This window comes from Streptomyces sp. NPDC002845 (assembly GCF_053591955.1).
The window spans coordinates 154261-211797 of the sequence record NZ_JBSFUU010000005.1 but is presented as its reverse complement, the minus strand read 5'-3'; the positions used below and the strand labels follow the sequence as shown (position 1 = coordinate 211797).

Annotated in this window: 48 protein-coding genes, 1 tRNA gene and 1 pseudogene (2 of these 50 cut by a window edge); 22 read left to right on the top strand and 28 right to left on the bottom strand. The window is 70.3% G+C overall.

Features of this window, described 5'->3' with window-relative positions; all coding sequences use genetic code 11:
* The 4 genes from ACWD3C_RS05610 to ACWD3C_RS05595 form a co-directional block, all read right to left on the bottom strand.
* Positions 1–772 carry the 5' portion of a sugar phosphate isomerase/epimerase family protein gene (locus ACWD3C_RS05610; RefSeq protein WP_451140371.1) on the bottom strand. 95 nt of this gene lie to the left of the window's left edge, so only the first 772 of its 867 coding nucleotides appear in the window; it begins with the start codon at positions 770–772; its stop codon lies off the left edge, out of view.
* Positions 769–1788 carry a Gfo/Idh/MocA family protein gene (locus ACWD3C_RS05605; RefSeq protein WP_451140369.1) on the bottom strand — a complete coding sequence of 340 codons (1020 nt, stop codon included), beginning with the start codon at positions 1786–1788 and terminating at the stop codon, positions 769–771. The genes ACWD3C_RS05610 and ACWD3C_RS05605 overlap by 4 nt, the downstream gene beginning before the upstream one ends.
* Before the next feature lie 68 nt (positions 1789–1856).
* Positions 1857–3284 (bottom strand): sugar porter family MFS transporter, encoded by a 1428-nt coding sequence (locus ACWD3C_RS05600; RefSeq protein WP_451140367.1) that lies wholly within the window; start codon positions 3282–3284, stop codon positions 1857–1859.
* Positions 3285–3293: 9 nt separating this feature from the next.
* Positions 3294–4244, bottom strand: coding sequence for a TIM barrel protein (locus ACWD3C_RS05595; RefSeq protein WP_451140365.1), 951 nt, complete (start codon positions 4242–4244; stop codon positions 3294–3296).
* 278 nt (positions 4245–4522) lie between these two features.
* Between ACWD3C_RS05595 and ACWD3C_RS05590 the strand changes: the two genes are divergently transcribed.
* From ACWD3C_RS05590 to ACWD3C_RS05575, 4 genes are all read left to right on the top strand, one after another.
* Positions 4523–5518 (top strand): LacI family DNA-binding transcriptional regulator, encoded by a 996-nt coding sequence (locus ACWD3C_RS05590; protein ID WP_451140363.1) that lies wholly within the window; start codon positions 4523–4525, stop codon positions 5516–5518.
* A gap of 490 nt (positions 5519–6008) precedes the next feature.
* Positions 6009–7058 (top strand): sugar ABC transporter substrate-binding protein, encoded by a 1050-nt coding sequence (locus tag ACWD3C_RS05585; protein WP_451140361.1) that lies wholly within the window; start codon positions 6009–6011, stop codon positions 7056–7058.
* 84 nt (positions 7059–7142) lie between these two features.
* Positions 7143–8258, top strand: coding sequence for an ABC transporter permease (locus ACWD3C_RS05580; protein ID WP_451140359.1), 1116 nt, complete (start codon positions 7143–7145; stop codon positions 8256–8258).
* A 47-nt stretch (positions 8259–8305) separates the two neighbouring features.
* Positions 8306–9109 (top strand): ATP-binding cassette domain-containing protein, encoded by an 804-nt coding sequence (locus ACWD3C_RS05575; RefSeq protein WP_451140357.1) that lies wholly within the window; start codon positions 8306–8308, stop codon positions 9107–9109.
* Between the two features lie 79 nt (positions 9110–9188).
* Here ACWD3C_RS05575 and ACWD3C_RS05570 read toward each other — a convergent pair whose 3' ends face one another.
* Both ACWD3C_RS05570 and ACWD3C_RS05565 read right to left on the bottom strand, forming a co-directional pair.
* On the bottom strand, positions 9189–11042 hold the full coding sequence (locus ACWD3C_RS05570; protein WP_451140355.1) for a caspase family protein: 1854 nt from the start codon (positions 11040–11042) through the stop codon (positions 9189–9191).
* Positions 11035–11613 (bottom strand): effector-associated constant component EACC1, encoded by a 579-nt coding sequence (locus ACWD3C_RS05565; protein ID WP_451140353.1) that lies wholly within the window; start codon positions 11611–11613, stop codon positions 11035–11037. The genes ACWD3C_RS05570 and ACWD3C_RS05565 overlap by 8 nt, the downstream gene beginning before the upstream one ends.
* Positions 11614–11880: 267 nt before the next feature.
* Between ACWD3C_RS05565 and ACWD3C_RS05560 the strand changes: the two genes are divergently transcribed.
* Positions 11881–13572: a BCCT family transporter gene (locus ACWD3C_RS05560; protein ID WP_451140351.1), complete on the top strand. Its 1692-nt coding sequence runs from the start codon at positions 11881–11883 to the stop codon at positions 13570–13572.
* 575 nt (positions 13573–14147) lie between these two features.
* Here ACWD3C_RS05560 and ACWD3C_RS05555 read toward each other — a convergent pair.
* Positions 14148–14340 (bottom strand): annotated as a pseudogene (locus ACWD3C_RS05555) (pyridoxamine 5'-phosphate oxidase family protein); the annotation flags it as partial.
* Between the two features lie 118 nt (positions 14341–14458).
* Between ACWD3C_RS05555 and ACWD3C_RS05550 the strand changes: the two are divergent.
* Positions 14459–15454 (top strand): cytochrome P450, encoded by a 996-nt coding sequence (locus ACWD3C_RS05550; RefSeq protein ID WP_451140426.1) that lies wholly within the window; start codon positions 14459–14461, stop codon positions 15452–15454.
* A 45-nt stretch (positions 15455–15499) separates the two neighbouring features.
* Here the strand turns inward: ACWD3C_RS05550 and ACWD3C_RS05545 are convergent.
* Positions 15500–15573, bottom strand: a tRNA-Pro gene (locus tag ACWD3C_RS05545).
* A 207-nt stretch (positions 15574–15780) separates the two neighbouring features.
* Positions 15781–16203 carry an IclR family transcriptional regulator domain-containing protein gene (locus tag ACWD3C_RS05540; RefSeq protein ID WP_451140349.1) on the bottom strand — a complete coding sequence of 141 codons (423 nt, stop codon included), beginning with the start codon at positions 16201–16203 and terminating at the stop codon, positions 15781–15783.
* An 80-nt stretch (positions 16204–16283) separates the two neighbouring features.
* Here ACWD3C_RS05540 and ACWD3C_RS05535 point away from each other — a divergent pair, with 80 nt between their 5' ends.
* The gene (locus tag ACWD3C_RS05535) at positions 16284–16643 is read left to right on the top strand and encodes a hypothetical protein (protein WP_451140347.1); all 360 of its coding nucleotides are present in this window, start codon (positions 16284–16286) and stop codon (positions 16641–16643) included.
* A 134-nt stretch (positions 16644–16777) separates the two neighbouring features.
* Here ACWD3C_RS05535 and ACWD3C_RS05530 read toward each other — a convergent pair whose 3' ends face one another.
* From ACWD3C_RS05530 to ACWD3C_RS05505, 6 genes are all read right to left on the bottom strand, one after another.
* Positions 16778–17518 carry a hypothetical protein gene (locus tag ACWD3C_RS05530; protein WP_451140345.1) on the bottom strand — a complete coding sequence of 247 codons (741 nt, stop codon included), beginning with the start codon at positions 17516–17518 and terminating at the stop codon, positions 16778–16780.
* Between the two features lie 161 nt (positions 17519–17679).
* Positions 17680–19104 (bottom strand): cytochrome P450, encoded by a 1425-nt coding sequence (locus ACWD3C_RS05525; RefSeq protein WP_451140424.1) that lies wholly within the window; start codon positions 19102–19104, stop codon positions 17680–17682.
* 147 nt (positions 19105–19251) lie between these two features.
* The gene (locus tag ACWD3C_RS05520) at positions 19252–20166 is read right to left on the bottom strand and encodes a YceI family protein (RefSeq protein ID WP_451140343.1); all 915 of its coding nucleotides are present in this window, start codon (positions 20164–20166) and stop codon (positions 19252–19254) included.
* 64 nt (positions 20167–20230) lie between these two features.
* On the bottom strand, positions 20231–21295 hold the full coding sequence (locus tag ACWD3C_RS05515) for a maleylacetate reductase (protein ID WP_451140341.1): 1065 nt from the start codon (positions 21293–21295) through the stop codon (positions 20231–20233).
* On the bottom strand, positions 21295–22167 hold the full coding sequence (locus tag ACWD3C_RS05510; protein ID WP_451140339.1) for an intradiol ring-cleavage dioxygenase: 873 nt from the start codon (positions 22165–22167) through the stop codon (positions 21295–21297). Before ACWD3C_RS05510 ends, ACWD3C_RS05515 begins: the two co-directional genes overlap by 1 nt.
* Before the next feature lie 31 nt (positions 22168–22198).
* Complete coding sequence (locus ACWD3C_RS05505; RefSeq protein WP_451140337.1) at positions 22199–23947, bottom strand: FAD-dependent oxidoreductase; 1749 nt, start codon at positions 23945–23947, stop codon at positions 22199–22201.
* Positions 23948–24110: 163 nt separating this feature from the next.
* Here ACWD3C_RS05505 and ACWD3C_RS05500 point away from each other — a divergent pair, with 163 nt between their 5' ends.
* The 4 genes from ACWD3C_RS05500 to ACWD3C_RS05485 all read left to right on the top strand — a co-directional run bounded on the left by ACWD3C_RS05500 (position 24111) and on the right by ACWD3C_RS05485 (position 30579).
* Complete coding sequence (locus tag ACWD3C_RS05500; protein ID WP_451140335.1) at positions 24111–25859, top strand: sigma-54-dependent Fis family transcriptional regulator; 1749 nt, start codon at positions 24111–24113, stop codon at positions 25857–25859.
* A gap of 234 nt (positions 25860–26093) precedes the next feature.
* A complete protein-coding gene (locus ACWD3C_RS05495; protein WP_451140333.1) occupies positions 26094–29264 on the top strand; it encodes a glycoside hydrolase in 3171 nt (1056 codons plus the stop codon).
* Between the two features lie 321 nt (positions 29265–29585).
* Positions 29586–29972 carry a hypothetical protein gene (locus tag ACWD3C_RS05490; RefSeq protein WP_451140331.1) on the top strand — a complete coding sequence of 129 codons (387 nt, stop codon included), beginning with the start codon at positions 29586–29588 and terminating at the stop codon, positions 29970–29972.
* Positions 29973–30036: 64 nt separating this feature from the next.
* Positions 30037–30579 carry a hypothetical protein gene (locus ACWD3C_RS05485; RefSeq protein ID WP_451140329.1) on the top strand — a complete coding sequence of 181 codons (543 nt, stop codon included), beginning with the start codon at positions 30037–30039 and terminating at the stop codon, positions 30577–30579.
* A gap of 73 nt (positions 30580–30652) precedes the next feature.
* On the opposite strand, the gene ACWD3C_RS05480 is transcribed toward ACWD3C_RS05485, so the two are convergent.
* Positions 30653–30817 (bottom strand): hypothetical protein, encoded by a 165-nt coding sequence (locus ACWD3C_RS05480; RefSeq protein ID WP_451140327.1) that lies wholly within the window; start codon positions 30815–30817, stop codon positions 30653–30655.
* 32 nt (positions 30818–30849) lie between these two features.
* On the opposite strand from ACWD3C_RS05480, the gene ACWD3C_RS05475 reads away from it, so the two are divergent.
* The 4 genes from ACWD3C_RS05475 (at position 30850) to ACWD3C_RS05460 (ending at position 37390) form a co-directional block, all read left to right on the top strand.
* On the top strand, positions 30850–31614 hold the full coding sequence (locus ACWD3C_RS05475; RefSeq protein WP_451140325.1) for a YqjF family protein: 765 nt from the start codon (positions 30850–30852) through the stop codon (positions 31612–31614).
* A 330-nt stretch (positions 31615–31944) separates the two neighbouring features.
* Positions 31945–33300 (top strand): cytochrome P450, encoded by a 1356-nt coding sequence (locus ACWD3C_RS05470; protein ID WP_451140323.1) that lies wholly within the window; start codon positions 31945–31947, stop codon positions 33298–33300.
* The gene (locus ACWD3C_RS05465) at positions 33239–34288 is read left to right on the top strand and encodes a (-)-alpha-amorphene synthase (protein ID WP_451140321.1); all 1050 of its coding nucleotides are present in this window, start codon (positions 33239–33241) and stop codon (positions 34286–34288) included. Before ACWD3C_RS05470 ends, ACWD3C_RS05465 begins: the two co-directional genes overlap by 62 nt.
* A 192-nt stretch (positions 34289–34480) precedes the next feature.
* Positions 34481–37390: an ATP-binding protein gene (locus ACWD3C_RS05460; protein ID WP_451140319.1), complete on the top strand. Its 2910-nt coding sequence runs from the start codon at positions 34481–34483 to the stop codon at positions 37388–37390.
* A 328-nt stretch (positions 37391–37718) separates the two neighbouring features.
* Here the strand turns inward: ACWD3C_RS05460 and ACWD3C_RS05455 are convergent, their stop codons facing one another.
* From ACWD3C_RS05455 to ACWD3C_RS05430, 6 genes are all read right to left on the bottom strand, one after another.
* Positions 37719–38402: a DUF899 domain-containing protein gene (locus ACWD3C_RS05455; RefSeq protein WP_451140317.1), complete on the bottom strand. Its 684-nt coding sequence runs from the start codon at positions 38400–38402 to the stop codon at positions 37719–37721.
* A gap of 74 nt (positions 38403–38476) precedes the next feature.
* Positions 38477–38704: a hypothetical protein gene (locus ACWD3C_RS05450; protein WP_451140315.1), complete on the bottom strand. Its 228-nt coding sequence runs from the start codon at positions 38702–38704 to the stop codon at positions 38477–38479.
* The gene (locus ACWD3C_RS05445; protein WP_451140313.1) at positions 38701–38928 is read right to left on the bottom strand and encodes an SDR family NAD(P)-dependent oxidoreductase; all 228 of its coding nucleotides are present in this window, start codon (positions 38926–38928) and stop codon (positions 38701–38703) included. Before ACWD3C_RS05445 ends, ACWD3C_RS05450 begins: the two co-directional genes overlap by 4 nt.
* 184 nt (positions 38929–39112) lie before the next feature.
* On the bottom strand, positions 39113–40900 hold the full coding sequence (polX, locus tag ACWD3C_RS05440; RefSeq protein ID WP_451140311.1) for a DNA polymerase/3'-5' exonuclease PolX: 1788 nt from the start codon (positions 40898–40900) through the stop codon (positions 39113–39115).
* Between the two features lie 12 nt (positions 40901–40912).
* Positions 40913–41332, bottom strand: coding sequence for a CBS domain-containing protein (locus ACWD3C_RS05435; protein ID WP_451140309.1), 420 nt, complete (start codon positions 41330–41332; stop codon positions 40913–40915).
* Positions 41333–41483: 151 nt separating this feature from the next.
* A complete protein-coding gene (locus ACWD3C_RS05430; RefSeq protein WP_451140307.1) occupies positions 41484–41906 on the bottom strand; it encodes a secondary thiamine-phosphate synthase enzyme YjbQ in 423 nt (140 codons plus the stop codon).
* Between the two features lie 110 nt (positions 41907–42016).
* Between ACWD3C_RS05430 and ACWD3C_RS05425 the strand changes: the two genes are divergently transcribed.
* Positions 42017–43099 carry an NAD(P)-binding domain-containing protein gene (locus tag ACWD3C_RS05425; RefSeq protein ID WP_451140305.1) on the top strand — a complete coding sequence of 361 codons (1083 nt, stop codon included), beginning with the start codon at positions 42017–42019 and terminating at the stop codon, positions 43097–43099.
* A 126-nt stretch (positions 43100–43225) separates the two neighbouring features.
* Here ACWD3C_RS05425 and mltG read toward each other — a convergent pair whose 3' ends face one another.
* Both mltG and ACWD3C_RS05415 read right to left on the bottom strand, forming a co-directional pair.
* Positions 43226–44065 (bottom strand): endolytic transglycosylase MltG, encoded by an 840-nt coding sequence (gene mltG / locus ACWD3C_RS05420; protein WP_451140303.1) that lies wholly within the window; start codon positions 44063–44065, stop codon positions 43226–43228.
* A gap of 43 nt (positions 44066–44108) precedes the next feature.
* Positions 44109–45917 carry an ABC transporter ATP-binding protein gene (locus ACWD3C_RS05415; RefSeq protein ID WP_451140301.1) on the bottom strand — a complete coding sequence of 603 codons (1809 nt, stop codon included), beginning with the start codon at positions 45915–45917 and terminating at the stop codon, positions 44109–44111.
* 95 nt (positions 45918–46012) lie between these two features.
* On the opposite strand from ACWD3C_RS05415, the gene ACWD3C_RS05410 reads away from it, so the two are divergent.
* Positions 46013–46468 (top strand): MarR family winged helix-turn-helix transcriptional regulator, encoded by a 456-nt coding sequence (locus ACWD3C_RS05410; protein ID WP_451140299.1) that lies wholly within the window; start codon positions 46013–46015, stop codon positions 46466–46468.
* A gap of 90 nt (positions 46469–46558) precedes the next feature.
* Here the strand turns inward: ACWD3C_RS05410 and ACWD3C_RS05405 are convergent, their stop codons facing one another.
* From ACWD3C_RS05405 to ACWD3C_RS05395, 3 genes are all read right to left on the bottom strand, one after another.
* Positions 46559–48031 carry a cation:dicarboxylate symporter family transporter gene (locus tag ACWD3C_RS05405; protein WP_451140297.1) on the bottom strand — a complete coding sequence of 491 codons (1473 nt, stop codon included), beginning with the start codon at positions 48029–48031 and terminating at the stop codon, positions 46559–46561.
* Positions 48032–48175: 144 nt separating this feature from the next.
* Positions 48176–49774, bottom strand: a complete 1599-nt coding sequence (locus ACWD3C_RS05400) for a peptide-N4-asparagine amidase (protein ID WP_451140295.1) — start codon at positions 49772–49774, stop codon at positions 48176–48178.
* A gap of 58 nt (positions 49775–49832) precedes the next feature.
* The gene (locus ACWD3C_RS05395; RefSeq protein WP_451140293.1) at positions 49833–50588 is read right to left on the bottom strand and encodes a L,D-transpeptidase family protein; all 756 of its coding nucleotides are present in this window, start codon (positions 50586–50588) and stop codon (positions 49833–49835) included.
* 236 nt (positions 50589–50824) lie between these two features.
* Between ACWD3C_RS05395 and ACWD3C_RS05390 the strand changes: the two genes are divergently transcribed.
* The 4 genes from ACWD3C_RS05390 to ACWD3C_RS05375 all read left to right on the top strand — a co-directional run bounded on the left by ACWD3C_RS05390 (position 50825) and on the right by ACWD3C_RS05375 (position 55994).
* The gene (locus ACWD3C_RS05390; RefSeq protein ID WP_451140291.1) at positions 50825–52759 is read left to right on the top strand and encodes an ABC transporter transmembrane domain-containing protein; all 1935 of its coding nucleotides are present in this window, start codon (positions 50825–50827) and stop codon (positions 52757–52759) included.
* The gene (locus ACWD3C_RS05385; protein ID WP_451140289.1) at positions 52756–54537 is read left to right on the top strand and encodes an ABC transporter ATP-binding protein; all 1782 of its coding nucleotides are present in this window, start codon (positions 52756–52758) and stop codon (positions 54535–54537) included. Before ACWD3C_RS05390 ends, ACWD3C_RS05385 begins: the two co-directional genes overlap by 4 nt.
* Before the next feature lie 634 nt (positions 54538–55171).
* Complete coding sequence (locus tag ACWD3C_RS05380; RefSeq protein WP_451140287.1) at positions 55172–55642, top strand: DUF5709 domain-containing protein; 471 nt, start codon at positions 55172–55174, stop codon at positions 55640–55642.
* 76 nt (positions 55643–55718) lie between these two features.
* Positions 55719–55994: a type B 50S ribosomal protein L31 gene (locus tag ACWD3C_RS05375; RefSeq protein WP_451140285.1), complete on the top strand. Its 276-nt coding sequence runs from the start codon at positions 55719–55721 to the stop codon at positions 55992–55994.
* Between the two features lie 59 nt (positions 55995–56053).
* Here the strand turns inward: ACWD3C_RS05375 and ACWD3C_RS05370 are convergent, their stop codons facing one another.
* On the bottom strand, positions 56054–56848 hold the full coding sequence (locus ACWD3C_RS05370) for a metal-dependent hydrolase (RefSeq protein ID WP_451140283.1): 795 nt from the start codon (positions 56846–56848) through the stop codon (positions 56054–56056).
* A gap of 145 nt (positions 56849–56993) precedes the next feature.
* On the opposite strand from ACWD3C_RS05370, the gene ACWD3C_RS05365 reads away from it, so the two are divergent.
* On the top strand, positions 56994–57537 hold the beginning of the coding sequence (locus ACWD3C_RS05365; RefSeq protein WP_451140281.1) for a DEAD/DEAH box helicase. The gene runs 1970 nt beyond the window's last position; the window shows 544 of its 2514 coding nt (coding positions 1–544); it begins with the start codon at positions 56994–56996; the stop codon falls past the right edge of the window.

Below are 57537 nucleotides of genomic sequence, written 5' to 3'. Positions count from 1 at the left end.
CGTCGAACTCCAGCTCGCGCAGGGTGCCGAAGAAAGCGTTCCAGTCGACCTCGCCCTGGCCGACGTCGAGGTGCTGGTGGATGCGGGCGGGGGTGCCGGGCGGGTTGAGGATGTAGCGCAGGCCGGAGGAGCCCTTGTGGTTGAAGGAGTCCGCGATGTGCACGTGCTGGAGCTTGTCGCCCGCGTAGCGCATCATCGCCGCGATGTCCGCTGAAGGGTCGGCGCCCGAGAGGTGGAAGGAGTGCGGGGCGCAGTAGAGGTAGTTCACCCAGGGCTTGTTGATCGCCCGTACGAGATCGACGGCCGGGGTGTTCTCCTCGCAGAAGTCGTCCGGGTGCGCCTCCAGGTTGAGCGCGATGCCCTCCCGCTCGAACAGCGGCAGCAGCTCCTCCAGCGAGCGCCAGAACGCCGCCTCGCTCTCGGCGGCGCGCTCGGGGCGGCCGTTGAACTCGGAGTTCATCAGCGGGCATTCGAGGTCCGCGGTGATCTCGATCATCCGCTTCCAGTAGCGGACGGCGGCCTGCCGCTCGGTCTCGTCGGGTGAGGACCACTTGTACAGCGGCAGGACGGAAGACAGCTGTACGCCGTGCGTGCGCAGGGAGTTCCTCAGCTGCGCGATGCGCTCGTCGTCCGCCCGCGGATGCAGGAAGAACGGCATGAAGTCGTCTCGCGGCGACAACTCGATGTATTCATAGCCGAGTTCGGCGACCGTGCGCACCATGTCGTCGATGGGCAGTGCGCGGAACATGTACGGGTCGAGGGCGATCTTCATTCGGTGCCTCCGTAGAGGGTCGGGCGGGGCTTCATGTCGACGGTGACGAGCCGGCCGTCGGACTCCAGGGAGTGCACGGCGGCGTCGGTGATGACGGTGGCGGCGTAGCCGTCCCAGGCGGACGGGCCGGTGGGTTCGGTGCCGGTCTCGACGGAGGCGATCCACTCGCGGAACTCGGTGTCGAAGGCGTCCACGAACCGGCCCTTCCAGTCCTGGAGTACGGCGGTGCCGTGCCGCCCGGCGGTACGGACACCGACGGCCGCGGGGTCGGGCAGCCGGACCAGGCCGTCCTCGCCCACGGTCTCGCACTGGATGTCGTAGCCGTACTGGCAGTTGACGAAGACCTCCAGGTCGATACGGACCCCGCTCGCCGTGTCGAAGTACATGATCTGCGGGTCCTTCAGGTGCGCGAACCGCTTGCCCGTGGCCCGCGGGGTGATCACCTGGGCGGAGACGATCTCGTCGTCGAGCAGCCAGCGCAGTACGTCGATCTCGTGCACGGCCGTGTCCTGCGCGGCCATCTGGGAGGTGTACGCCTCCGGCACGGTCGGGTTGCGGTGCGCGCAGTGCACGATCAGCGGCGTGCCGATGCCACCGGAGGCCAGGACCTCTTTCATCTGACGGTACCCCGCGTCGTAACGCCGCATGAAGCCGACCTGGACGAGCCGCTTCCCGTGCGCGCGCTCGGCCTCGACGATCCTCAGACAGTCCTCGGGCGTCGTGGCCAGGGGCTTCTCGCAGAACACCGGCTTGCCCGCGGCGATCGCGTTCAGGACGTGCTCGGCGTGGGTGGGGCCCCAGGAGGTGACGAGTACGGCGTCGACGTCGTCCGCCGCGATCAGCGCGGAGCCGTCCGGCACCACCCGGGCGCCGACGCGGGCGGCGGCCTCCCCGGCACGCGCCGCGTCGATGTCGGTGACCACGGTGACGTCGGCGCCGGTGACGACGTCGGTGAGGCGGCGTATGTGGTCCTGGCCGATCCAGCCGGTGCCGATGACGCCTACGCGCACAGTCATGGCAGTTCCTTTCCTACGGCTCTTCGGACCCTGGAGGGCCCAAGACGGGGGCAGTTCAAGGGGGGAGTTCAGGAGAAGCGGGTGCGGAGTTCCGCTTCGAGGGTTTCGAGCGTGCGGCCCTTGGTCTCGGGGACGTACAGCTTCACGAAGGTGATCGCGAAGACACCCAGCACCGCGAAGATGAAGAAGGTGTTGGACACGCCGACGCCGTCGACCAGCGAGGGGAAGACGAGCCCGATCACGAAGTTGGTCAGCCACAGCACGACGGCGGCGATGCCCATCCCGAAGGCACGCATCCGCATGGGGAAGATCTCCGAGAGCATCAGCCAGGTGACCGGCGAGATCGCGCCCTGCTGGAAGGCGAGGAAGGTGACGGTCATGGCGAGCACGGCATAGGCGCGTCCGTCGCCTGCCGGCAGCACCAGCGAGAAGACACCGATCAGTACCAGGGCACTGGTGGTACCGAGCTGGCCGGTCATCAGCATCGGGCGGCGGGGAACCCGGCCGAGCAGCCAGATGCCGACGAAGGTGGCGAGCACGGAGATCACGCCGTTCGCGATGTTCGCCGTCAGCGCGCTGTCCGAGGCGAAACCGGCGTCGGTGAGGATCTGCGTGCCGTAGTACATGATCGTGTTGACGCCGGTGACCTGCTGCACGATGGCGATCCCGAAGCCCACGAACATCAGCTTGCGCAGCCACGGCGTGGCCTTGATGTCCTTCCAGCCGCCCATCTTCTGCTGCTCGTCCTTGACGGCGAGCGCGGAGACCTCGCTCAGCTCGGCCTCGGCCCGCTGCTGGGACCTGACCTGCTTCAGCACCTCGAACGCCTCGTTGAAGCGGCCCTGGGCGGCCAGCCAGCGGGGGCTCTCCGGCATCACCAGCACGCCGAACCAGAGCGCCACGGCGGGCAGGGTCGCGATGACCAGCATCCAGCGCCAGATGCCGCCGGACTCGTCGCCCACGTTGGCGATGATCGCGTTGAAGGTGAAGGCACACAGCTGACCGGTGACGATCATGAGCTCATTGCGGGTGACGAGCGCACCGCGCCGCTCGGCGGGTGAGATCTCCGCGAGGTACACGGGCACTGTCACCGACGCGCCACCGACGGCGAGGCCGAGCACGAACCGCGCCACGACCATGACCTCGGTGGACGGGGCGAGGGTGGCTCCGAGCGCGCCGACGAAGAACAGCACGGCGAGCAGCAGGATGTTGCGTCGTCGGCCGCGCGCGTCCGAGAGCCGTCCGCCGACGACCGCGCCGAGCGCGGCACCCAGCAGGAGGGAGCTGGTGACCAGGCCCTCCGTGAAAGGAGTGAGCCCGAGGTCGTCCTTCATGTACGGCAGGGCGCCGTTGATGACACCCGTGTCGTAGCCGAAGAGAAGTCCGCCGAAGGTGGCGACGAGCGTGATCATCCGCAGGCGCCGGGACACCGGTCGCGGTGTGTCCTTGCTCCGCGCGGGCGGCTGCGGGATCGTGTCTTCCCTGGCGTCCGTCATGACCGTCTCCTACTGGTCGTTCGACGGGCGTCGGGTTCCGGTCAGGCCGCAGCCGGCCAGGTGCTCGCGCGTCCGCACGGCGATCGGGAGCGGCACCTCGGGGGCGCACGGATACAGGTCCTGCTCGACGATGACGAACAACTCGGCGTCCAGCCTGGACAGTTCGGCGACGACGCTTGCGGGGTCGGGGACCCCGGCCGGTGGTGTCACGCACACGCCGCGCTTGACGGCCTCGCCGAAGCCCAGGTTCTCGGCCGCGACCTGTGCGAGCACCGTCGGGTCCATCTGCTTGATGTGGACGTAGCCGACGCGCTCGCCGAAGCGGCGGATCAGGTCGATGTTGTCACCGCCTCCGTACGCGACGTGCCCGGTGTCCAGGCAGAGGTTCGTGTAGCGGGAGTCCGACTCGTTCAGCAGCCGCTCGATCTCCGGCTGGGTCTGGATGTGGCTGTCGGCGTGCGGATGGACGACCAGCCGTACGTCGTACTCGTCGAGGAGCAGCCTGCCGAGCCGGTCGGCGGCGCGGCCGAAGCCCGCCCACTGCTCGGCGGTCAGCTCGGGCGGCTCGGTGAAGTCGCCGGTCTTCTCGTCCCGGTACATGGGCGGGATGAGGACGAGGTGGTGGGCGCCGGTGGCGGCGGTCAGTGTGGCCACCTGCCGGACGTGGGCGAGCATGTCGTCCCAGGCCTCGGGGCGGTGCAGTGCGCCGAACGCGGTGCCGCCGGAGACCTTCAGACCGCGTACGGCCAGCTCCTCGGCGAGGACGGCCGGGTCGGTGGGGAGGTAGCCGTACGGCCCGAGCTCCAGCCACTCGTAGCCGGCTTCGGCCAGCTCGTCGAGGAAGCGGGTGTGGGGAACCTGGTGCTCGTCCTCGGGGAACCAGACACCCCAGGAGTCGGGGGCGGAGCCGAGGCACAGGTTGCCGGCGACGGTACGGAGGGGGGATGGCGCCGTTGCCATGGTCAGTCCTTCGGGGTGGGGGCGGAGCGCCTTCTGATGGGTGAGGGGCCCGGCGATGACGGATGAGGCGGGGGGTGCGGCCGGGAAGCCGCTGCCGCGCTCTACTAGCGCGCTCTAGTCCGAGTACGATGACCCCTGTCCAAATGTCATGTCAATAGGTTGTTGCCTTGAGATTTCGCGAGTGTTCTCCACGAGGCGTGGGAAGCTTGCGGCAGGCAGGCGGAGTACACGGGAGAGCGGGTTCACAGGTGGACGGCACGGGCAAACAGCGCCCCACGATGGCGGACGTCGCTGTCAGGGCGGGCGTTTCGCGGGCGCTCGTCTCCATCGTCTTCCGCAACCAGCCGGGGGCGAGCCAGGAGACACGCGACCGGGTGCTCCGCGTCGCCGACGACATCGGCTACCGCCCGGACAGCGCGGCCCGCCTCCTCGCCCGCGGCCGCAGCCGCACGCTCGGCGTGACGCTCACCGTCCACCAGCCCTTCCAGGCGGACCTCGTCGAGGGCATCTACCCCGAGGCGGAGCGCCTCGGCTACGACGTCCTGATCTCCGCCAACGCTCCGGGCCGCGACGAGGCCAAGTCGATCGAGTCCCTGCTCAGCCACCGCTGCGAGGCGCTGATCCTGCTCGGCCCGGGCTCGGGGGCCTCCGAGCTGGACGAGCTGGGCCACCGCACGGTCGCCGTGTCGGTCGGACGCCGGGTGCCGGGCGCGCGCGTCGACAGCGTCCACACGGCCGAGGGCAAGGGCGTACGGCAGGCCATGGACCACCTCGTCGAACTGGGCCACGAGCGGATCGTGCACGTCGACGGCGGCCGGCAGTCCGGCTCGGTGGAGCGTCGCCGTGCCTACCGCGCCGCGATGCGCCGGCACGGCCTGGCCGACGAGATCCGGGTGATCCCCGGCGCCCACGACGAGGACGCCGGTATCGAGGCGGGCCGCCTGCTGCTGTCCGAACGCGACCGCGGGACGCCCCTGCCCACGGCCGTCCTCGCGGGCAACGACCGGTGCGCCATGGGCCTGTTGATGACCTTCACGCGAGCGGGCGTCGACGTGCCCGGCGAGGTGTCGGTGGTCGGGTACGACGACAGCCACCTCTCCCACGTCATGCCGGTCGGCCTGACGACAGTCCGCCAGGACGCGATCCTGATGGCCGAGCACGCGGTCCGCTTCGCCGTGGAGCGGCTGGAGAACAGGAAGCTGGAGCCCCGCGAGGCGGTGCTCGACCCGAAGCTGGTGGTACGGGGCACCAGCGCGGCACCACGGCAGAGCTGACCGACGCGGACGACTCCCTCGGGACAGCCCCCGACAAGGCTCGGGAGGGCGGCCGGAACGGAGAGTAGAGCGCTCTAGGGAGCCTGGTCAATAACAGTTCTAGAGCGCACTAGGTCTCAGTTTGATAATCGATCTAGAGCGCTCTAGGTCGACCTCGCAAAGGGTGCGCGGTGCAGCCAATCTGGCGATGCCAGCCACCCTCACCTGCGAGAACACCCTTCTCACCGAACGAATGGGCGCCATCCCATTGAGCGCAGAGGGAACCCCTGACGCACATATTCGGACCGCCGGGTCCCGTACATCGAAAATGATGTCAGGACATTCTATTGACACCTCACGCCATCTGGGCGTTACATCTGCGCCACGAGGTCGGCGCGACCGCCGGCCCGAGGCCCAGGCCCCATCCATCCCACACCGCTTGAGGACTCCCTCGGTTGATTCCGCACGCCCTGATGCGGATCCGCGGTGCCCTCGAAGGAGAGGTAAGACCGTGCCGCACTCCACGCCCTCACCCCGCAGACCCCGCCGGGTCACCGGCTGGCGCGCCCTCGCTGTCGTCCCCGCCCTGGCCCTGCTCGCGGTCGGCTGCTCCAGCGCCGCCGACGACTCGGGCTCCGGGTCCTCCGGGGGAACCTCGCTGAAGTCCGGGCTCGGCAGCCGGGCCGATGACCGGAAGGTGACGTTCCTGCTCGCCCAGGACCCCGGCGACCCGTTCTGGACGACCATCGCGCAGGGCGCCAAGGACGCGGCGCAACTGCTCGACCTGGACCTGAACATGCAGACCAGCTCGGGCGACACGAGCAAGTACAACGACCTGATCGGCAGCGCCGTCGCCGACAAGCCGGACGCGCTGGCCGTCGTGCTCGACGACCCCAACAAGTACACCGAGAACGTCTGCGCCGCCCAGCAGGCCGGCATCCCCGTGATGACCTACAACATCACCCAGGAGGGCGAGGTCGGCGACTGTGTCCTCGGCTTCGTCGGCCAGGACTTCGAGGAGGTCGGCTACCTGCTCGGCAAGCGCCTCCTGGCGGACAACCCCGATATCGGCAAAGGCGACACCGTCCTCACGCCGGTCGAGTTCCCGGACCAGGTCTACGCGGTGCAGCGCCACGCCGGTGTGAAGCGCGCCCTGGACGAGGTGGGCGCCAAGACCGAGATCCTCGGCACCGGCATCGAGGACTCCGCCGCGCTGGACAAGGTCACGCAGTACCTGCTCGGCCACAAGGACACCGCCGCCATCGTCCCGCTCGGCGGAACGCCGCACCGCAACCTCCCCAAGGCCATGGAGGACTCCGGCGTGCAGGTCCCCGTCGTCGGCTTCGACCTGGCCCCGCAGATCGTCAACGGCATCAAGTCCGGCGCCATCACCGCCGCCGCCGACCAGCAGGGCTATGTGCAGGGCTTCCAGACGGTCATGCAGCTCGGTCTTCTCCTGGACTTCGGGCTGAGCCCGGCCAGCATCAACTCCGGTGGCAGTGGCCTGGTCGACAAGTCCAACGTCGGCGTCGCCGAGGAACTCGCGGGCAAGGTCCGCTGACGCTCCGTCAACCGGCCACGAACACGGGGCGGTCCGTGAACGGACCGCCCCCCGACCGCCACCGAAACGAAGGGCAGCACAACCATGAGCGAGCGGAGCGGTCAGGTGACCGCCGACAGTACGGCGGCGGGACCCGCCCTAGTCGCCGCGGAGGACGAGGCGGCGACCGGTGAAGTCCCCACCCGGAAGCGGACCCTGGCGGACTCCGCCCCCACCACCGCCAAGGGCAGGCTGAACGACCGGCTGCGCCGGCTGCGCGGGCGCGGTGCGCTGGAGATCGGCATCATCTTCGTCCTGATACAGATCGCCTGCGTCGTCTACTACCTGGTGGACCCGACGGGCTTCCCCTACCTGGAGAAGGCGAACTTCAACGTCCTCAGCCAGAGCATCCCGGTCCTGGCGATCCTCGCCATCGGCGCCGGAATCCTCATCATCGCGGGCGAGTTCGACCTGTCCCTCGGAGCGAACTTCACCTTCTGCGCGCTGGTGTTCACCCGGTGGTACGCCGACGGCTCGAACCCGTGGATCGCCACCGGCATGGCCCTGCTCGCCGGCATCGGCATCGCCCTGGTGAACGGCATCCTCACCACCAAGGCCAAGATCCCCTCGTTCATCGTGACCCTCGGCATGATGCTGTTCTGGGAGGGCGCCGCGCTCTTCTACAACGGCACCACGGCCACCCTGATGGCGCCCAGCGAGACCCTGAAGCAGGTCTTCACCGCCGACCTCGGCTTCTTCCGCGGCCAGGTGCTCTGGCTGCTCGGCATCGGCGTCGTCTTCTGGCTCCTGATCCACCGTCACCGGCTCGGCAACCACATCTTCGCCGTCGGCGGCAACCCCGCCGCAGCCCGCGCCATCTCCATCAACCCGGCCCGGGTGAAGATCATCGCGTTCGGCATCCTCGGCCTGTGCGTGGCGCTGGCCGCCATCCTCACCGCCGTACGCACCGGCTCCGTCCAGCCCGGCAGCGGCCGCGGCCTGGAGCTGCGGGCCATCGCGGCGGCCGTCGTCGGCGGCGTCGCCCTGTCCGGCGGCCGGGGCAGCGTCCTCGGCATGGTCCTCGGCGCGGCCCTCATCCTCACCGTGCAGGACATCCTGCTGCTCGGTGGCGCCCCGGGCTTCTACCTGGACCTCTTCGTCGGCCTGATCATCGTCGCCGCGGCCGTCTTCAACCGCGTGATCGAAGGGAAGGCGGAGTGAGCCCCGAAGCGCCTTCCACCGAGCCCGCCGGAAACGGAGCAACCACCATGTCCCCCACCGCCGCCGAGGAACGTACCGGCGAAGTCCTGCTCGAACTGTCCGGAATCACCAAGCGGTACGGCCCCAACACCGTCCTGGACGACGTCAGCTTCAAGATCCATTCGGGCGAGGTCGTCGGCCTCCTCGGCGACAACGGCGCCGGCAAGTCCACCCTGGTCAAGACGATGTCCGGGGTCGTACTCGCCGAGGAGGGCGAGTACCTCTGGCGCGGCGAGAGACTCGGCACGATCAACCGGCACGAGACCGAGAAACGCGGCGTCGAGACGATCTTCCAGGACTCCGCCCTGGTGCCCTCCATGACGATCACCCGCAACATCTTCATGGGCCGCGAGATCACAGGCGCGCTCGGTCTGCTGAAGCTGCGGAAGATGGACGAGATCGCCGCCCGGATCCTCGACAGCGTGGTCACCATCGAGGGCATCAAGAGCCCCAACCAGCTGGTGGGTTCGCTCTCCGGCGGCCAGCAGCAGGCGGTCGCGATCGCCCGCGCCGTGCACTTCAAGCGCAGCCTGCTGATCCTCGACGAACCGACCAGCGCCCTGGCCGTACGCGCGACCGAGGCCCTGCTCAACTACCTGCTCCAGCTCAAGAAGGAGGGTGTCAGCTCGGTCCTCGTCACCCACAACCTGCACCACGCCTTCCAGGTCTGCGACCGGCACATCGTGATGAACCACGGCCGCAAGATCCTCGACGTACGCCGCGAGGACACCAGCGTCGAGGAACTCACCGCCGCCGTGGTCGAGGGCCCCGAGGGACTGCGCCGCTTCCGGGAAGGCAAGCCGCAGGCCTGAGAAGACGGCCACCGGGCCCGGCCACCCGGGACCCCGCGGGCGGCCGGGCCCGGTGTCGTCGCCGGCTGGGCGGTCCGTCTCATGTCCCGGAGACGGACCGCCTGATCTCCCAGGGGGTGGCGTCGCGTGCGGGGCCCTGGGGCCAGATCGTCCCCTGCGCGGTGCGCAGCAGTATCCACTTCCCGGGCCGCGGATCACCGATCACCTCGACGAGCTGCCAGTCCTCGCCCTCCATGACGGACGCGCCGTCCCGGCTGAGTACGTTCTGCAGAACGTACTGGTGGGAGCGGAGGTACGAGTCGAGGAGTGGGACGGACAGCGTCGGCGGCACCCCGTGGGCGTCCCGTTGCTCCTTGGGCCACAGGTAGGCCCAGAGCTCCTCCGAGTCCTCCACCCCGCCCGCCATGGCGTAGAACCTGGCCCGCTTCACCCCGTGCACCATCACCATCGGGGTGACGTTCGCCGACGAGTCGCCCAGCACCCGGCGGATCCGGACCAGTGTCCGCAGCCTTATGCCGACGCTCAGCGAGAGGGCCGCGTAGATGATGACGGCGAGGAAGGCCGCCGCGAGACAGGCGTACGCCAGTGACTGGAACCCCTCCGGGATTTTCTGCTCGTCCATGCGGTCGCCGCTCGTCAGCTCGTACAGGACGATCGCCATGACGAGCGCCGTGGCGCAGGCCGCCAGATGGCCGAGCAGCCGCCGGGGTACGGCGACGAGGCTGTCGTAGGCCGGGTCGTGGGCGTCGGTCCAGCGGTCCTCGCCACGCCTGCGCCAGGGGCGGATCCGCGGCCAGTGGCCCGCCTCCTTGGCCCGGGTGAAGGTGTCCACCTGCTTGCGGTTCCAGGTCAGGACCTGTCGGCTGGGCAGCCCGAAGTACACCGAGCCACCCTCCCGTACCGCCTCGATCTCCCGGGCCTCGGAGTAGGTGATGTCCACGTTCTTGCCTATGGAGGTGGCGTGGGCACCGTGGTAGAGGTGACCGCGGACGGGCTCGCCGACCCCGGCCGCGACCAGGTCGTCGCGTGTGGTGCCGAAGACGGTCTCGCTGTCGGGCAGTCGCGCGTAGAGCACCCCGCGGGTGTCGCTGCACACCGGCAGCGAGGAGCTGTTGCCGCCGCTGTCGACGAACTCCGGGGAGAGGTCGGCCGCCGTGGGGTTGATGTCGCCGCCCGGAGGCCGCTCGGCCTGCCGGTCGCGGGTGCTGTTCCGGCGCCGCGCCATGGGGAGCTGTCCGGCTCCGCCCTCCGCCTTCATGTGCGGCACCGGACCCGGGCCCGAGGCCGCGAGTTCCCGGTGCATGTATGTGTAGAGGTCCTGGAACATCACAAAGCCGTCGCGCCCCGCCGCTCCGCTCTCCAGCCCTCGCACGAGGACCTGGGTGAACGGGCTCGGCTCCCCGTGCCGGACCGCGTCGAGGGAGTGGTCCACGCGGCTGGAACTCGCCAGGACGAACCGCCCCTGCCCGGCGAACTGCTGGGCCACGTCCAGCCCCTTGACGGCGGCGGCGCCGCTGAAGCAGCAGTCCAGCAGCAGGACGATGGCGCGGGCGGGGCAGTCCTCGATCAGCTCGTTGACGAGCTGGTGCTGGAGTGAGTGGGTTTTGAGGAGTTCGAGCGTCGTGTCACGGGCGCAGAGATGGAGGCGACCGGTGCTGTCCAGCCGTCCGTGGCCGCTGTAGTACAGCAGCAGCTGATCGTCGGGCCGGGCGCGTCCGAAGAACCGTACGAGACGGGTCTTGAGATCCTGGTTGTCCTCGTCGAGCGCGGTCTCGACCGAGCCCAGTTCGTGCAGCCCCACCTCCCGGTCCACCAGCACCCGGTGCAGCGCGTCGACATCGGTGCGCGGTCCCTTGAGATCGGGCAGGTGCTCCGGTTCGTCCGGGAAGGTGGAGTTGCCGATCAGCAGGGCGCGGTAGCCGCGCTCAGCCATGGCCGCTTGCGCGCCGGTCGCCCTCGGCCCGCGGTCGGTTGCCGGAGCGTGGGCGGTTGCCGTCGACTTCTGGCCGGTTGCCGGAGCGTGGGCGGTTGCCGTCGACTTCTGGCCGGTCGCCGGAGCGTGGGCGGTTGCCGTCGACTTCTGGCCGGTCGCCGGAGCGTGGGCGGTTGCCGTCGGCACCTGGCCGGTCACCGGGGCGTGGTCTGCCGCCGAGGGCCTGCTCCAGGGCCGTTCGCAGGGTTCCGTTGTCGGCCGAGTCCGCCTCGACGACCACCGTGCGGACCTCTCCGTTCTCCTCCCACTGGACGCTCACCCTGCGGTGGCGGTCCCGGTTCAGCCATGCTCTGGTCACCGTCACCGTGCCGGCCACGACGGCGGGGCTGGTGAGCAGCAGCATCGTGTCCGTCAGCGCGCCCTTGGTGCCGGGCGGGGCCGGGGCGGGCCGCTGGACCAGGGCGCCGGTGCCGTGCCCCAGCTCGCGGAAGAATTCGTCGGTCTGCCGCAGGACACGGTCGTCGAGCGGATCGAATCGGGTGTTCCACGCGGTGATCCGTACTTCGGTCATCCAGCTCCCCCCATTACACACGGACGTTCGGTTTCGGCCAGGTCAACCCACCTCATCATGGCGGGAGTTGCGCAGCAAGGTCACGTACGTTTCTCTCTTCGCCGGTGATACCCTGCGGACCCGCGGATACCCAACGTGGTCGCACGGATACGCGATTGTGATGAATGGTCAAGCGCATACCGGGCATGAGCCTGCCTCCGGGCCGACCTGTAGGGGCCGGCCGTCGACCGCCGGGGAACCGGGACACGGAAAGAACGGATTGGGTGCGTGGCTGCGCAATCAACGGCACGACCGGATGAGCAGCGGACTCCGGGACCATGGGGGACGGGCACGAACAAGTCGTCTGTCGCACCCCGGGTCTTCTGGCCCGCCGCAGTGATCATTTTAATCTTCGTCCTCTACGCGATGATCGGCCAGGACGACGCGGCACGGCAGGTGCAGAGCGTCCAGGACACGCTGGTCTCCAAGCTGAGCTGGTACTACCTGGTGCTGGTGTCGGCCTTCGTCGTCTTCGCCCTGTGGGTGGGCATCGGCCGCTTCGGAGACATCAAGCTGGGCAAGGACGACGAGAAACCCGAGTTCAGCATGGTGGCCTGGTTCGCCATGCTGTTCGCGGCGGGCATGGGCATCGGACTCGTCTACTGGGGCGTGGCCGAGCCTCTGAGCTTCTTCGCCGAACCCAGGCCCGGGGTGGGCGGGAGCGAGGCGGCCCAGTCCGAGGCCGCCATGGTGCAGACCTTCCTGCACTGGGGCATCCACCCCTGGGCCATCTACATCGTGGTCGGCCTCGCGGTGGCGTACTCCGTGCATCGCAAAGGGCGCCCCGTGTCGATCCGCTGGGCGCTGGAACCGGTCTTCGGAGACCGCGTCAAGGGCGTGTGGGGTGACGTCATCGACGTCGTCGCCGTCGTCGGCACCCTCTTCGGAGTGGCCACCTCGCTCGGCCTCGGAGTGATGCAGATCGCCGGCGGGCTGAACTTCCTCGGCTGGGTCGACGATCCCGGCAAGTCGCTGCTGGTCGTCCTGATCGCCTGTATCACCGGGCTGGCGACCATCTCGGTGGTGTCCGGCATCGGCAAGGGCATCAAGTGGCTGTCGAACATCAACATGGGACTCGCGGCCGGCGTCGCGCTGTTCGTGATGATCGCCGGGCCGACGCTGTTCGTCTTCAACGGCCTGGTGCAGGACATCGGGGGCTATCTGCAGAACATCCTGCGGCTGAGCTTCGACACCGGGGCGTCCCAGGGCGAGGAGGGCACCGGCTGGGTCAACAGCTGGACCGTCTTCTACTGGGGCTGGTGGATCTCCTGGGCGCCCTTCGTGGGGATCTTCATCGCGCGCATCTCGCGAGGGCGCACGGTGCGGGAGTTCGTGTGCGGGGTGCTGCTGGTCCCGACCCTGCTCACCATGGTCTGGTTCGCCGTCTTCGGCGGCTCCGCGATCCACGGCCAGACGACCGGAGGGGAGAACTTCGTCGGGGAGGAAGGCGTCAACAGCAACACCGCGCTCTTCCAACTGCTGGAGACGCTGCCCGGCGGGACCTTCGTCGCCGGCGTGGCGATTCTGCTGATCGTGCTGTTCTTCGTGACGTCCTCCGACTCCGGGTCGTACGTGGTGGACATGCTGGCCTCCGGCGGCGACCCCACTCCGCCGACCTGGAGCCGGGTCTTCTGGGCCGTGATGGAGGGGGCGGTGGCCGTCGCCCTGCTGCTGGCCTCGGGCAGCGGTTCGGCCTCGCTGGACACCCTGCGGACCGCCGCGATCATCATCGCGCTGCCGTTCAGCCTGGTAATGATCGCGATGTGCGCCGCCACGCTGAAGTCCTTCCGCCAGGAACGCCGGGCGTATCTGGACACCCAGCGCCGCATACAGCAGGAACTGCTGATCAGAGAAACGGTCTCGGCGATCGAGGCAGAACTGGACAAGGAGCCCGCTCCACCGGGGGACGACCGCAACTGAACCGCTCGCGCAAGGCCCCGGACCGCACCCACCGGTCCGGGGCCTGCGTTCGTCCCGGAGCGGGGCGCATGGTGTGACGGAGGTCAGTGAAGCAGGCATGGAGTCCAACCGGATCAGTCCCTCCTGGAGCCGTCTTGTCCCGCCTCGCCCGCGCCTCGAACTCGCCCTCCACGACCTCGGATTCAACTTGTGCGCGACGGCCGCGTACCGCCCGGCCGAGGCCGGCCGGGCCTGGGCGAAGGGCCCATCGTTCGAGCGAGTCGCCGCGCCATACACACTGAGCGACGTCCGGGGCTCGCGCGCCGGGGGGCGTGGTCGGCGTACCCGTCGGCGTGGTAGCGCTCCAGCGTTGCCTGAGGAACAAAGCCGACCGCCGAACAGCTTGTCCTCGAACCAGCCCATATGCACCGCGCTCCACCGGGTACGAAGGACATCGTCCTGACTGTCGACAGTACGGACGACGCTCCGGGACCGGTCCCGGCGGTCCTGACCGAAGAACTGCGGGCGGTGATCGAATCGCTGTTGCAGGCATGAACGGTGGCTCCGGCACCCGGGGCGCAAGCGGATCGATGACCGCGCCCGTCCCGGGCCAGGTTGCGTCCCTTGGCCCCGGTCTTGTCGGTGTTGAACACCACGTCGCCCCCGTCGAGCAGGGAACCAGACGGGAGTCACGTGCGGGCTGCCGTCGGCACGGACGGTCGACAGCTTGCCGGTACGGGTCCCGTGCGAAACGAAGGTCGGCCACTCCTCAGCGGTCATCTCCTGCATACGTCTGCCTTTCGTCCTGCCACGGCTGTCGTACGGGTAGGCGCGCCGGACCGACTCGGTCCGGTCCGGCACCGCGCCGTCTACTGGCCCCAGAACTCGTCCTCGGCCGCCTGGTCGCCTGGTCGCCGGAGAAGAACAGCCAGACCTCGACGATCTTCCCGTCCTTGACGCGCAGGATGGCAACCCCGACGCACGTATCGACGACCACACGCGCGACCTCATCCGCCGCCTCGTCCACGACCAGCTGCCCACCGGCAAGCTGGACCGCCGCGCGGTGCAGAGCATGGCCTTCATCCTGCTCGTCGCCGGGCACGAGACCACCGGCAACACGATCGCGCTCGGCACACTCGCCCTGATCCAGCACCCCGAGCAGTACCAGGCGCTCGGCGAGGCCCTCTCCCTCGCCCCGCTCGCGGTCGAGGAACTCCTGCGCTACCTCACGATCCTCAGCGAGCCGAACTGGCGGGTCTCGAAAGAGGACACGGTCATCGGGGGTCGCGAGATCAAGGCGGGCGAGACCGTGGTGCCGCTGACCTTCTCCGCCCACCGCGACGAGGAGCACCACGACAACCCGGACACCCTCGACATCCGCCGCGGCGCCCGCGACCACCTGGCCTTCGGCTACGGCATCCACCAGTGCCTCGGCCAGCCGCTCACCCGCGTGGAGCTCCAGGTCGTCTTCAGCACGCCGGCCCGCCGCATACCGACGCTCAGGCCTGCGGTTCCGCTGGAGGAAGTCCCGTTCAGGACCGACGTCGACATCTACGGCGTCCACACCCTGCCCGCCACCTGGTGGCCCCCGCCCTCGGCTCCCTGTACGACGCACCGCCAAGGAGGCAGCAACATGACCACGACCACCCAGGCACCGACGTCCGGTCCGCGCCAGCCGCGCGGCCGCCAGCAGATAGTCGTCGCGGGTCGTCTCCGGGTACTTCCCCGACCGCAGCAAGCGGTCCCAGTCCAGCGGTCCCAGTCCCGCAGGTACCCCGACCAGGTCTGCGACAGACCCGCAGTGATCTTGTTCAGGTCCAAGAGCGGCGTCTTCGTCGGCCTACGAGTAAAGGTGCCGGTGAGCGGCATGCTCAACCTCGAAGCCCGAATGCGATCCACGTGAAAAAGGGCCCTCACAGGCTCTCGCCTGCGAAGACCCTTCGCACTGTCGGGACGACAGGATTTGAACCTGCGACCCCTTGACCCCCAGTCAAGTGCGCTACCAAGCTGCGCCACGTCCCGATGCGCTGCCCCGCAGTGTTCCGCGTGATCGCGCAGGTCAACCCTACCGTATCTGGACGAGCCGTCGCCGACGGAGGCGCAAGGGCCGCCGTGGTCCGGGACTTGGAGGGTGGCTACCCGGATGAAGGGGCGGGACTGGCGTACGCCGACGCGGGGCTCCCGGCCCCCGCGCGAGCACGTACGTCCGCATACGTCTGCGTACGTCCGTCACGCTTCGACTTGTGCAATCCGGCAGCCGGCGGACCTCACGTGCCGGGACACGGCGTCGGCCGCGGCGAGGACGAAGGACGCCGGCTTCATCGGCTGGAACGAGCCGGTGGCCGCCACCACCCCCACGCTGGCGACCACGGTGCCGCGCGTGTTCCGTACGGGGAACGCGACGGAGCCGAGGTGCTGGGCCAGGGTGCCGTGGGTCACGGCGTAACCCTCCCGTCTGATCTTCGCCAGGCAGTGCTTCAGTGCGACGCCGTCCGCGATCGTCGAGGGCGTCAAGGCATCCAACGGACCGGCGCAGACCTCCACTTGCCGGGCCTCGCTCGCGTGGGCGAGCAGCAGCGGGCCCGTCGCGGTGGCGTGCAGCGGGAGCCGGGGTCGCCCCAGGGCAGGCCGAATTCCGGACCTGGTCGGCATGGTGCTCGCGGCCGCCGGGCTGTGCGCGGTGGTGTGGGCATCCTCACCGACAGGGTCGGCGGCGGCCGTCTCACAACCTCGTGGCCGACACCGACACGCCGTACTCCTCGCTCGTCGGCCCGCTGATCGTCGCCGGTCTCGGCATGGGCTTCGTCTTCGCCCCGACCGCCGCCGTCGTACTCGGCTCGATGGCCAAGGAGCACGCGGGCAAGGCGTCCGGCGCCAACACCACGGTCCGTGAGATCGGCGGCGCACTCGGCATCGCCGTACTCAGCACGGTGTTCGTGGCGCACGGCGGTACGGGTTCGCCGCAGGAGTTAGTGGACGGGCTGCACCCCGCGGTGTGGGTCGGCGTGGCGGTGGTCCTGGCGGGCGCGGTGTGCGCACTCGGCATCCCGCGGCCGTCGCGGACGGACGGTCACGGAGGAGGCGGCGGCTGACGCGGAGGGGGAGGCGGAGCGGGAGACGGCGGCCCAGCGCGCGTAGGACGTGTGATGGCCGCCCGCCGCGTACGTACGCGGCGGGCGGCCATCAGAGATACGGCCATCAGAGACGACCGTCAGGGATACGACCGTCAGGGGCAGCTCGCGATCGTGCTGCGCGCCCGGCTCGGATTGGCGTGCTCGACCTTGCACGTGTCCTCGCCGAGGCCACCGTCGACCATGCCCCAGCCGGGCCCGGCGAGCAGGACGCTGTCGTCGGTGCCGCGGATGATGTCCCGGCCGGGGCCGCCCTGGATGACGCCGCCGGCCTCGACGCCGACGCCCTTCGCCTCGATCAGGTCGTTCTCGCTGCCACCGAGCACCCGGCCGCCGAAGTCGATGACGCCGGTCCTGATGATGTCGGAGCCGTCGTTGCCGAAGACCTGGCCGCCACCGCGGGCGAACTGTCCGGGCGAGCCCTGCACGCTGCCGACGGTGATCTCGTCGTCGCCCTGGTCGCCGTGGCCGCCCTTGATGGAGCTGGTGCCCTCCTGCGGGAACAGATGGCTGGTCTGCAGCCGGTCGTCGCCGTCGCCGCCGAGGATCTGCGAGTCGATGACGAGGCCCTTGACGCGGATGTTGTCGTCGCCTCCGCCGCCCCAGATGATGACGTTCTCGACGTCGTTCTCGCACTCGATGGTGTCGTTGCCCGGGGTGCCGTAGACGGTGGGGCCCGGGGGCACCGACTCACCGTTGACCACGCTGTTGTGGGACGACTGTTCCGGCTGCGACGCCTGCGCCGGTGAGACCGTCAGCGAGGCGGCGGCGACCACGGTGACGGCGACGGCCAGGTTGCGTATGACGGGGCGCTGTGCTCGGGGCGTGGGAAGCATACGGTTCTCCTGCTGGGAAGCGGTGTGGGGGGCTTCTTGCCCATTGCCCCCACACGTCCGGCAACCCCACACACCCCGGCCCTCTGCCACCCGACCGGCGCTGTGCCGTTAGCCCAGCTGGACACGAACCGGTACGCGAGCCGTCAAGTTCAGAGCCTGGGTCAGCGCCCCGGCCGGATCAGCCCCGTCAGATACCGCCAGAGCGACGACCGCTGACGGGCCGCCGGCTCCGGTACCAGGCCTTCCGCGCCCGGCTCGGTCTCGTCGTCTTCCGTGGCGCCCGCCGGCACCGGCTGCCCGGCGCCCGCTCCGGACGGCGTCGCGGCGAGTTCGTACCGCACCGGCAGCGAACGCAGGCCACGCATGAACGGGGAGGAGCGCCACGGCAGCTGGTCGACCGGGAGCGCGAGCTCCAGGTCGGCGAACCGCTCGAACAGCCGGCTCACCCCCACCGCCGCGACCGTCGACGCCAGCTCGCGCGCCGGGCACTGGCGGCGGCCCGCGCCCCATGACAGATGCGCCCGGCTGCTGATGGTGGTGCTCGGCTGGTCGGCGAAGATCGGGTCGGCGTGTGCGGCGGCGGACGAGACCCACACCGGGTCACCGGCCCGGATGGTGTAGTTCCCGAGGGGGGTGTCCCGGGCGGCGAACCGCGGGACGAAGTTGACCAGCGGCGGCTTGCGCAGGACCACCCGGTTCATGGTCTCCCTGACCAGACCGGCCGACATGCTGGCCCGTGCGCCGCCGTCGCCCGAGATGACCTCGACGACGGTGTTGGAGATGAGGATGCCGACGTGGTCGGAGGTCATGCCGAGCAGCATGAACAGTTCGCGCGCGAGTGCGTCGAGCGAGAGGTCCGGGTGGGCGGCCAGCAGGAACGAGGGGAAGTCGTCGCCCGGCTCCTTGAGCTTCGCGGCGCCCAGCGCCGCGAGGGTCTCCAGCAGCCTTCCGAGAGCGGTCTCCGCGTCCGGGCCGGCGTCCAGCACCCGCCACATGTCCATCAGCGCGTCGTCGCCCTGCGAGCCGGGGAAGCCGAGCAGATGGCTGGCCACCATCAGCGGCAGCGGGCGGGAGAACTGCGCGGACAGGTCCGCCACGCCCGTGCCGCCGCCCTGCCCGATCAGGGTGATCAGTTCGTCGGCGTACGCGGTGACGGCCGCCTTCAGCCGCTTCGCCTGGGCGTGGCGTGGGTCCTGGAACGGCTTGAGCGCCGCGTCCCACGCCGTCCGCAGCGTCTCGTAGCCCGGGCCGCCCTGGATCAGTACGTGGTTGACCTCCAGGGAGGGCCCGAGCGGCCAGTCGGCGGGCACGCGGCCCTCCGTGCGGGCGCGCCAGTTCTCCAGGCCCTTGGGCCAGCCGGCATCGTCCTGGAGCACTTCGAGCGCCTCGCGGTAGCCGAGCACCAGCCAGGCGGGCACGCCCAGCAGGTCGACCGGTGCGACCGGGCCGTGCTGCTGCCGCAGCCGCTCGTACACGAGTGCGGGGCGCGTCTCGTAGTCGCGGGTCAGCAGGGGTTCCGGGGCCAGGGCCTCCAGCCGCGCGTCGTCCAGGTGCATGGATCCGCCTTCCCCCAGGTGGTGCTCCATCGTCTTGCCGCCCTCCGACACTCTCGGCCCGGCTCCCGCGCGGGCGCGTAACCAGCCGGCTACGGAACGGTGGGAGAGGTTACCTCAGGTTTCCGGTACGGGAGGCGGCGGGGTGGACGTGGGCGGAACCGGGGTCGCCGCGGGCGGTCACTCCGGGGGCGTGGGCGTGTCGTGCGTCCGGTACATGGCCTGCACGTCCAGTTCCAGCCGCACCGTCGGGCCGACGACCGCGATGCCGCGGGCCAGCATCGAACGCCAGTTGAGCGTGTAGTCCTCGCGGTGCAGCTCCGCCTTGGCCTGGGCCGCGCAGCGCAGTTCCTCGCCGTAGCCGCCGTTGACCATGCCCAGGTACGAGGTGTCCAGGCTCACCGAGCGGCTCACCCCGTGCATCGTCAGGGAGCCGTGGAGGGTCCACTTGCTGCCGCCCCGGTAGGCGAAGCGGGTGCTCGTGAAGTCGATGTACGGGTGGCGCTTCACGTCGAGGAAGTCGGCGGAGCGCAGATGGGTGTCCCGCGTGGTGTTGCCCGTGTTGATGCTCGACGCGTCGATGCGTACGTGCACACGCGTCTGCGTCATGTCCTGCATGATCTGGATACCGCCCTCGAAGCGTTCGAAGCGGCCGTGGACATGGGCCATGCCGACATGCTTGGCGATGAAGCGGATCGCCGTGTGGGGCGGGTCGAAGAGCCAGGTGCCGGGCGGCGGGAGTTCCAGCTGACGGGCGGTCTGGAGCCATATCCGCTCCGGTCGCGGACCGATGTCCTCGACCACGTCGACGGTCTCGCGGTGGGGCTCCAGACCCTCGGCCATGATCAGCAGGCTGTAGCGGCCGGGCGGCACGACGGCCATGAAGAAGCCGTACGGGTCCGTGGTGCCGCGTGCCGCGATCCGGTGGCTGTCGAGTTCGGTCACCTGGACGTCGGCGCCGCCCATGGGCTCGCTCACGGGGTCCAGGACCTCGCGGCTGATCACGCCCGCGCCGGCCGGGACGGGAAAAGCGAGGCCCGCCGCGTCCGCGGAGGCGCCCTTGAACCACCGACGCCTCAGCAGAGCGAGGGGCATGGCGTTCACCTTTCAACAGGGATCGGGGGTGTGCCGAGCGGGAGTTGACGTGTGCCGCGGGCGTTCAGGACACCTGCGGCGCCCCGCCGTCGTGGGCCGCCTTCAGGACGTCCAGTACGCCGTCCACGGTGACCTTACGCGGACTGGGAAACGTCTGGCCCGTGACCTGAGCCGCCGACTGCGCCAAGTCGCCTTCTTTCAGGCCGAGTTCGGCGAGGGAGCGGGGTGCGCCGAGGCGGCGGGGCAGCTGCCACAGCGCGTGCGCCGGGTCGTCGCTGTCCAGGGCGCGGGTCAGCGCCGTGATCGCGTCGGGCGCGGCGGGCGCGTTGTACGCGAGGACGTACGGCAGGACCACGGTGTGTGTCTCGGCGTGCGGCAGGCCGAAGGCGCCGCCGAGGACGTGGCACAGCTTGTGGTGCAGGCCCATGGTGGTGGCGCCGAGGACGGTCCCGCACAGCCAGGCCCCGTACAGGGCCCGGCCGCGGGCGTCCATGTCCTCCGGATCCGTCGCTAGCGCCGGCAGGGCACCCGCCATCGCCCGTGCGCCCTCCTCGGCCGTCAGCGAGACGAGCGGTGAGGCGTCCGGCGCGTACAGGGCCTCGACCGCGTGCGCGATCGCGTTGATGCCGCTGGTCACGGAGAGCTCCACCGGCAGGGAGGCGGTGAGGTCGGGGTCGTACACCACTGCGCGCGGCAGTACGGAGGGGTCGCGGCCGGTCCGTTTGACGCCGTGCTCGGTGAGGCCCCAGACGGGGGTCATCTCCGAGCCGGAGTACGTCGACGGCACCGCGATCAGCGGCAGGCCGGTGCGCAGCGCGATCGCCTTGCCGAGGCCGATCGACGAGCCGCCGCCGACCGCGACGCAGCCGTCGGCGCCCGCCGCGCGGGCCACCTCCACGGCCCGGTCGGCGACCTCCACCGGAACGTGCATCAGGGCCTCGGCGTGCAGTCCCGCGCACACGTCGCCCAGCGAGTCCGCGACGGCGCGGGCGACCTGCGCGCCCCGCGCCCCGGACACCACCAACAGCCTTCGCAGACCCAGCCGTTCGGCCTCGCCCGGCACCGCGGTCAGCGCGGCTCCGGGACGGAAGACGATCCGCGCGGGCTGGGTCTCGTACTCGAACTCCATTACGACCGCTCCACGTTGAGGACAAGGTCGAAACGCGCGTGCCGGAACGGGTTCGGGACGCCGAACTCCCGTGCCAGGGACGGGTCGTCGGTCTCGGTGAAGTCCTGGACCAGGCTCTCCTTGACCGCGAACACCGCGTCCGAGTCGAGATGGTCGCCGCCCGCCACGAAGATGTGGGTCGTGACCGGCGCGTGCCCTTCGGCCGAGGCGATGAAGTGGATGTGGGCCGGACGGTAGGGGTGCCGGCCGGTGGCCCGCAGGAGGTCCCCGACAGGGCCGTCCGTAGGGATGGGATACGGGCTCGGAACGCACGTACGAAACCAGAAGCGGCCCTCGGCGTCCGCCGTGAACAGTCCGCGGCCGTTGCCCGACGGCTGCACGTCCGGCTGCTGCACGTCGTAGTAGCCCTCGGCGTTCGCCTGCCACACGTCGAGGACCGCGCCCGGCAGCAGGGTGCCGTCCCCGGAGAGCACCCGCCCGCTGACCACGCACGGCTCGCCGCCGCCCACCAGATCGATACCGGCGCCGAGGTCCCGCACCGGCGACTCGGTCATGTGGAAGGGCCCGAGGACCGTCGACTCCGTCGCGCCCCGCCGGTCCCGGTCGCTGTTGATCGTCTCGACCAGCATCGAGACCCCGAGCACGTCCGACAGCAGGATGAACTCCTGCCGGGTGTCCGTGCACATCTGCCCGGTCGCCGTCAGAAAGCCGATCGCACGCTCCCACTCCTCCATTGTGGGCTCCGTCTCGCGGACGAAGTCGTGCAGATGGCGGGTGAGCGAACTCAGCAGTTCACGCAGCCGGGGGTCGGCGGTGCCCTGGAGACTGTCAACGACGGCCCCGGTGATGTGGCTGGTGAATGCGCTGGTCATACGGCTCCCTTGGGTCCCGCGGATCGTCCCGTCAGGCATGTCCGAGGATCCGTCGCAGCGCCTCGGCCAGCAAGTGCGCGGCGTCCTCGGCGGCCCCGGGATGCCGGAAGGCGACGTACCCGTCGGGTCGTACGAGCAGGGCTCCCCCGTCGGGTACCTCGCTGAGCCGTGCCCAGTCACCGTACGGGTCCTCGTACTGCCGGCCGGGGCCGATGACGACCGTGGCGATCTCCAGGTCCTGGGCCCCGGCCGCGCGCGCCCAGGCCTCACCGCCGATGCCGGTGATCAGCGTGAAGCGGCCCCGGCCGACGGTGTCGAGCGTGGACAGGGTGCGCGTCCCGGAGGTGATCCAGGCGTGCGGGAGCTTGGCGCCGGGGCGGGAGGTGGGCTGGTGATGCAGCTCGGGGTCGCGGTCGAAGCCGGGGTCGGTCGTGCCGTCGGGGACGATCGCGTCGGACGTGTAGCGCTGGTTGAGGTCGACGCCGTGTGCGTTGAACTCGTACACCTTGAACGCGATCGCCTCGCGCAGCCTCGCCCGCTGCTTCTCGGCGGCCTCGCTGGCGTCCTTGCGGGCGGCGATGTTGGCCCACAGCTGCTCGGGGGTCTGCGGGGAGAGCCCGTCGAGCGCCTCGAAGACGGGGGCGGTCTCGCCGATGGACTTGTTGGCGCGGGTGACGATCTGCCTGCCGATGGGGGCGCGCTCGGCGGTGTAGGTGTCGAGCAGCTTCGGGGAGGCCGTGCCGTCGAGGACGAGCTTGAGCTTCCAGGCCAGGTTGTACGCGTCCTGGATCGAGGTGTTGGAGCCGAGGCCGTTGGACGGCGGGTGGCGGTGGACGGCGTCCCCGGCGCAGAAGACGCGGCCGCTCGCGTACGTCTCCGCGTACATCTCGTTGACCGTCCACGCGGACGACGACTTGATCGTCACCGGTATCTCGTCGTCGCCGACCAGCTTGCGGACGACGGACTCGGCGTACTCGGTGGTCAGGTCGGGGGTGCCTGCGGTCACGTCGTAGCCCCAGACGACCATCCACTCGTTCCAGGGCCGTACGCAGCGCACGAGCCCCGCGCCGATGCCGCCGACGGTGGCGCCGGGGGCGAGCACCCAGTAGAGGGTGGACGGGCGGTGGGCGGTGTACTTGCTCAGGTCCGCGTCGAAGACGATGTTGATGCTGCCGGCGACGCCCATCTGGCCGCCCATGGGCAGGCCCGCGTCCTCGGCGACCTTCGACCGGCCGCCGTCGGCGCCGATCAGGTACTTGGCGCGGATGGTGTACTCGTCACCGCGCAGCCGGTCCTCGACGGTGACGGTCACGCCGTCGGCGTCCTGCGCGAAGGACTTGTAGACGGTGCTGAAGCGGAGTTTCGTGCCGCGGGCGACGGCGGCGTCGACGAGCACCGGCTCCATGAGGTGCTGCGGCATGTCGCACATGCGGGTGGGGCTGGCGAGTTCGTGCCCGGCCTGCACCAGCGGGTCATTGCCCCAGGAGCGGACGCGGCCGAGTTCCTCGCCGGCGAGGCTGGTGCAGAAGGTCGTGTTGCCCATCAGGTGCTGCGGGGTGGCCTTGGCCATGACCTCCTGCTCGACGCCGAGGTCGCGCAGCACTTCCATCGTGCGCTGGTTGGTGATGTGGGCCCGGGGCGTGTCGGCGAGGCTCGCGTAGCGGGTGACGACCATGTTGGGCACGCCGTAGGTGCTCAGGGCCAGCGCGGCCGAGGCGCCCGCGGGGCCGCTGCCCACGATCAGTACGTCGGTCACGACATCGGGCTCGACGGTGTGCACGGGAACGCTCCAGAAGGTGAGGACAGGCACCGGCCGTCCAAGATCATGGAGCGGAATCCGGGAACATGGGTGTCTCAATTCGAGACAGTGGGTGCCCGGGGGGACACGGTGAGACAGGGCGGTCATTTCCTCTTCAACCGCTTTCGGTACGGTGAGAGGCGTCGTGACCACCACAGAGCACTCCCCCGTCCGCCCGGCGCTCGCCTCGCTGCGCCGGGCCCGCGAGCGGTTCCTGACCGGGCTGCCGCTGCCCGACGGCGTACCGGACGAGATCGTCGATGCGTGGAAGCGTGCCCGGTTCTTCGGTGTGCCACACGACCTGCCGCACGGCTGGCGGGAACCGGGTTCCGTGGTGCGCCCCGCCGACTCGGCGCTGCTCACCGCGGCGCGGCCGGTGCTCGACCGGATCGCCCCGGCACTCGGCACCCAGCACTCGGCACTCGTCCTCACCGACGAACGGCTGCGTGTGCTGTGGACGGCCGGACGCATGCCGGGCGACGACACCTGCCGTGACGACCTCTCCGAGCAGGCGGTCGGCCACAACAGCGCGGCCCTCGCCCTGCGCACCCGCCGCCGCGCCGAGGTGCACGGGCCCGAACACTTCCTCGACCTGTGGCAGGACGTCTCCGCGGTCAGTGTGCCGGTGCCGGCTCCGGAGACCGGTCGGGTGCTGGGGACGCTGACGGTCTCCTCCGCCCTGTGCGCCGAGTGCGCGCCGCATCCGGGGGCGGCACTGGCCGAGGCCGCCGTTGCGGCTGTCGAGGCGGAGTTGCTCGCGCGGTCGCGGTCGGCGGAGCGGGTGCTGCTCGACGCGTATCAGCGGGCGGTGCGGGGACGTACGCGTGCGGTGGTCGCACTCGACGGGTGCACCAGGATCGTGAGCGAGGCGGCGGAGGAGCTGCTGACTCCCGAAGGGCTGACGGCGTTGGAGCGGGACGCGCTCGCGGCGGTACGGCGGGACGCGGCCGACCCGTACGGCATCCGGCTCCACGAGGGCGCCGGGTGTTCCGCGACGGTCACTCCCGTACGTCATCTGGGCTCGGCGATCGGTGTCGTCGCGGTGCTGGAGCCGGTGGGCCCGATGAGCCGCGTCCCCGTGCCCTCGACCGGGCGGGCGACGGTCGTCGCGCTCGCCGGCCGTTCGACGCCCTGGCGGCACGCGGTGGACCGTGCCGTCGAACTGGCGCGATCCCGGAAGCCGTTGCTGCTCATCGGCGAACGCGGCACCGGAAAGACGTCGCTGGCGCGGGAACTGGCGGGGCGTTCGGCGACCGTGGACGCGGCGGAGGACGGACTCGGCCCTCTGATCGAGGAGTTGGCGGAGGGCAGGGCCCTGCTCCTCCGTCATGCCGAGCGCCTCGCGCAGCCGGACGTGGCCGCCCTCAACTCGCTGCTCGGCACCCGCCCGGGAGTGCCCCTGTTCGCCACCTACACCCCCGGCACGCCCCCGGGCCCGTGCCTCCAGCGGCTCCTGGACACCCTGAGCGCCCGCTCGGTCACCCTTCCCGCACTGCGTGAACGCCCCGAGGACATCAGGGAGTTGCTCCCCGCCCTGTCCCCACCGACCGAGACCGGGCGGCCTCCGCTCACCTGGACCCTCGACGCGCTGCGCGCCCTGGAGCGGCACCCCTGGCCGGGCAATGTCACCGAACTCGCCCATCTCGTAAGGGCGTTGGCCGAACACCGCCGCGCCACGGGCCCCGTCCGGCGCACCGAACTGCCGGACCCCGTACGCGAGGGCCCCGCACACCGCCACCTCAGCCCGATGGAACACGCCGAGCGCACCGCCATCCTGGAGGCCCTCCGCCACCACGGCGGCAACAAGGCCCGCACCGCGGCGGCACTGGGCATCGCCCGGGCGACGCTGTACCGAAAGCTGCGCGGCTACGAGGGGTCAGCCACAGGTCGTTGAAGCGGCAGGCTCGCGCGGCGGAGACGCGATTCCTCCCGCTGTCGGCGAATTCGGGGCTCCGGCACGGGATCGAACCCTGCGCAATGTCTTGACGTGTTCATTTTCGTCATCAAGCATGCCTTGGACCGATTACTTCTGGTTGATTCTGTTCGCCTCTGTGTTGTGGAAGGGAGTGCCTTGTCCAGCAGACCCAACAGGCCCAACAGGCTCCGCAGACATCGCATCGTCCGGGTGTTGGCGCCGACAGTTCCCCTGGCGCTCGGCGCGGGTCTCGTGGCCGCACCCGCCGCACCCGCCGCGCCCGCCGCCACCTCGGACCCGTCGCCGCAGAGCATGGTCACGGTGCGGATCGACCCGTCCTACCAGCAGCAGGAGTTCGAGGGCTGGGGGACGAGCCTCGTCTGGTTCGCCAACGCCACGGGCGGTTACCCGGACCCCATCCGACGCAAGCTCGTCGACATGGTGTTCGGCAAGGACGGTCTCGGCCTCAACATCGCGCGCTACAACATCGGCGGCGGCAACGCCCCCGACGTCCGCAAGGACTACATGAAGACGGGCGCGACCATGGAGGGCTTCTGGAAGGCCCCCGAGGGAACCACCCAGCAGGACATGGACTGGTGGGACCCGAACAACCCGGACCACTGGAACTGGGACGCCGACGCGGGCCAGCGCTGGTGGGTGGACCAGATCAAGAAGAAGATCACCCGCTGGGAGGCGTTCAGCAACTCGCCGCCCTGGTTCCAGACGGTCAGCGGTTATGTGTCCGGAGGCTTCGACTCCAGCGCGGACCAGATCCGCGCGGACCGCGTCGACGACTTCGCCACGTACCTGGTGCGCGTGACCGAGCGCATGGAGAAGGCGCACGGCATCGAGTTCGACACCATCGACCCGCTCAACGAGCCCAACACCCCCTACTGGGGCACTCAGTTGGGAGCGGACGGCCAGCCCACGGGCGGGCGCCAGGAAGGCGCGCACGCCGGACCGGAACTCCAGCAGAAGGTGATCCTCGCCCTCGACGAAGCGCTCGACGAGGCGAGGACCGACGCCGAGATCTCCGCGATGGACGAGACCAACCCCGGCACCTTCACCCGGAACTGGAACGCCTACGACGCCCCGGCACGAGCCGCGGTCGACCAGCTCAACGTCCACACCTACGGCACGAGCCAGCGCACCAGCGCCCGCGACATCGCCAAGGGCGCCGACAAGAAGCTGTGGATGAGCGAGGTCGAGGGCACCTGGGGCACGGGCACCGACTTCACCAGCATGGAACCCGGGCTCGGCATCGCCACCCGGATGGTCGACGACATGCGCGAACTGGAGCCCTCGGCCTGGGTGTTCTGGCAGCCCATCGAGGACTCCATCCCCCAGGCCGAGGCGGGCAAGAACTGGGGCAGCATCCACATCCCGTTCAACTGCACGGCCGAGGACACCCTGGAGACCTGCCCGATCCAGACCAACTCGAAGTTCCACACCATCCGGAACTTCACCCACCACATCCGCCCCGGCGACCACTTCGTGAAGGTCGACGACCCGTCCAGCGTCGCCGCGGTGAAGAAGTCCGGCCGTGCGGCAACCGTGGTGCACGTCAACAGCAGCACGTCCGCGCGCTCCGTGACCCTCGATCTCTCACGCTTCGGCCGGGTCTCGCCGTGGGCCTCCGTCACGCCCATGGTGACGAGCGACGACGGCGCCCTCGTACGCGGCACACCGGTCCGGGTGACCGACCGGTCGGCCACGCTCGACGTCCCCGCGAAGTCGGTCACGACCTTCCTGGTCAAGGGCGTCAGGGGCGTGGCGAAGGACGCCGCACTCGTGCAGTCCGGCCATGTCTACCGGCTGCAGGGGGCACAGAGCGGGAAGTCGTTGACCCCGTCGGACGACGGCAGCGGTGTCGTCATCCGTACGACCGACACCGCTGACGCACAACAGCTGTGGACCGTCACGCAGTTGACCCGCGGCACCGACCACCGCGAGCGCTACGCCCTCACCAGCCCCGCCACCGGCAAACGGCTCACGGTGAGCGACAACCAGGCCGTCCTGGAGAACCCGGAGGACGGCCCGCCCGGCGACGCGGCACAGTGGATCATGTCGACCACCGGGGACGGCACATGGACCTTCGTCAACGCCGCCACCGGCCGCCTTCTCGACGTCACCGGGCAGTCCACCGCGGACGGCGCCAGGGTGTCCACGTACACCCCGACCTCGGCGGCGAACCAGCGCTGGGCCGTGACCGACGAGACGGTGCTGCGCACCGAGCCGGCCGAGGCGTTCACCGTCCCGGGCCTGGCGCCGACGCTCCCGGACACGGTGACGCCGGTCTACCGCGACGGCGCCCGGGGCTCCCTCCCCGTGGTGTGGCACCTTCCGCCGGACCGGAAGTGGCGCCATCCCGGCACGGTACGCGTCACCGGCCGGGCCACCGATCCGCTGGGGCGGACGATCCGCGCGAAGGCGATCGTCACCGTCGACACGATCGCCTCGACCCTGCCCGGCCGCGCCAAGACCTACGCGGGCGGGCAGCCGGAGCTGCCGGCCACGGTCGTCGGCATCGGCACGAACGGCGGCAGGGCCGCCCTTCCCGTGACCTGGGACCCGGCGCCCGACGGGGCGTTCGACACGACCGGGGTCGTGACACTGCGCGGCGTCGCACGGATCGTGGACGGCAGCACGGTCAACGCGTCCGTGCGGGTTCAGGTCACCGAACCGGCCGGCACGAACATCGCGCCCGACGAGGACGTGTCGGTCACCGCCACGTTCACCGAGAGCGGATACTCCGCGGAACGCCTGCGCAACGGCAACCTGTCCGAGAAGGCCTGGTCCAACTGGAGGCCGGGGAGCAAGAACCCCTCCGACACCATCTCCTTCACCCTCCCGTCGGCACGCGACCTGACCCGGGTCGTGGCGCACTTCCACCGGGACGGGTCCAACGTCTCCTTCCCTCAGAGCCTGAAGGTGCAGGTGCGGTCGGCCGACGACGCTACGTGGGCCGACGCGAGCGACGACATCGCGGTCGGGACCGAGGGCACCCCGGTGGTCGACGTTCCGCTGGCGGCGGGACCGGCGACCGGGGTGCGCGTGGTCATGACCGCGCGTCAGGGCGGCTACATCACCATGGGCGAGATCGAGGTGTACGCCAAGACCCCCGGGGTCTCCTCGGACGCCGCCGCCACGTCGATCGAGGTGGCCGGGGTCCCGGTCGCGGCGTTCGACCCCGACACGGCCGACTACCGCGTCGTCACGGGCAACCCGAGGCGGGCCGTGGTCACGGCGACCGCGCGCGACCCCTACGCGACGGTCTCGGTCACCAGAACCAACGAGGCCCGTCGCAGCCTGGCCGTCGTTTCCGTGACCAGTGAGGACGGGGCGCAGGCACGGACGTACCGGATCGAACTCGTACGGCGCTGAGGCCTGCGTGAAGGGGAGCCCCGGCCGTCCGGCCGGACAGCCGGACGGCCAGACGGCCGGGGCTCCCCTTCACGCCCGGCAGCAGGCGGTTCCGGTCGATTCCCACCGAGCCACGAAATACTCACATCCGTACATTGACCTCTTCGACGCGGTGCCCAACGGTGGGTCCTCCCTACCCGGCGGAAGAAGGGAACCCCGTGCGAAGACGGCACTTCGTCAGTGCACTGGTCGGCACCGGCGGCAGGACTCGGGCTCACCGCGGCGACGCGGCAGGCCGCCGCCCGCGACACAGCCACCACGTTTCCCCCGGGGTGGCAGCCAGTGCCCGTGCCGAACGGGCAGGAGGCCGCACAGCTCGTCGACGTGGCGGCCGGCGGGCCCGGGGTCGCATCGGCCGCGGGCGAGGAAGGGCGGAACGGGGCCACGCGGGGGAAGCCCCTGGCCATGGCGTGGGACGGTACGACATGGACCCGGACCGACCTTGACCATCTGGGGTTCACCGGACACCTGCGTTCCGTCGCCGGCGGATACTCCGGCACGGCGTGGGCCGTCGGCTCCGACACCTCCGGCGGCGAGCACCTTCTGGCCTGGGACGCGGGCACCTGGAGGGAAGCGACGTACCCCGGGCAGGGGGACACCGGAACCGTCCTCACCGGCGTGACGGTCGCCCCCGACGGGCGGGCCTGGGTCCTCCGGACGCAGCAGTGAGGGGCATGCGCTGCTGCGCTGGAACAGACGCCGGTGGCGCTGGTGCGCGCCGCCGCCGAGTACGGTGACCGAGGCACCGTCAGGCGTCCACCGCACACCGGGCGGCGAGATCTGGGTGTACGACACCGGCATCGTCGCCCGCTGGGACGGACGGTGGACCGAACTGCCACCGCCCCCGGGAATTCGCCTGAGCGTCACCGGGCTCCTCCCCCGCACCGAGGACGACGTCTGGCTCACCGGCTACGACTACGGGGTCGGCGGGCCGCCCGGCAAACCCCCGAACTGCGTCCTGCGCCACTGGGACGGCACCACCTGGAACCCCGTCACCCCACCGTTCACCGTCGGCCTGCTCAGCGGGATCACCGGCGACGGCCGGGGGCGGCCCGACCGTATCTCCGGCTGGGACTTCTGGGACCAGACACGGGCCCACTACCTGCGCTGGGACGGCCCGGCCTGGGTGAGTGAACGCGGACCGAGGGCGACGACTCCGGTCGTGATCAACGCGCTCGCCCGGATACCCGGCACCGTCGAGTACTGGTCCGTGGGCACGACCTCCTCCGCCCCCTACCCACCCGCTCAGACACACATGGAGCAGTTCGCCCCGTGAAGCACGGCGGTCTCCTTGACTGCCGGGACCTGAGTCGGCGATGTCCGCCGTCACCGCGTGCGGACGGGAGCGGTTACTCCCAGACCACGACGTTGCGCCGCACCGGCACCGTCGAGGGGTCGGTGGCGAACAGGTCGGATGAGTGGGCGCGGATGCGTCCGATGTCGTCGAAGACCGCCCGGAGTACATGGGCCACCCGAGCGTGCGGGCTCCCGTACGACTGCGGAGTGCGCGCCACGCGGCTCCTGAGGCCTCTGGGATGCTGGCGCGATGTCGACCACGCCACGGATACCCGAGCCCGTCACCCCGGACGCGCCCACCCTCCTGAAGCGGCCGCTGCTCACTCAGCAGTGGCTCGACCTCGCCTTCGTCCACTGGGCGGTCGGCCCGGGCGACATCGCCGGACTGTTGCCGGACGAAACCGTCCCGGACGTGTTCGACGGAGTGAGCTATGTGGGCCTGGTCGCCTTCCGGATGCACCGGGTGGGCTGGCTCCGGTCGCCGGGAGTGCCGTATCTGGGCTCGTTCCCGGAGACGAACGTGCGCCTGTACTCGGTGGACGCGCACGGCCGACGCGGTGTGGTCTTCCGGTCGATGGACGCCTCCCGGCTCGTGCCCGTGCTGATGGGACGGGCCGGGTTCCGGCTGCCGTACGTGTGGTCCCGTATGACCGTCTGTGCGGACGACGACGTCATCACGTACACCAGTTCAAGGCGCTGGCCCGGCCCGCGCGGCGCGCGCAGTCGGATCGTCGTGCGCAAGGAGGAACGGATCGTCGACCCAACCGAGTTGGAGCACTTCCTGACGGCCCGGTGGGGCATGCACAACGCCTTCTTCGGCGACACCGGATATCTCCCGAACGACCATCCGCGCTGGCCGCTGCACCGCGCTCAGCTGATCACGTGCGAGGAGAACCTCGTCGCTGCCGCCGGCGTGCCCACTCCGCTGGGCGCACCGGTCAGCGTGCTGTACTCGCCGGGAGTACCGGTCCGGCTCGGACGTCCGGCCCGTCCGGGCGGCATTCCGACTCCCTGAGCGATGAACGGCAATTCCCAGTCGATGTAACAGTCGATGTAACGTGCATCAACAGTGGTTCACCCAGCGCCTCTTCGTGCTCCCGTGCGCCCCCATGGAAAGGGCATCTCAGGAGCCGACAGCGGCTGGACTGGGCAGGACATGACTCAAGCGCCATTCCCGTGGAACGTTCACCGATTTATGTGTGTCGACTGAGGCAGGTGGCATTCGATGAGCAGCATCGTGCCCAAATCAGAGCGGACTTGGACCGTGGGTACTGCGCCAGGCATATTCCCACGCATCAGCCACGGTATCGCCTTGTTCCGCCGTCCGCTGGCTTTTCTGAATTCTTTGCCCGCTCGGGGAGATCTGGTCGAGTTACGGCTGGGCCCGCTGCGCGCCTGGGTGGTGTGTCACCCGGAGCTGGTCCACCAGATGCTCATGGACACGCGCACCTTCGACAAGGGAGGTCCGCAGTACGACAGGCTCCGGCTGCTGATGGGTGACGGCATTGTCACGTGCCCCCAGGAGTCGCATCGCAGGCAGCGCAAGCTGCTCCAACCCGCCTTCCGCCCCTCCCGGATCGCCGACTACACGGAACTGATGGGCGAGGAAGCCGAGTCGGTGTGCCGCGAGTGGCGGACAGGGCAGAAGGTCGACGTCAGTGCGGCCCTGGTGACCCTGACGACGCGGGTGACCAGCCGCGTCCTGTTCTCCGACTCGCTCGACGACACCAGGGCCGCGGAGGTGCGGAACTGCCTCGGCACCATCGTCCGTGGCCTGTTCGTCCGTACGGTCGTTCCGGTCGACGCCCCGTTCCGTGTCCCCCTGCCCGCGAACCGCCGTTATCGGCGCGCGGTCGACCGCCTGCACGGGATCACCGACTCGATCATCGCGGAGCGCCGACAGGGCGCCCCTCGCGACGATCTGCTGGGGACCCTGCTGGAGGCCGCGCGCGACGACGGCGAAGCGGCGACGGCCACCGAACAGGAAGTCCACGATCAGCTCATCACGCTCCTGCTCACCGGGGTGGAGACCACCGCGCTGTGTGTGGCTTCCGCCTTCAGTCTCCTGGCACAACACCCGGAGGCGGAGAGCCGCCTGCACTCCGAAGTCGACGCCGTTCTCGCCGGACGACAACGGCCCGGCCCCGACGAGCTGGCGCGCCTCGTCTACACCCGATGCGTCGTCACCGAGACGCTGCGCCACTCCCCGCCGGGCTGGCTCTTCACCCGCATCACCACCAGAGAGACAGATCTCGCCGGGTGCCGTCTGCCTCGGGGAGCCACCGTCCTGTACAGCCCCTACCTCCTGCACCACGATCCCGCGTCGTTCCCCGACCCCGGCCGATTCCTGCCCGATCGCTGGCTGCCGGGTCAGACCACCGCCGCACCGCACGGCGCGATGCTGCCGTTCGCCACGGGCAACCGCAAGTGCCTCGGCGACGCGCTCGCCGTGGCGGAGGCCACGGTGGCCGTCGCGACCATCGCCGGCCGCTGGCGCCTGCGCCATCTGCCCGGGCCCCTCGAACAACCGCGCCCCGCGGTGACGCTGGGGCCGAGGTCACTGGTGATGACCTGCGAAGCGCGTTCAGGTGTGCCGGCCGACACACCCCCTCGTCCCTGTTCTCTCGCATCCCCAGCAGTTGAGCCACCCCGAGTACCGGACTCCCGAACGGCAGGTGACAACGGTGTCGACGACGCATGAGGAAATCGCAGTCGCCTCACAAGGCGGAATTCCGTTCAACAGTCTGAGGGAACTGATTGACGCCAACCTCTACATGCCCTTCCCGTTCGTGAGCAATCGCCATGAATCCGAAGCAGCGGCCGGCGTCGAGAAATGGCTGCGCACATGGGGGCTGACCGACGAACCAGCGGTGGCGGCAATGATCGCCTGCACTCGCCCCGCCCAGCTCGCGGCCTACAACAGCCCGACCGTGGACGCCGACATCCTCCAGATCGTGGCCAATCAAATCGCCTACCAGTTCATCTTCGACGACCGGGCGGAGGAGGTCGGCCGACGGGCGCCGGGCCTGCTCCTGCCCATGCTGTGCGAGAGCGTCGGGATCCTGCGGGACGGCCACCCGCCCAGCACCGCCCTCGGGGCGGCCCTGGCCGACCTCCACCAACAGGTCCGGGAGCGGTGCACGCCCGCACAGGCCGCGCGATGGGCGTGGAACAGCCGTGAGTACGTGCACGGCTTGCTGTACGAAGCGGTGGCCCAGGCGCACGCCTTTCCCATACGGACCGGGGTGTGCGACTCGATTCGCTCACTCACCGCCGGGGTCGAGCCGTTTTATCCGCTCTACGAAGCCGCGCAGCCCTGCGAACTCTCACCCGAGGACCTCCATCACCCCGTTGTACGGCGTCTGAGGCGCCTGTCGGTCGATGCGGCGGTGTGGACAGCCGACCTCTTCTCCTCGGCGAAAGAGCAACGGGCGGGCGAGATAATCAACGTGGCCCTTGCCTACCAGCGTGCGCAGCGATGCTCCCTGCCGGTGGCCGTTGCGCTGGCCATCCAGCGCATCAACAGCACGATCATTGAATTCGAGAAGCTCTACGAGGAGGTCAAACCCGAGTTGAGCCGGGCGGGAGTCGGCTACCTGGACGGCATGGTCGGTTGGATCCGCGGGTGTTACTACTGGTCCCGCACAGTGCCGCGCTACGCGGACGCGGCGGCGCCCGCCCTCCAGTGAGGGCAACCACGATGGGGCTCACAAGATGAGCCCAATCGGATCACTCTACCCGAAGAGATGCGGCTCAAACCCCTCCAGCGAATGATTCGTCCTTCTCCGTGTTCTCATTTCTCAATACGACCGGCGAGTGTCCACAAGGGCGTACGCTCAGCGCTGTCTTCCGAGGATCAACAACAGGAAGCGGTAGGGCACATGGCGCATGGGCTGCGGCAACCGATCATCGCGCAACATCTGCTGCTGGAGCGCCACCGGGAACTCCGGGCGCTCGACACCTCGTTGGCGGACCTGCGCGACACTGTCGGCGGCGTACCGCGAGCGCAGCACACCGGACTGCTCGCCTTCACCGGCTCGGCCGGGCTGGGAAAGACGGCGCTCATCGCGGAAGCACGCACCCGGGCCGCGGCACACGGATTCACGGTGCTCTCGGGCAAGGGCGGCGAGAAGGAGCAGGAGCTCGCTTTCCGCGTGGTGCGCCAGCTCGTCCAACCCACCCTGGCGGCGATGGACGAGACGGAGCGCCGGGACCTCCTGGGGAGTTGGTACGACATCGTCGCCACCGCGCTCGGTCTTGAGGCGACCGGCACCGCCCGGGTACCGGACCCGACCGGGGTGCGCGACGGCCTCGACTGGGTCATGACGCGCCTCACGGTGACGAAGGCGCCTGTGGTCCTGCTCCTGGACGACATGCACTGGGCCGATGTCGAGTCCCTCAACTGGCTCGCCTCGTTCGCCCCGCGGGCCGAAGACCTTCCGCTGCTGATCGTCGTCGCCTACCGGCCCGACGAACTGCCGCCCGAGGCGACCGCTTTTCGCGCGCTCGTCGAACGTCACGAGAACCGTCCCCATGTTCTGGCGCCGCTCTCCGCCGCCGGCGTGGCGCAGATCGTCAGGAACGAGGTGGGCGAGGGGGCCGAGGACGGTTTCTGCGAGGAATGCTGGACGGCCACCAATGGATGTCCGTTCGAGGCCGTGGAACTCGCCATCCGGCTCGGCGAACACCATCTGAAGGGCACTCAGGACGAGTTGCCCACAATGCGGGAACTCGCCTCGGCGGTCAAGGGACCCGGGTTGCTCGATCGACTGCACCGGCTCGATACGGCCACCGTCCGCTTCGCCTGGACCATCGCCGTCCTGGGCACGTCCATCTCCCCGGAGCTCGCCGCCACCATCGCGGTGATCGGCAGCGAGGAAGCCGCCCGGGCAACCAGGAAGCTGCGCGCCGCTCGGATCCTGGCGGACACCCCCGGGCCGGGAGGCGGCTTGGAGTTCGTCCATCCCACGATCGCCACAGCCGTCTACGAAAACATCCCCGCAGGCCTGCGGGTCGGTCTGCACAACAAGGCAGCGGAAGCCGTCCTTGCGGCGGGGTTCGGCCCCACCACCGCCTCCCGGCATCTGCTGGAGGTCCCCTGCGAGGGAAAGCCCGAAGCGGTCGTATGCCTGCGGGAGGCCGCCCGTGAGTACCTTCGTGCCGGAGCCCCGGAGGCCGCCCGGCGCGTCCTGACCCGAGCGCTGCAGGAACCGCCCTATCCGGAGGACCGTGCGGCGATCCTCCACGAACTCGCGTGCGCGACCTTTCTGATCGAACCCGAGGCCACCGTCAGCCACCTCCGGGCGGCGCTGGCAGAGCCCGGAGTCAACCCCGAACTGCGCGCCTCCATCGTCTACCGGCTGACCCAGGCGCTGGCCCACATCGACCGGGTGGCCGAGGCGGCGGCCGTGGCGGCCGACGAGGCGCGGCAGGCGACCAATGCACGTATCCGACTGCGCATGCAGGCCGATCACTTCGGATGGAGCGCCTTCCGCACCGACGAGCCCGACTCGGCATCGCGCTCTCGCACGTTGGCGCGACTGGCCGAGCGTCTGCCGAGGCGCGGTCTGGAGGAGCGGTACATCCTGGGACTGCGAGCCTGGGACGCGATGATGCACGGTGAGCCGCGGCAGACCGCCCTCGAGTACGCCGAGGAGGCGCTGCGTGGCGGACTCAGCTGGACCAACGAGAACCGGGGCTTCGAGGTGCCCGTTTCGGTCGCCCTGGTCTTTATGTACTGTGACCAGCCACGACGGGCCGAAGAGTTGTTCACCAAAGGCATGGCCGAATGCGAGACCAAAGGCTGGCGCGGCTCCCACCTGGCCGTCGGGCAAACCCTCTTCGGCTACATCCGCTACCGTCGCGGCTGCCTGACCGAGGCCGAGGAACTGGTCCGGGAAGGCCTGCGTACCGCCGAGCGGGTGAAAGGGGCGGTGCCCGCCCAGTGGTTCGCCATCGGCATCCTCATCCAGACACTGCTGGCCCGTGGGCGGACCGAGGACGCGCGTCGGCTCGCCGACTTCTACCGCTACGGCGAGGTGGTCCCGAACGCCGTCATCTATCCGGACCCCCGCACGGTGTACGCCGAACTGCTCCTGGCCGAGGGACGGCGCTCCGAGGCCGAGCACCTGTTGACCGCCGTCGGGGACTGGCTGGAGTCACGGGCCTGGCGCAACCCGGCCTGGTGCCCCTGGCAGCTGAACCTGGCGTCCGCTCTCGCACGCACCGCTCCCGACCGGGCGATCCGCCTCGCCCGGGATGCCGTCAAGCAGGCCCGGGACTTCGGTGCGGTCTCCGCGATCGGCCAGGCGCTCCACACCGAGGCCGAGGTGACCGGCGGAGCGTCGGCGCTCGACCTGTATGCGGAGGCGGTCGAACATCTGGAACGGTCGCCCGCCTCGTACGAGCTGGCCCGGGCACTGGTCGGCTACGGCACCGCGCTGTCCCGGAACGGCCGGCTGCAGGAGGCCGCAGACCGTCTCTACCAGGGCCAGGAAGGCGCCGTCCACTGCGGCGCCGAGGCTCTCGCCACCCGGGCCAGGGAAGAACTCTCGGCAGCCGGGCTGCGGCCGCTGCCCCTGCGCTACGCACAGACGGACACGCTCACCGCTCCCGAACGCAGGGCCGCCGAGTTGACGGCCCAGGGGCACCCGGCAGCGGTGGCCGCGAAGGAACTGCGCCTCACCGAGCAAGGCGTGAACCGGCTGCTCTCCTCCGTGTACCGCAAGATCGGCACCGATGCCGCCGGCCTCGCCAGAGCCCTGGAGACGTTTCCGCGCCCCCGGATGTGACCTGAAGGTCCGGCGGAGAGTGCCCCGACGATGCCACGGCGGTGTCGTCGGGGCATCTGCGTTCATCCATGCGGACGCCATGCCCATCGCATCTTCGGCCTGGACACCCACACCAAGGACATCGAGGACGGAGCCAGGAACGTCAGGTCGAACACCTCAGATGGTCGGCCGTCACCTCGGCGCCCCGCCGGAGCCCCAAGAGCCTCAGGCCCTCCGCCGAGCCCACCCACATCGTGTTCGCCCGCCGGCCCGCCGCCGGATCGTCCGGCACCTTCCCCACTTCGGGGGAACCCTGGGCCGCCGGAGCGCTCGGTGCGGGTTCGGGCGGCTACCCCGGCGCCGGCTCGGCGTCGCCGTATTCGTCGTGCCAGTTCCACCATGCGTACGGAGGGGTCTGGGGATAGCCCTCGGGCGAGTCCTCCCACGTCTCCTGCCGTCCGAGCGCACTCATGTCGAGGTAGCTCCACGTACTCCCCAACGCCTCGTCACCGCGGACGTTGATGAAGTAGGTGCGGAACACGCTGTCGCCGTCGCGGACGAACGCGTTCGTACCGTGCCACTCGTCCACACCGAAGTCGGTGTCGAAATCGCCGGTGATCGTGTACCAGGGCATCGTCCAGCCCATCCGCGCCTTGACGCGTTCGATGTCCGGCTGGGGCGCGCGCGAGGCGAAGACGAGAGTGGTGTCGCGGGCGTTGAGATGAGCGAGGTGGCCGACGTGGTCAGCCACCATGGAGCAGCCGACGCAGGCGTGGTCGGGCCAGCCGGACACGCCGGGCTCGAAGAAGGCTCGGTAGACGATCAGCTGACGGCGGCCCTCGAACAGGTCGAGCAGACTCGCCCTGCCCTCGGGTCCGTCGAACTCGTACCGCTTCTCCACTGCCAGCCACGGCATCCGCCGACGCTTGGCGGCCAGTGCGTCACGGGCGCGGGTCAGCTGCTTCTCTTCCACCAGAAGCTGCCGGCGCGCGGCCTCCCACTCCTGCGGCGAAACGATCGGGGGTGTCTTCATTGCGACGTTCACCTTCCAGTTCGGTCCGGTCGCTCCGGGCGAGCGTGTGATCGATATCGAGTACCCTCGGCGACTCAGCTCACGAACATCGCCGTCCCGTTCACCCACGTCCCCGTGACCGCCCCGGCCCGTTCCGAGGCGAGGAACGCCGCCAGTTCCGCGACCTCGCGCAGCCGCGGCGAAGCGGCGAGCATGCGCAGGCCGTCCAGCGTGTCCAGGATGCCCTGCAGCGCCTCGGGACTCGCCAGCGCCGGGTTCACGGCGCCCAGCGAGACATCGACCGACCCCGCCTGAGCCATCACGGCATCCGCGTGCTCCTCCACCGCCCGCTGTCGAGCGCGTCGACCACGGCCGGGTGCGCCCGGCCGCCGGCCGCCTCGATGTCCTTGGCCACCACCTCGACCTTGGCCGCCGTCCGGCCGACGAGGAAGACGCGGGCGCACTCGCGGGCGAAGGTGCGGGCGACGGCGCCGCCGATGTTTCCGCCGGCCCCGTAGATGATCGCGTTCTTGTCCCGCAGCAGCATGATCGCTCCTCGTGTGACGCCCTATGACGCCGTATGCCGTCGTCTGCCGATGTCGGCTGTACAAACCCACGGCGAGCGCGAAAGTCATCGCTCCCGGGCGGAAAACTTCAGCGGCTGTCCGAACGTCGGCAGCAGGTGCGGCTCGAAGGTGGTCCCCGGCCGCCGCACGCGCACCGGACCCCGCTCACCGGCGCTTGCCAGACGCCGTTGCCCGGCGTCGGCGTGATCCGCCGGACCGGCCCTTGCGCAGGAAGCGCCGCAGCCGTGCCTGCGGCCAGGTGTTGATCACGTCGTCCTTGGTCAGCCAGCCGCGCTGAGCCGTCCCCACTCCGTAGCGCATGTTGGCCAGGTGGATGACGGAGTGGGCGTCACTGTCGACGGCGAACTTCACCCCGTGCCGCTTGGCCCGCAGGATGTGCTCGTCGGAGAGGTCGAGCCGGTCCGGATGGGCGTTGATCTCCAGGGCCGTGCCGGTACGGGCGCAGGCGGCGAAGACCTCGTCGAGGTCGGCGTCGATGCCCGGCCGCTTGCCGAGGATGCGGGTGGTGGGGTGGCCGATGATGTTGACGTACGGGTTCTCGCAGGCCCGGACCAGCCGACGGGTCAGTGCCTCCCGCCCCTGGTTGAAGTGCGAGTGCACCGAGGCCACGCACAGGTCGAAGTCGGCGAGGAACTCCTCCGGCCAGTCCACGTCGCCGTCGGGGTCGATGTTCAGCTCCGCGCCGTGCAGCAGTCGCATGCCGCGCCGCCTGCCGTGCTTGTGAAGGGTGCCGTCGAGTTCCCGTACGCGCTCGCGCTGGGCCAGCATCCGCTCGTCGGTCATCCGCTGCATGTACAGGTTCGGTCCGTGGTCGGTGATCGCGTAGTAGGCGTAGCCGCGCTCGGCGGCCGCGGCGGCCATCTCCTCCAGTGGGGCGAGGCCGTCGGTGAGGTCGGTGTGCGTGTGCAGATCGCCCCGGATGTCCGCCTCCACCACCAGGTCGGGCAGCTCGCCGTGCAGCCCGGCCTCGATCTCTCCGCGGTCCTCGCGCAGCGTCGGCGGGATCCACGGCAGGCCGAGCCGGGCGTACACGTCCTCCTCCGTCTCGGAGACGATCTTCTCCCCGCTCTCGACGTCGAACAGTCCGTACTCGGAGAGCTTGAGTCCCTGGTGTACGGCCAGCTCCCGGGTGCGGATGTTGTGCGCCTTCGAACCGGTGAAGTACTGCAGCCCCGCTCCCCAGGAGTCCGGCGGCACGACCCGCAGATCGACCGCCAGGCCCTTGCTGGTGCGGACCGACGTCTTGGCCTCGCCGTGCGCGATGACCTCGGTGACGTACGGCAGCTCCGTGAACGTCCGCATGAACGGCGCCGACTTCTTCGCCGCGACGAGGACATCGATGTCCCCGACCGTCTCGCGGAGACGACGCAGCGACCCGGCATACGTGCAACGCCGGCAGCCGGTCACGCGGGACAGCTCGGAGACGATGTCCTCGGCGAGGTCCATGGCGACGTCGAGCTGGACACGGTCCCCGGAGGACTGGAGGAGCCCGATGCCATGGAGGATGTTCTCCTCCGTCTTCGGTCCGAAGCCCTTCAGGTCGCGCAGTCGCTCTTCGTGGATGGCGTCGGTCAGTTCGTCGATCGAGGAGATGCCCAGTTCCTCGTACAGCACCAGGGCCTTCTTCGGGCCGAGCATGGGGATGGTCGTCAGCCGCCGGACGCCGGCCGGGATCTTCGCCCGCAGCTCCTCGATCGCGGACACGCGGCCGCTGCGGTCGAACTCGACGATCTTCTCGGCGATCGACTTGCCGACGTTGGGGATCTCCTGGAGGCCCTTGACGTCGAGCGTGGACACATCGGCGTGGTAACCGCCGATCGCGCGGGCGGCCTTCTCATAGACACGTACCCGGTATGCGTCTCCTCCTGTGATCGAGATCAGATCCGCGTACTCCTGGAACAGCGCGGCGACCTCGTCATTGGTTCGAGCCATGTGTGCCCTCCCCTACCGGTTGGGCTTCGCCGCGCTGATGTCCCCGAGCGGCGATTCCGGCTCCCGTTCGACGGTCAGGTCGCCGAGGGAGACGACGCCCACGGGGTGCCCGTCGTCGACGACCGGTATCCGGCGCACGGCGTGCTGGCGCATCAGCTCGGCCGCGCGGTCCAGGTCGTCGTCGGGGCCGACGGAGACCAGGTGCTCGCTGCACACCTGGGCCACCGTCGTGTACTCCGGGTCCTCGCCCGCGGCGATCGCCCGGACGACCAGGTCGCGGTCGCTGACGAGCCCGCGCAGTCGGCCTTCCTCCGTGACCAGGACGGCCCCGATGTCCTGATCGCGCATGAGCCGGGCCACTGCCGTCACCGAGGTGAGAGGTTCGACCGTCACGGGTGCGCCGGTCATGATGTCGCGTACGTGCTGAGCCATGAGACGCTCCCTCGCCCGGTCCTCGGCGGTGTCTGTCACCACCGCTCGCCTCCGAGTACCCGCCGGACAGCGCCCGCCACCTCGGAACCGCTCCGTACGACCCCGTCGTTCGGGACGGCCGGATTTCGACGCCACGGTCCCGTCACACGCGTCAGCCGAGGAAGCTGAGCCGCACCTGCCGATTCGGGTTGTCCCGGTTCGTGTCCACGAGACACACCGACTGCCATGTCCCGAGCTCCAGTCGTCCACCGACGACCGGCAGGGTGGCGTGGGGCGGGACGATGGCCGGGAGGACGTGGTCGCGGCCGTGGCCGGGGCTGCCGTGGCGGTGCTGCCAGCGGTCGTCCGCCGGGAGGAGGGAGTGGAGGGCGGCGAGGAGGTCGTCGTCGCTGCCGGCTCCGGTCTCGATGATCGCTACGCCGGCGGTGGCGTGCGGGACGAAGACGTTGAGGAGGCCGTCCCGGCCGGCGGCCGCCTCCCGGAGGAACGCCTCGCAGTCGTGTGTGAGGTCGACGACCGTCTCCCGGGAACCGGAGGCGACGTTCAGGACTCGGGTGGTGAAGGCATCGGACATGCTCCAATCCTCGCGCACCGCGAGGGCCGCGCGCGGCTCGGCCTCGGAGTCCTGGTCATCGTCCCTTGGGCTCCGGGAAGATCCGTGACCCCGGTGCGGTTAGTAGAAACATGAACTACACCGGGGTGAGAGACGTCGATGTCGTCGTGACAGGCGCTGGTCAGGCCGGACTGTCCAGCGCCTATCACCTGCGCCGCGCCGGTTTCGAGCCGGAGCGGGACTTCGTGGTGCTGGACCACTCCCCCGGCCCCGGTGGCGCCTGGCAATTCCGCTGGCCGTCGCTGACGTACGGCAAGGTGCACGGGATGCACGCGCTGCCCGGCATGGAGCTCACGGACGCCGACCCGGCGCGGCCCTCCTCCGGGGTCATCACCGAGTACTTCGCCACGTACGAGCGGACCTTCGACCTGCGGGTGCGGCGGCCTGTCGACGTGTGGGCCGTGCGGGAGGGCGCGGACAGGCGGCTGCTCGTCGAGACCTCGGACGGGACATGGGAGACACGGGCGCTGATCAACGCGACGGGCACCTGGGACCGGCCGTTCTGGCCACGCTTTCCCGGCCAGGAGACGTTCCGCGGGCGGCAGTTGCACACGGCGCAGTACCCGGGGCCCGAGGAGTTCGCCGGGCTGCGGGTGGTCGTCGTGGGTGGTGGCGCGTCCGGCACACAGCACCTGCTGGAGATCGCTCCGTACGCGGCGGCCACCACCTGGGTGACCCGGCGGCCGCCGGTGTTCCGCGAGGGGCCGTTCGACGAGGACGCGGGCCGCACGGCCGTCGCCCTCGTCGAGGAGCGGGTCCGGCAGGGGCTGCCGCCGAGGAGCGTGGTTTCGGTCACGGGGCTGCCGTTGAACGACGCGATCCGGAAGGGCATCGCCGACGGCGTCCTGGACCGGCAGCCCATGTTCGACCGGATCACTCCGGACGGGGTGGAGTGGGACGACGGACGCCGCGTGGACGCGGATGTCATCCTCTGGGCGACCGGTTTCCGGCCGGCCGTCGATCATCTGACGCCGCTGCGACTGCGCGAGCCGGGCGGCGGCATCCGCGTCGAGGGGACGCGGGCGGTCGCCGATCCGCGGGTGCATCTGGTCGGGTACGGACCGTCGGCCAGCACGATCGGCGCCAACCGGGCGGGGCGGGCGGCCGTACGGGACATCAGGCGGCGGCTGGCGGGCGAGCCGGTGGCGGCCTGACGCACCCGGTACTCGGCTCGGCCGGTCGCGCCCTGACGCCCACCCGCACTCGGCTCGACCGATCACGGCCTGACGCCCACCCGCACTCGGCTCGGCCTGTCGCACCCTGACGTCCCGTCACCCGGCTCAGCCGGCCGCGGCCTTCCTGCGGTTCTCGTTGAACTCGGCCACGTTCCGCAGGTGTTCCTCGTACTGGGCCGTGAAACGGGTGTCGCCCGGCTTGACCGTGACGAAGTACAGCCAGTCGCCCGGCGCCGGGTTGATCGCGGCGCGCATGGCCTCCTCGCCGGGGTTGGCGATGGGGGTGGGCGGCAGGCCCATGCGCTGGTACGAGTTGTAGGGGCTGTTGATCCGCGTGTCGTCGGGGGTGGTGTCGAGCGTGGAGCGGTTCAGCGCGTAGTTGATGGTGGAGTCCATCTGCAGTGGCATGCCGCGCTCCAGGCGGTTGAAGATGACCCGGGCCACCTTGCCCATGTCGGCCTTGGTGGCCGCCTCGGCCTGGACGAGGCTCGCGATGGTGACCGCCTGGTAGACGTTCATGGCGTTGCGCTGGGCCCCGGCGGTGATCTGGCCGCCGTTGAACTTCTTGTGCGCGGTGTCGGCCATGGACGTCAGCAGGGATTCGGGGGTCGCCTTCTCGTCGAGGGGGTACGTCGCCGGGAAGAGGTATCCCTCCGGGTTGCCCTCGGCGTCGTTCGGGAGGTTGAGGCGGGCCTTGCCCAGGGATTTCCTGGCGGTGCCGGCGGGCAGGGCGAGGGCCTTGTCGACGGCTTCGTAGACCTGGCTCGCCCGCCAGCCCTCCGGGATCACCAGGGACGTGGGGCGCTGCTCCTCGTCACCGCTCCCGACACTCAGCAGCGGCACCGCCACGGCGGTGGCCGCCACGACGGCTCCGGTCGCGATGAGGGCGAGCCGGCCCCGGCGCGTCAGTCGAATCGTGCTCCGTGGCGGAGTGTTCATCTGCATGCGGGCACGGTAACCCTTAAATCATCTCAAACCCGGCATATCTTCATCTTGTCGGCTCCAGTTGGGCGTCCCGGCGCACGAGGGCCGCGTACCGGCCGTCCCGCTCCAACAGCTCCTCGTGCGTGCCGCGTTCGACCGCACGGCCGGAGTCGAGGGCCACGATCTGGTCGGCACCCCGAACGGTGGACAGCCGGTGGGCGATGGTGAGCGTGGTGCGGTTGGCCGAGAGCGCGTCGATGGCCTTCTGCACGGCGTGCTCGGTCCGGGTGTCCAGGGCGCTGGTCGCCTCGTCGAGGATGAGCACGGGCGGGTCGCGCAGGATGGTGCGGGCGATGGCGAGGCGCTGCTTCTCACCGCCGGAGAAGCGGTGCCCGCGCTCGCCGACGACCGTGTCGTACCCGTCGGGCAGGGAGGCGATGTGGTCGTGGATCTGGGCGGCCCTCGCCGCCGTGTGCAACTCCTCGTCGGTGGCGTCGGGCTTGGCGAAGCGCAGATTGTCGGCGACCGAGGCGTGGAAAAGGTACGTCTCCTGGGAGACGACGCCGACCGCGCGGGCGAGCGTGTCGAAGTCGAGGTCGCGCACGTCGACGCCGTCCAGCGTGACGCGGCCGCCCGTGACGTCGTACAGCCGTGGCACCAGATGGCCGAGCGTGGACTTGCCCGCGCCGGTCGGGCCGACGACGGCGAGGCTGCCGCCGGCCGGGACCGTGATGTCGATGCCGTCGAGGATCGGTGCGGCCGCGTCCTCGCCGTCGTAGCGGAACTCCACCTTCTCGAAGCGGACCTCGCCCTTGACCTGGTCCAGGCGGACCGGCCGCTCGGGCTCGGTGATGTCGATGGGCAGGTCGAGGTACTCGAAGATGCGCTGGAAGAGCGCGAGCGAGGCCTGGATCTGGACGCCGGTGGAGAGCAGGCTGACCGTCGGCCGGAACAGGCCCTGCTGGAGCGAGACGAACGCGACGAGCGTGCCGATCGAGACAGCCGGGCCGCCGAACTGGAGAGCCAGGCCCGCGGTCCAGTAGATGACGGCGGGCATGGCCGCCATGACGATCGTGACGATGGCCATGCGCCAGCGCCCCGCCATGTTCGCCCTGACTTCGAGATCGACGAGCCCCTCGGACTCCTCGGCGAAGGCCTTCGTGAGCGAGTCGGCGCGGCCCATCGTGCGGCCGAGAAGGATGCCGCTGACGGAGAGCGACTCGGTGACGGTCGCGGCCATGGCGGCCATCTGCTTCTGCCGCTCGGTGGTGATCTTCTTGCGTTCGTTGCCGACACGCCGGCTTATCCACACGAACAGCGGCAGCAGGAGCAGGGAGACCACGGTCAGCCGCCAGTCCAGGGCGAGCATCGCGACGACGGTGGCGACCACGCTGGTGAGGTTGGAGACCAGCGAGGTGGCGGTCGAGGTGACCGTCGCCTGCATGCCGCCGATGTCGTTGGCGATGCGGGACTGAACCTCGCCGGTGCGGGTCCGGGTGAAGAAGGCGAGCGACATGCGCTGGAGCCGGCCGTAGACGGCGGTGCGCAGGTCGTGCATGACGCGCTGGCCGACGGTCGTGGAGATCAGGGTCTGCAGCACGCCGAAGATACTGGTGAGGACCGCGCTGAGGATCATGCCGAGCGCGAGCAGGCTCAGCAGACCGGTGCGGCCCTCCGGGATCGCGGTGTCGAGGATCTCCTTCAGCATGAAGGGCGTGGCGACCGAGACCAGCGACGCGGCGCCGACGAGCAGACCGACGACGGCGAGACGGCCGCGGTAGGGACGGAACAGCTTCAGGATGCGACGCACCTGCCGCGGCTGACCGGAGTCGGGACGCGGCGGTGTCCAGGCGGGTTGATCGTCGGGATGCATGGGCTCCTACGGGGCGTGAGACGAGGGACGACCGGGAGAGCGTAGCTCATTGTTACCTATACTCACAATGAGCGGAGTCCTGATATTGTTCCCGCATGACCACCCCCGACGCCGACGGCCTGCTCGCCGAGCAGCTGTTGCGGCTGACCCGCCGCGTGCACCGCATCCAGAAGCGCCATCTGGAGCTGAGCGGACTGGCCATCACCCCGGCCCAGTCCCGGCTGCTGCGCACCCTGGCGCACTACGGTTCGCCGCCCCGCATGGCTGATCTGGCCGAGCGCCTTGAGGTGGTACCCCGGGCCGTGACGACCCTCGTCGACGGCCTGGAGGCGAGCGGCCGGGTGCGCCGGGCACCCGATCCCACCAACCGGCGCGTGATACGGATCGAGGTCACGGACGAGGGACGCAAGGCGCTGCGGGAGCTGCACGAGGCGCGCCGGAGAGCGGCGGAGGAGATCCTGGCCCCGCTCACGGACGAGCAGCGCGAGGCGCTCGGCGGGCTGCTGGACACCTTGATCGACGGCACGCCCGGTCCGGAGCGCGGCTGCTGAGACACGACGGCACGACGGCATGACGAGGGGCCCGGCGCAGTGCTGCGCCGGGCCCCTTCGAGTGACGGTGAACGGTGACGGGCGGAACGGTCAACTCGCCTCCGTGGCGGGCTCCTTCACTCCGCTCACGGACTCCGGGTCCGGGTCCGACGGCGCGGCCGCCTCCGCCAGGACGTCGGCCTCGGGTGCCTTGGACGCCTTGGACGTGCTGACGGCGGGAGCCTTGTCCGTGCCCCCGGCCTCGGCAGCGTCGTCGTCCTCCTCCACGAACTCGATCTCCCTGTTCAGCATCTTCCTCGCCCGGTCCGTGTCGAGGGCACCCTCCCAGCGGGACACCGCGAAGACGGCGACGCAGTTGCCGAGCAGGTTCGTGACGACGCGCATCGAGTCCATGATGCGGTCCACGCCGAGCAGCAGGGCGACGGCTCCGGCCGGGAGGACCCCGAGCGCCGAGGCGGTCGCGGACAGGGCGAGGAAGGCCGAACCCGGCACGCCCGCCATGCCCTTGCTGGTCAGCATGAGCACCAGGAGCACGGTGATCTGCTGGCCGAGGCTGAGGTCCACGCCCACGGCCTGGGCGATGAACAGGGTGCCGATGGACAGGTAGAGGGAGGCGCCGTCGAGGTTGAAGGAGTACCCCGTCGGCAGCACCAGGCCCACGGCGTCGTCGCGGGCGCCGGCCTGACGCAGCTTCTGCATCACGCGCGGCAGGACGGACTCGGTGGACGCGGTGCCGAGCGCGAGGAGCATCTCCTCACGGATGTAGCGGAGGAACTTCCACAGGCTCAGCCCGGTGACCACCTTGAGGGCCACGGCGAGCAGTACGACGAAGAGCGCCGCGGCCGCGTAGCACAGGACGATGAGCTTGGCGTACGTCTCCATCACGCCGAGGCCGTACTGCCCGACCAGGTGGACCATAGCGCCGAACACGGCGAGCGGCGCCAGCCTCATGACGAAGCCGACGATCGCGAAGATGACCTCCTGGGCCTGCTCGATGGCGGGCATGATCGCGGGCACCTTGGTGTGGCCGAGGTGCAGCAGCGCGGTGCCCACCAGACAGGCCAGCACCAGGACCTGGAGCAGCTCGTTCTCGGCGAACGCGCCGATCGCGCTCTGCGGCAGCGCGTTCAGGATGAATTCACTGGTCGTGGGCAGCGAACCGCCCCCGGTCTTGTCGTCGACCGCCGCGGTGTCGAGCTGCGACGGGTCCACGTTCATGCCCGACCCCGGGCTGACAACGTTGGCAGCGATCAACCCGAGGACGAGGGCGACCGTGGACGCGACCTCGAACCAGATCAGGGCCTTGATCCCGATCCGGCCGAAGGCCTTCAGATTGCCGGCCTTGGCGATGCCGACGACCACCACGCAGAACACGAGCGGTGAGATGACCGTCTTGATGAGCCGGATGAAACCGTCGCCGAGCGGCTGGAAGGTCGTGGCCGTGTCGGGCCACAGCTTCCCGACGGCGATTCCGAGCACGAGCGCGCAGGCGACCTGCGCGAACAGTGAGGTACGCAGTATGCGTGCGGCGCGTCGCGGTAGGGACGGTGCGGACTGCGGCACGGGCACTCCTCCGATGGGATTTTCTGACATGCGGAAAATTGCTTCCGCGCCGTTCACTATTGGCGAGTTGTTGATCCCTCCGGCTTCCTCGATGTGACAGCCGTGTAAATCATGGAACCGGCGTCACAGCGCACACTCAGGGCATCAACAGCCGCTTCGGTCGTCCGTCAGCACACCCTGCACGGTGGTTACGGTCCGGTCGTAGCACCCGCCCGAGCCGTACAGCCGGTAGCGCTCGCTCGTCGTCCCGACCGCCTGCCGCTGATCGCGCGGCACGTATGCCGTATACGTGGCGTCGCCCGTGTACGTGTCGTCCAGCCGCGACCACGCGGTGCGCCGCCCGCCGAGAGCCTCCGTGACCGCCGCCCGGTCGGTGAGCGTCAGGACGGTCCGCAGCCGGTCGCCCGCGCCGAGCGTCGTCGTGCCGTCCATCGTGTACGTCCGCCGCGTGCGCGTCGTCTTCGCCGGGCCGCGCCCGTCGACGACGAGCGTCTCGTCGTCGGTCCAGGTCGCGTCCAGGCTGTCGGGGTTCTCGCCGTCCGCCCAGGTGTGCGCGGAGGTGTTGCCCAGGGTCCGCCGCACGGTGGTCGTCACACGGCCGTACGAGGTGTCGACGTACCCGGCGACCGTCAGCCGGTGGCCGCCCTCGGTGTCGAGGCGGTGCTCCGAACCGGGCCTGTACGTCGAGGAGTTGGCGAGGCCGGACGCCTGGAGTCCGGTCAGCGCGCCGGTGACGTGCTCGCGCCCCTCGTCCTGCCAGACGAGGACGTTGACCGGGGTGCTCCACCCGCTCTGCCCCTCGGGAACACCGGCGACGGAGACCTCGACCCGGTGCGGGCGGCCGTCGTTGAGGAGCCCCGCGAACGGGGTCAGGTCGTACTCGATGGGCTTGATGTCGAAGGCGCGGAGGCCCGGAACCACGTACCAGAGGAAGGGGTTGGACCAGCCCCCGGTCCACACGGTCGGGAACGGCGCGGCGATTCCGGCGAGCCGGCCGTCGACCCTGATCTGCACCTCGCGGTAGGGGCCGTCGTCCGCCTTGCAGGAGTACGGCGCGGAATCGGGCACCGTCAGATACCAGTACTCCTCGCAGCCGCCACCCGAGCCGGTGGCGTACACCTCGGCGACGATGCGTTCGCTGTTGCGCGGGGTGGTGAGGGTGTTGTCGTCCTGGAGGGTGAGGACGCGGTCGGGGGTTGCCGTTCCGGCGGGCCTGCCGGTGTAGAAGGTGAGCGTGACCTCGATGTCGAGGATGCCGGTGTACGTGTCGTCGACAACGTTGCCGATGAGCATCTCGACGGGCTGGGCGGTGCGCAGGGTGTCGCTGTAGCGCGTGATGTCCTTCTCCACGGACCACTCGATGCCGTCGGGCGAGGGCTGCGGGGTGGACGTACGGAAGACCTCGACGCCGCCGATGTGCAGATAGCCGAGGCGGTCGAACTGACGGCCCTTGACCTTGCCGTCGAGGCGCAGCACGACCTTGCTCCAGCGGTCGCCGCAGTCGCGCGGGGGCGCGTAGGTGCCCTCGTACGGCGTGAAGTCCCTGAACTGCGCCTCCGCGACGGTCAGTTCGCAGGACTTGGTGTGCGGCTTGGTGACCGGTGGGACGGCGGTGACGGGGTCGTGCCAGTCGGTGCCGAACTCGGCGGGGATGTCGGCGGGTTGGGCGGGGCTTGCCCCGAGGAGGGTGCTCGCCAGGAGGGTCGCTCCGGCGAGCATGGACATGACTATCCGACTTCTCATGGGCGGTGTTCTACGGGGAGTTGGCCCCGGTCCGCAATGAGGCCTCAGTGATGAGGGCTCAAGCCTTCAGCTCCGCCTTGTCCCCCATCACGATCACCGGGTGCTGCGCCGGATCGAGGGTGCGCAGCAGGTACTCCATGCCCGACTTGGACAGACTCACGCAGGCCGACGTGCCGCTGCCGTGGTCCATGTGCAGCCAGATGCCGCCGCCCTTGGACTGGCCCTCAGGACGGGTCGGGTCGAGCGGTGAGGTGCCCTTGACGCGGTTGTAGTCGATGGCGATGACGTAGTCGAAGTCGTGCCAGTGCGACTTGGCCCAGTATTGCGGGGCCTGGAAGGACGCGGACTCGGTGTAGGGGAGCTTGGCGCCCGGGTCGGCGAGGACGCCGCCCGCGTCGCTGAGGGTGAACACGCCCACAGGGCTGCGCTTGTCGCCCTCGCGGTGGTCGGTGGTCCAGCCCTTCTTGCCGTTGTGGCCCTCCCAGCTCCGGGACTCCTTCCAGGTGGAACCCTGCTTGGTGTAGAGGACGATGGTCGAGTCGGCGTCGTCCTTGCCCTCGCCGTAAACGGCCACGACCTGACGGGAGTCGGCGGGGATCTGCTTCTGCAGGCGATCGCCGACGTCCGGGATACGGGTCGGATCGGCGGCGGGCGCCTGGGCCTGATCGGCCTTGCCGCCGGAGGGCTGCGCGTCGGCCTCGGCGCCGCTCCCGTTTCCGTCGTTCGAGCCGCCGCACGCCGTGAGGGACATCACCAGGACAGCGCAAGCCCCCGCCGCTGCCCACGTACCGCATGTTCGCCTGCCGTCTCGCATGCCGTCCATCGTCGCACCGCGTCGCGGGCGTGTGCCGCCCGCCCCGGCCCTCCTCAGCCAGTTTGTGCTCGGTCAGGGCCGAAACTTTGCCTCACCACGGAAAACCGTTTGCCTCCGACCACGCTGTGACGCGAACCTTTCACGGCTTGTCGCCGACCCTGGCGGTCGGCCGGATCCGCCATCGGGCCTCGTGGCCCGCCCCACCCCTGACACGAGCCACTGGGACCTCACACGTCATGCAGATTCAAGACCTTCCGTATCCCGACCCGGGCGTACCGGACGCACGCTCGGGACCCCGATTCCTGTGGTGGCTCGGCCGGAATCAGCTAGGCGGGCAGCTCAAGGCCCTCGCCTGGGGCCTGTTGCACTTCGTGGCCGTCTCCGGGCTGCCGTTCGGGGTGGGCTTCGCCGTGCAGGCCGTCGTCGACCGCTCCGGTGCACGGCTCGCCCTCGCGGGCGGTCTGCTGGCGCTGTGCGGCGCCGGGGTCGCGCTGGGCGACACCTTCCTGCACCGGTCGGCGGTCACCAACTGGATCACCGCGGCCGCGCGCGTCCAGCAGCTGCTGGCCCGCAAGACGGCGCAGTTGGGCTCGGCGCTGACGCGGCGGGTGGCGGCCGGGGAGGTCGTCGCCGTCTCCACGGGGGAGGATGAGCAACCTGATAAGCCCGTCAAGGGCAAGGGAAAGCGACCCGACTCCGGGGACGCCGCCGAGACGCGCATGAACACGGCAGCTGTTGTAATGGTGTCCACCGGCGACGTGGAGAAGATCGGCTGGTTCGTGGAGGCCGTGTCACGGTTCACCGCGGCCGCGGTCACCGTGGTGATCGTCTGCGTCGGCCTGGTCGTCTACCAGCCTGCGCTCGGCGTCATCGTCGCCGTGGGCGTACCCGTCCTCGCCCTCGCCGTGCTGCCGCTGCTGCCCCGGGCCACCCGGCGTGCCGACTTCCAGCGCGAGAAGGCGGGCCGCGCCACCGAACTCGCCTCGGACACGGTCGCGGGCCTGCGCGTGCTGCGCGGCATCGGCGGCGAGGAGCTGTTCCTGGACCGCTACCGCCGGGCCTCCCAGGAGGTCCGCCACGCGGCCGTGCGCAGCGCCCGGATGTGGGCCCTGATCTCCGCGATCCAGGTGCTGCTGCCGGGGCTGCTGATGATCGCGGTCGTGTGGCACGGCGTGGGCCTGGCCCGCGAGGGCCGGATCACAGTCGGTGAGCTGGTGACCGTGTACAGCGCGGTCATGCTGCTGACCTATCCGCTGCGGCACTTCGAGGAGATCGCCATGGCGTACTCCTTCTCGCGTCCGTCCGCCCGGCGGGCCGCCCGGGTACTTTCCCTGGAACGGGCCACGGACAGCGAGGGATCACGCGAGGCCGCCGTACCGTCCGGCGACCTGTACGACCCGGCGACCGGGCTGCTCGCGCCCTCCGGACGTCTCACCGCAGTGGTGTGCGGCGACCCGGACGCGGCGGGGCGGCTGGCGGAACGGCTGGGCGGCCACCCTTCCGAGGAGGGAGTCTCGGTGCTCCTGGGCGGCGTACCGCTCGACGAGCTGCCGCTCTCCAGTGCGCGTACGGCCGTCCTGGTCCAGGACAAGGACCCGGTGCTGCTGTCCGGCACCCTGCGGGAACTGTTCGACGTCCCCGCTTCGGGCGAGGTGAGCGCCGAGGAGGCGCTGGCCGCCGCGCAGTGCGGTGATGTGCTGGACGCGCTCGCCCAGGGGTCGCTGGACGCCGAGGACCCGATGGACGCGCGGATCACCGAGCGCGGCCGGTCCCTGTCCGGCGGGCAGCGCCAGCGGCTCGCGCTGGCCCGGTCCCTGATCACGGACCCGGAGGTGCTCGTCCTGGATGAGCCGACGTCCGCCGTCGACTCCCACACCGAGGCGCGCATCGCGAACGGTGTGCGGGGGCTGCGGTCGGGCCGTACGACGGTCGTGTTCACCTCCTCACCGCTGCTCCTGGACCTCGCGGACCGGGTCGTGCTGGTGCACGAGGGCGAGGTCGTGGCGGTCGGCGTGCACCGCGAACTGGTGCGCAAAGAGCCGCGGTACCGGGCCGTGGTCACGCGCGAGACTGAAGACGAGACCGAAGAAAAGACCGAAGAAAAGACCGAACAGCAGTCCGCCCTCGACGGCGTGCTCAAGGAACTGGAAGAGATCGAGGAGACCGCATGATCGGCGTGGCACCACCGGCGTACGACCCGGCCGCGCCAACGACGGCGAACACCCTGCCCGTCGGCGCCCCGGCGACCGTACGCGCGTATGTGACCGAGCTGTTGCGCCGGCACCGCCGGGCCTTCGCCCTGCTCATCACCGTCAACACGATCGCCGTCGTCGCCTCCATGGCGGGCCCCTACCTGCTGGGCGGACTCGTCGAGCGTGTGTCGGACGGCGCTCGTGAACTCCATCTCGGGCTCACGGCCTCGCTGTTCGTCGTCGCCCTCGTCGTCCAGGCCGCGTTCGTACGGGAGGTACGGCTGCGCGGTGCCATGCTCGGCGAGCGGATGCTGGCCGACCTGCGGGAGGACTTCCTCGTACGGTCGGTGGGGCTGCCACCGGGCGTGCTGGAGCGGGCCGGCACGGGTGACCTGCTGTCCCGGATCACCACGGACATCGACCGGCTCGCCAACGCGATGCGGGAGGCCGTGCCGCAGCTGGCGATCGGGGTGGTGTGGGCGGGGCTGCTGCTCGGCGGTCTCGCCGTGACCGCGCCGCCGCTGGCGCTCGCCGTGCTGGTGGCCGTGCCGCTGCTGGTGGTCGGCTGCCGCTGGTACTTCCGGCGCGCACCGTCCGCCTATCGCTCGGAGGCCGCCGGGTACGCCGCCGTCGCCGCCGTCCTCGCGGAGACCGTGGACGCCGGGCGTACTGTCGAGGCCCACCGCCTGGGCGAGCGCCGGATCGCGCAGTCGGACCGTCGTGTCCAGGAGTGGACCGCCTGGGAACGGTACACGCTCTGGCTGCGGTCGGTGCTCTTCCCGGTCGTCAGCCTCACGCATGTCACGGTCCTCTGCTCGGTCCTGATGATCGGCGGGGTGTTCGTCCTGGAGGGGTGGATCGGGGTCGGCCAGCTGACGACGGGCGCGCTCATCGCGCAGATGCTCGTCGACCCGGTGGGCCTCATCCTGCGCTGGTACGACGAGCTCCAGGTCGCCCAGGTGTCGCTGGCCCGGCTCGTGGGCGTGCGGGACATCGAGCCGGACGCGGGGGACGTCTCCGTGGCCCCCGACGGGCGTGACGTGCACGCCGACAGGGTGCACTTCGGGTACCGGGCCGGGGTCGACGTGCTGCGCAAGGTGTCGCTGGAGGTCGCACCCGGCACGCGGCTCGCCCTGGTCGGTCCTTCCGGCGCGGGCAAGTCCACGCTGGGCAGGCTGCTCGCCGGGATCTACGCGCCCCGCGACGGCCGGATCACCCTGGGTGGCGCGGAGCTGTCCCGTATGCCGGCCGAGGACGTCCGCTCCCACGTGGCGCTCGTCAACCAGGAACACCACGTCTTCGTGGGCTCCCTGCGCGACAACCTGCTCCTCGCCCGTACCGGTGCCGAGGACGCCGAGCTGTGGGCGGCGCTGGGCGCGGTCGACGCCGACGGCTGGGCGCGGGCCCTGGACGACGGGCTGGACGCCGAGGTCGGCTCGGGCGGGCTCGCGCTCACCCCGGCCCAGGCCCAGCAGATCGCCCTGGCCCGGCTGGTGCTGGCCGACCCGCACACGCTGGTCCTGGACGAGGCGACCTCGCTCCTCGACCCGCGCGCGGCCCGCCACCTCGAACGCTCCCTGGCCCGCGTCCTCGACGGCCGCACCGTCGTCGCCATCGCCCACCGGCTGCACACCGCCCACGACGCCGACGTCATCGCCGTCGTCGAGAACGGGCAGATCACCGAACTCGGCAGCCACGACGACCTGGTCTCGGCGGACGGGGCATACGCGGCGCTGTGGAGGTCTTGGCACGGGTGAGGTGACACGGGTGAGCGGAGGGGCCGGGCGGGTGGCCCGACTCGGGGTCTGCCGCGGGCGCGGCACGGCCGGGTCGGGGTCGGGTCGCCCGGTGAGCGGGGCTCGGGGTGGCCACCGGGAGCGGGCGCGCGCTGCTTCGGGCCGGGTGACACGGGTAGACCCGGGTCCTGGATCCCCGGGTCCCGAATCCCCGGGTCGGAAGCCCCAGGACGCCCTGGTGCGAAGCCACAAGCCGCCCTGGTGCAGAAGCACCCGCAGGCCACCCTGGGCCATAAAGCACAAGCCACCCTCGGCCGGAAGCCAAGCCGCCTCCGGCCGAGAGACCCCACCCCTGCCGAGAGACCCCCTACGTGCCCATCCCTGCCCTGCCCCGGCCACGGGCCACGCAAGGACGCGCAGGTCGTGGTGAGGCGAAAGCCCGCGATGGCCCGGGACACGGGCCCCGGCGACGCCCACCCCCGGTGCTCTGGCGTTGCGCGGTGCCGAAAGCGAGTGGAAGGCTGGTGGTGGCAAAGTTTCGGGGGACCCCCGTGAGCCCCCCGGCTCGCGAGGTTCGGGCCGTCGCCCAGCGGCCCACGTGCCCGCCGCCGTCGACACAGTGACGGCGGGCCCGTCCCACCATCTGGAGGTAGCCGTGAACAGAGCCGACGGATGGGGAGACGACGTCTACCAGCCCGACGGATCCGAGGTACAGGACGACGCAGGGCTGCTGGACGCCGAGGACACCCTGGTCGCCGACGGCGTGACCGACCCCCTCGACCGGGGCTGGTCACCGCCGGAGCGGCCATGGGCGGTGGAACACACCGGAGTGACCGCCGAGGAGCGCCTGAGGGGCGAGACCCTGGAGCAGCGCCTCGCCGAAGAACTCCCGGACATCGCGCCCCCGGGCGGCGACGGCATCGGTGACTGTCAGGACACCGACGGCGAACCCCTGGACAACGAGGTGGGTGCAGCCCGCTCCGGTCGGCTCGTCGCCCCCGACGAGGGTGCGCACGAGGACGAGGAGAGCGGGCTGATCGCAACCGACGTCGGCATCGACGGGGCTGCCTCCTCGGCCGAGGAGGCAGCGATGCACATCGTCGACGAGGACGCCCTGTCCGGCTGACGGAGCCCTCCGCCCACAAGCCCTCTCGACAGGCCTGCCCGGCCTCCGGCGCACCCACCGCCCCGAAGGAGCGCCCATGCAGCAGGACAAGCACCCCGACTACCGCCCCGTCGTCTTCCGCGACCGCACCGCCGGATACGCCTTCCTCACCCGGTCCACCGCCGCCGGCGACCGGACCATCGAGTGGGACGACGGCGAGACATACCCGGTCGTGGACGTGGAGATCTCCTCGGAGAGCCACCCCTTCCACATCGGCAGGGCACGTACCGTGGACTCGGAAGGACGCGTCGCCCGCTTCGAACGGCGGTACGGCGGCGAGGGCCAGGTCTCGGGCGGGGGCGACGCGGTCTGAGGGACGCGCAGCCGGGCACCCCGCCGGCCGGGCCACGCCACCGAACGCTCTCCCGCCTGTCAGATGAAGTTCAGCGCCGCCGCGCCGCCCACTCCCCCGAGCACCATGAACGCCGGCATCAGCACCTTCAGCTCGACCCAGCTGCCCGCGCGGAACCGCATCGCCTTCGGCGGGCCTATCGGATACCAGCGCTTGCGACCCACCGGGATCGGCCACAGGATCGGGCAGCCGGAGACGGTCAACGCGTCCCCGATGTCGTGCACCAGCGCCCCGAGGATGATCGGCAGCCCCAGCCACAGGTACTCCTGGCCCGGCGAGGTGAACAGCCAGTCGGCTCCGTTGCCCGGCTTGTCCAGCACTCCCGCGAGGATCCAGGCACTGGTCGCGGCCAGCAGCCAGACCAGGACATCGCTGCTGGAACCGCGGGTCGCCCGCCACAGCAGGCCTTCGATGGCCAGCACCATGTGCGCGAACAGGATGGCCAGCACGGCCCAGCGTCCGCCCGTGATCGCCAGGACAGAGGCCCCGCCTCCGATCAGCACCGCCCACAGCCAGGTGTGCGTGAGCGTGCGGTGGCCTCCGGAGCGGCGTGGGTCGCCCTGCTTCTTCGTCGCCTTGTAGACGGCGTACGAGAGCTTGTCGACGATCTCGCACAGCCAGCGCGACAGGGGCCCGAAGGCCCGCGAGATGGTGGCCGCCTTGTGATCCAGGTCCGGGGCGAGGGCGGCGCCCGCGCAGATCAGCGCGCCGACCAGCAGAACGGGCCAGGGCATCGTGTGCCCGGCCGCGGCGGCGGCCGCTCCGACGCCGAGCCAGGCCGCGGCCCCCGACAGTGAGTGTGCTGGTCCCATCATGGCCGTGTCCCGCCCCATTCCGCTTGTGCCGCTGTCCAGTTGCCGAGGTGCGCTGACGCTCCATCGGCGCCACAGCGTAACGTTCGTGATCTTCCGGTCGGCATCCGATTCCCCCATCGCGTGGGTCGGCAGGCAAGATGGGGGTGTGACCCTCATCGATCAGCTGCCGCGGACCGCCGACCCCGACGCCCTCTACGAAGCCTTCGAGTCGTGGGCCGAGGAACGCGGTCTCACCCTCTATCCACACCAGGAGGAGGCGCTGATCGAGGTGGTCTCCGGCGCGAACGTGATCGTGTCGACGCCGACCGGCTCGGGCAAGAGCATGATCGCCGCGGGTGCGCACTTCGCGGCGCTCGCCCGGGACGAGGTCACCTTCTACACGGCCCCGATCAAGGCGCTCGTCTCGGAGAAGTTCTTCGAGCTGTGCAAGATCTTCGGCACCGAGAACGTCGGCATGCTGACGGGCGACGCGTCCGTGAACGCCGACGCCCCCGTCATCTGCTGCACCGCCGAGGTCCTGGCGTCCATCGCGCTGCGCGACGGCAAGGACGCCGATGTCGGCCAGGTCGTGATGGACGAGTTCCACTTCTACGCGGAGGCGGACCGCGGCTGGGCCTGGCAGATCCCGATCCTGGAGCTGCCGCAGGCGCAGTTCATCCTGATGTCGGCGACGCTCGGCGATGTCTCGA

Coding starts and splice junctions, on each gene's coding strand:
- ACWD3C_RS05605 (WP_451140369.1), bottom strand. CDS start 1,788: ATGACTGTGCGCGTAGGCGTCATCGGCACCGGCTGGATCGGCCAGGAC.
- ACWD3C_RS05600 (WP_451140367.1), bottom strand. CDS start 3,284: ATGACGGACGCCAGGGAAGACACGATCCCGCAGCCGCCCGCGCGGAGC.
- ACWD3C_RS05595 (WP_451140365.1), bottom strand. CDS start 4,244: ATGGCAACGGCGCCATCCCCCCTCCGTACCGTCGCCGGCAACCTGTGC.
- ACWD3C_RS05590 (WP_451140363.1), top strand. CDS start 4,523: ATGGCGGACGTCGCTGTCAGGGCGGGCGTTTCGCGGGCGCTCGTCTCC.
- ACWD3C_RS05580 (WP_451140359.1), top strand. CDS start 7,143: ATGAGCGAGCGGAGCGGTCAGGTGACCGCCGACAGTACGGCGGCGGGA.
- ACWD3C_RS05575 (WP_451140357.1), top strand. CDS start 8,306: ATGTCCCCCACCGCCGCCGAGGAACGTACCGGCGAAGTCCTGCTCGAA.
- ACWD3C_RS05570 (WP_451140355.1), bottom strand. CDS start 11,042: ATGGCTGAGCGCGGCTACCGCGCCCTGCTGATCGGCAACTCCACCTTC.
- ACWD3C_RS05565 (WP_451140353.1), bottom strand. CDS start 11,613: ATGACCGAAGTACGGATCACCGCGTGGAACACCCGATTCGATCCGCTC.
- ACWD3C_RS05540 (WP_451140349.1), bottom strand. CDS start 16,203: ATGCCGACCAGGTCCGGAATTCGGCCTGCCCTGGGGCGACCCCGGCTC.
- ACWD3C_RS05530 (WP_451140345.1), bottom strand. CDS start 17,518: ATGCTTCCCACGCCCCGAGCACAGCGCCCCGTCATACGCAACCTGGCC.
- ACWD3C_RS05525 (WP_451140424.1), bottom strand. CDS start 19,104: ATGGAGCACCACCTGGGGGAAGGCGGATCCATGCACCTGGACGACGCG.
- ACWD3C_RS05520 (WP_451140343.1), bottom strand. CDS start 20,166: ATGCCCCTCGCTCTGCTGAGGCGTCGGTGGTTCAAGGGCGCCTCCGCG.
- ACWD3C_RS05515 (WP_451140341.1), bottom strand. CDS start 21,295: ATGGAGTTCGAGTACGAGACCCAGCCCGCGCGGATCGTCTTCCGTCCC.
- ACWD3C_RS05510 (WP_451140339.1), bottom strand. CDS start 22,167: ATGACCAGCGCATTCACCAGCCACATCACCGGGGCCGTCGTTGACAGT.
- ACWD3C_RS05475 (WP_451140325.1), top strand. CDS start 30,850: ATGTCGACCACGCCACGGATACCCGAGCCCGTCACCCCGGACGCGCCC.
- ACWD3C_RS05460 (WP_451140319.1), top strand. CDS start 34,481: ATGGCGCATGGGCTGCGGCAACCGATCATCGCGCAACATCTGCTGCTG.
- ACWD3C_RS05455 (WP_451140317.1), bottom strand. CDS start 38,402: ATGAAGACACCCCCGATCGTTTCGCCGCAGGAGTGGGAGGCCGCGCGC.
- ACWD3C_RS05445 (WP_451140313.1), bottom strand. CDS start 38,928: ATGCTGCTGCGGGACAAGAACGCGATCATCTACGGGGCCGGCGGAAAC.
- polX (WP_451140311.1), bottom strand. CDS start 40,900: ATGGCTCGAACCAATGACGAGGTCGCCGCGCTGTTCCAGGAGTACGCG.
- ACWD3C_RS05435 (WP_451140309.1), bottom strand. CDS start 41,332: ATGGCTCAGCACGTACGCGACATCATGACCGGCGCACCCGTGACGGTC.
- ACWD3C_RS05430 (WP_451140307.1), bottom strand. CDS start 41,906: ATGTCCGATGCCTTCACCACCCGAGTCCTGAACGTCGCCTCCGGTTCC.
- ACWD3C_RS05425 (WP_451140305.1), top strand. CDS start 42,017: ATGAACTACACCGGGGTGAGAGACGTCGATGTCGTCGTGACAGGCGCT.
- mltG (WP_451140303.1), bottom strand. CDS start 44,065: ATGCAGATGAACACTCCGCCACGGAGCACGATTCGACTGACGCGCCGG.
- ACWD3C_RS05415 (WP_451140301.1), bottom strand. CDS start 45,917: ATGCATCCCGACGATCAACCCGCCTGGACACCGCCGCGTCCCGACTCC.
- ACWD3C_RS05410 (WP_451140299.1), top strand. CDS start 46,013: ATGACCACCCCCGACGCCGACGGCCTGCTCGCCGAGCAGCTGTTGCGG.
- ACWD3C_RS05400 (WP_451140295.1), bottom strand. CDS start 49,774: ATGAGAAGTCGGATAGTCATGTCCATGCTCGCCGGAGCGACCCTCCTG.
- ACWD3C_RS05395 (WP_451140293.1), bottom strand. CDS start 50,588: ATGCGAGACGGCAGGCGAACATGCGGTACGTGGGCAGCGGCGGGGGCT.
- ACWD3C_RS05390 (WP_451140291.1), top strand. CDS start 50,825: ATGCAGATTCAAGACCTTCCGTATCCCGACCCGGGCGTACCGGACGCA.
- ACWD3C_RS05385 (WP_451140289.1), top strand. CDS start 52,756: ATGATCGGCGTGGCACCACCGGCGTACGACCCGGCCGCGCCAACGACG.
- ACWD3C_RS05375 (WP_451140285.1), top strand. CDS start 55,719: ATGCAGCAGGACAAGCACCCCGACTACCGCCCCGTCGTCTTCCGCGAC.
- ACWD3C_RS05370 (WP_451140283.1), bottom strand. CDS start 56,848: ATGATGGGACCAGCACACTCACTGTCGGGGGCCGCGGCCTGGCTCGGC.